The sequence below is a fragment of the Pseudomonas cichorii genome, from assembly GCF_019719005.1.
In the GTDB taxonomy this organism is placed as follows: Bacteria; Pseudomonadota; Gammaproteobacteria; order Pseudomonadales; family Pseudomonadaceae; genus Aquipseudomonas; species Aquipseudomonas cichorii_E.
In genome coordinates this window covers 1-57,671 of the sequence record NZ_JAIGPJ010000011.1, presented here as the reverse complement: position 1 = coordinate 57,671, position 57,671 = coordinate 1, and the positions used below count along the sequence as shown (strand labels likewise).

Sequence of the window (57,671 nt, the reverse complement as noted above, 5' to 3'; positions counted from 1 at the left end):
AGGCCATAAAAGGCTCCGACGATAAGCCCCGAAGCCAGCACCGTAGTCAGTGACTGCGGCACCCGACTGATGAAAAAGCGCGGCTCCAGCGGTGCAGGACGCAGTGGCGCAGGGTGAATGCTGCGGGTCATGGCCACTGGCACCAGACAGAGGGCAAAACACATGGCGATCAGCATCAGCAGCTCAGGCCCGAGCCCTGGATGAACCACCAGAATCAGTTGCCCCAATACCAGCCCCAGGTACGACGCAATCATGTAGCCGCTGAAGACCATGCCTCGCTGGCGTGCCGCCGCCTGCTCGTTGAGCCAGCTTTCGACCACCATGTACTGACACATCATCCCCAACCCGACGATCACGCGCAGGAACAGCCAGGCCGGCAGCCAGTTGATCAACCCAAGTCCCAGCACCGCAGCGCCGACGATCCCGGCGCAGGTCGCATAGGCACGGATGTGCCCTACACGGCCGATCAGGCGGTGACCTACCTTGCCACCCAGCACCAGCCCGAAATAGTTGGCGGCCATCATCGCACCGATCCACAGACCGTCGACCTCATCGGCCGCCAGCCTCAAGGCCAGGTAGGTGCTTAAAAGACCCGAGCCGATCAACATCATCAGCGAAGCGAAATACAGACCCCGAAAAGACTTCCAGATTTGACGCATGGACATTCCAAAAATAAAGAGTGTCGCCCGTACAGGCGACGCCAAAACAACGGTTCTTAGACCTGGGCACCCAATACACGCCGCTCCCAGGGGGTTATTTCATCAAGAAAACTGGCCAGTTCCATGGTCTTCGAGGCGATGTAGCCTTCGATAAACACATGCCCAAACAGTTCCTTGGCCAACGGACTGCGTTTCAGACGTTCCAGAGCGGCGTGCAAGGTACAAGGCAATGCCAATTCTTGCGGCACCACAATTTCACCCTGGATCGGCGCTGTGGGCTCCAGTTTGTGTTCGATGCCATACAGACCTGCCGCCAGGCTTGCCGCAATCGCCAGATAAGGATTGGCATCGGCACCCGGCAGACGATTTTCCACTCTTCTGGCCTGGGCCGCACTCGCTGGAATACGTAGCCCAGCGCCGCGATTATCGTAGGACCAGCACGCGTTGTTGGGCGAGGCATAAGGATGAAACAGCCGTTGGTAGGAATTCACATGAGGCGCAAACAACGCGGTGAAATCGACCAGGCATGCCTGCTGCCCCGCAATGAAATGCCGGAAAACCTCTGTCGGCTGGCCGCTTTCATCACTGAAGACATTACGCCCCGACGCCGACTCCACCACGCTCTGGTGAATATGCATCGAACTGCCCGCCGTCTGCGCCAACGGCTTGGCCATGCACACCACGTTCAGACCGTGCTTGAGCCCGACCTCCTTGAGCAGGTGTTTGAACAGGAAGGTCTGGTCGGCCAGCAGCAGAGGATCGCCATGCCACAGATTGATCTCGAACTGGCTGACGCCCATCTCGTGCATGACCGTATCACGGGGCAACCCCAGTTCCGCCATGCACCGGTAGACCTCGCTGAAAAACAGGCGCAGGCCGTTATTGGAGCTGATGCTGAACGCCGAAAAACCCTCTTCACGCCGACCATCCAGCCCTACCGGCGGCACAAAGGTCAGGGAAGGGTCGGGATTGGGCGCAAAGACAAAAAACTCAAGCTCGGTGGCCACGACCGGCGACAAACCACGCTCGGCATAGCGGGCAATGACTGCCTTGAGCTGCACCCGCGTCGATAACTCGCAACCTTCACCGCTCAGGTTATCGGCATCACAGATCGCCAGCGCGCGGGGCGGCTCGCTCCAGGGCAGACGATGGATCTGTTGCGGATCAGCGACCAGAGCAATATCACCATCATCGCTGCTGTAGAAACGCGCGGGTGGATAGCCTCCCATGATGCATTGCAGCAATACACCACTCGCCAGTTGCAGGCGACGGCCCTCAAGGAAGCCGGCAGCGGTCATCACCTTGCCTCGTGGTACGCCATTCAGATCCGGTGTCACGCACTCCACTTCATCGATGCCCGCCAACCGTTGCGCAAGGGAATGGGGGTCACTGCAGATCATTGCTCAATCCTTTGATTGTCATTGAAACCGCCAGGCGGCAATCCGTACAAAATACGCATCGGGCGTTCTGAATATCAAGCACTGAGATTACTTCATCGACAGGATCACAACCCGGACACCCCAAACCCCGGCACGGCACTCTTGGCCGGTTTTTTGCTTTTACCATCGGCAAAACAGTTTGGCTGCCATTTTTATGTCAACGCTATTCCCGCAAACGGGGAAGGCGTCAAGAAATGTCCTGTCGAGCAGCAATCATCTGCGACACGAGTAGAGAACTCTCCATGAGCGCATCGATTCCCGTAACTCGTCCCCTGTTACCGCCTCTTGAGGAATTCATTCCCTACCTCGAACAGATCTGGCAAAGCCACCAACTCACCAACGGCGGCCCGTTTCACCAGCAGCTCGAAAAAGAGCTGGCCGAGTATCTGGGCGTTCAGCATCTGTCGCTGTTTTCCAATGGCACTCTGGCATTGATGACCGCCATTCAGGCGTTGAGAATCAAAGGCGAAGTCATCACCACGCCCTACTCCTTCGTCGCCACCGCTCACTCCCTGCTGTGGAATGGCCTGACCCCGGTGTTCGTCGACATCGACCCCAACACCTACAGCCTGGACCCCGACCGCATCGAAGAAGCCATTACCCCGGCGACCACGGCAATCATGCCCGTGCATTGCTACGGGATCCCGTGCGATGTGGACCGCATCCAGCAGATCGCCGACCGCTATGGCCTGAAAGTCATCTATGACGCGGCTCATGCCTTCGGCGTGCAGTTCCGTGGCGAGAGCCTGCTCAACCACGGCGACCTGTCGGTACTGAGCTTCCACGCCACCAAGGTGTTCAACACCTTCGAGGGCGGCGCCATCGTCAGCCCGGATGCGAAAACCAAACAACGCATCGACTACCTGAAGAACTTCGGCTTCGCCGATGAAGTCACCGTGGTCGCGCCCGGCATCAACGGCAAGATGAGCGAAGTGAATGCCGCTTTTGGTCTCCTGCAACTGCAACACATCGACCAGGCCCTGCTGAAACGTCAGCGCATCGACGAACGCTATCGCGAGGCACTGGCCTCGGTGCCCGGCATCGACATCGTCTGGCAGAGCACCGAGAAGCATAATTACTCGTACTTCCCGGTGCTGGTCAGAAAGGAGTTTGCCGTTTCCCGCGATGGTCTTTACCAACGCATGCGCGACCGCAACATCCTCGCACGCCGCTATTTCTATCCGCTGATTTCCACCTTCCCGATGTACAGAGGCCTGGACTCGGCCAAGCCTGATCGCTTGCCCATCGCCACCGACCTGTCCAACCAGATCCTGTGTCTGCCCATTTTCGACAGCCTCACCGATGAAGCCTTCGAGAGCATCATCGATGTGATCGTCACTGCCAGTAATGAGAACTGAACATGCGAACGTGCCCGGTATGCTCCTGTCGCTTTCCGAATTTCTATCCGCTGGGTAGAACCTATCTGGAAGCCGCCCATCGTTTGAATGTTTATTACTCGATGGAAGACTACGAAACACTCAATGTCGGCCAGTACAGTTGCCCGGAATGCGCAGCCTCGGATCGCGACCGGCTCTACGCCCTGTTTTCCATGCACATACTGAACAACCCACAAGGCCAGGCCCTGCGCATTCTGGACATCGCGCCTGCGCCGGTGCTGTCAAAGTTCCTGCGCAGCCTGCCCAATGCCCGGTATCGCTCGGCAGACCTGTTTTCGCCCATGGCAGATGACAAGGTCGACATAATGGACATGAACATCTATCCCGATGAGTCATTCGATTTCATCGTCTGTTCCCATGTACTCGAACACGTACGTGACGATGCCAAAGCCATGTCCGAGCTGTACCGCGTGCTGGCCAAGGGCGGCTCGGCGATTCTGATGGTGCCTTTGCTGCTGACCGCCACCACAACCGACGAAGATCCGGACGAAGAAAACGTGGATGAGCGCTGGGCGCGTTTTGGCCAGGACGATCATGTACGCATGTACGCCAAACATGACTTCGTGACCCGCCTGGAAACAGCCGGATTCCAGATCGATGCCCTGGGCACCCAAGCCTTCGGTGACGGGGTATTCAAACAGCACGGCATTACCGAGCAATCGGTTCTGTACATAGGCCGCAAGTGCTGAGCGAACCTTGCCCAACTGCGCCGACCCCGTTGAACGGCTGGTCCTCCCTACTCTCTTCACACGTGGTATTGCGATGAGTTCTTCACGTCTGGTCAGTATTGTCATCCCGGCTTACAAGGCCACTTTCTTCGAGACCGCGCTTGCCAGCGCGATCAGCCAGAACCACGACGACGTTGAAATCGTCATCTGCGACGATTGCCCGACCGGGGCCATCAAGAACATCGTCGACAAACTCAGCCCGGGCAGCCGTTGGCCCATCCGCTACGAGAGAAACCCGGTTGGCCTGGGCGAAGAGCACAACGGTGCCCGCGCCATAAGCCTGGCCCGTGGGCAGTTCATCAAGTTTCTGTACGACGACGACATTCTGGTCCCCGACTGCGTACGCCTGCTCTTCGATGTTCTGCACGACAGCCCCGACATCAAGATGGTCTGCGCCACCCGCAAACTGGTAGACGACAAAGGCCAGTTCATGCAGGACAACATGGCCACCCGCAACCCGTTCGGGCGCAATGTCGTGATCAATGGTCCGGAACTGGTGTCGTTTATTGCCCAGTACCCGATCAACTTCATTGGCGAACCCAGCTCAGTGATGTTCCGCCGCGAAGATGCACTGGTGTTCGGCAATGAAATCATGTCGCTCAAAGGCATATTCATCTGGGGCCTGGCGGACGTTGCGCTGTTTGTGAAGCTGCTTCGCCAGGGCAATCTGGCGATGCTTGCGCGTCCGCTTTCCTACTTCCGGGTTTCCGATCAGCAGAGCAGTGAAGTCTGCCGTAACAACCCTGAACTCCCGAGACAACGACGCGCCGATTACCACCGCATCACCCGCGAACTTGGCTGGGTACGCCCGGAAGAACAGAACCGCACCGTCAAGATCGCTCCACTGTCCCAGCGTGACAATATCCAGGAACTTGATCTGGTTGCCTACTTCGACCGGCGCCCCGAGAACCAGCGTCGCAACCAGCAGGTCGCCAGCTGGCTGGGCACCCGCAGGCCAACGGTCCCGCAACAGACGCTCATCCGTCAGCACCTGCAGGATCATGATGGCGGCCCGACGATTGCCATTGTCGTGTCGGACTTCAATCAGCAGCCTGAAAGCGTCCTCAGCACCGTGCAGAGCCTGGCCGGCGACCCGCAACTGCTGGACAAGCTCAAGGTGTTCATCCTTGCCGATTACGACACGTCGAATCAGACACCGCTGCAAGCCCAGTTGCCCTGGTTGAGCGCCACAGTGCAAGACCGTGCCATCGTCATCAATGAGCTGATGGCAGAAAACGAGCACGACTGGTGGGTGCTGGTCGACGCAGGGACCACTTTCACGCAAAGCGGTCTGCTGAGCGCGGCACTGAAGCTGATTGACGCGCCACACGCCTGCGCCCTGTTCGGCGATGAAATCGCACTCGAAAATCAGGACGGCGCCAGCCTGGGCCTTCGACCTGAATTCAGCCTCGACTACCTGCTGGCCAGTCCTTCGGCAACCAGCCGCAACTGGCTGTTCAGCAGAGAGAAAACCCTGCTGGTGGGCGGTTTCAATCCCGATCATGCACAAGCCATAGAGCTGGACCTGATCCTGCGCATGATCGAGCACCCGGACTTTACCGAGTTTGCCCATTCGGCCGAACCGCTGGTGCTCGCGCCACAGGCCCGGCCTCAGTACAACAGCGACGAGGTCCGCACGCTGCAGCGCCACCTGTTCGCTCGTGGCTATGGCGACAGTGAAATCCAGACTACCGAGTCAGGCCATTACCGGATCACCTATGGCCACGCCGGGCAGCCGCTGGTTTCCATCATTGTCAGCTCCAATGATCAACTGGAAACCTTGTTGCCGTGCGTAGAGAGCGTCCTGGAAAACACGGCCTATCAGAACTATGAAATCCTGATCAGCGACAATAACAGCCAGTCAGCGCAAAGCATTGAATGGCTGGCAAACATCGATTCGCTGCAATCGGACAAGATCCGCGTCGTGCGTCATCAGCAGACCCTGAGCCAGTCCGCCCTGCTCAATAGCGCCGCTCAACAGGCAAAGGGCGAATACCTGCTGCTCCTGGCTGACAATGCCGCCATCCTGCACAAGGACTGGCTGCACAACCTGCTCAATCAGGCGCAACGGCCTGAAGTCGGCGTGGTCGGGGCCAAGGTTCTGGCAGCGGACGGCAGCCTTGCCAACGCAGGCATCATTGTCGGCCTTCAGGACACCGCGCAGCCGGTCACAGGCGGTGAACCTGCTGCCTCGGCATCCTTTGCGCCACGTCTGGAAACCGAACAGAACTACAGCGCAGTCAGCGGCGCATGCCTGATGATCCGCAAGTCGCTGTTCGACGATATACAGGGTCTGGAAGAGCATCTGTTCCACCAGTACTTCAACGACGTCGATCTGTGCCTCAGGGTTCGCGATGCCCAGCATATGGTGGTCTGGACACCTCATACCATCATCCAGTTGCGCTCGGCCCCTCAAACCATCGATGCCCAGGCTCTGGACTTCGCCCGGCGAGCGCTGCATCACCGCTGGCTGCATTACATGGCCTGGGACCCGGCCTACAACACCAACCTCAGCTTGCAGGCAGGCAGCTTTGTCAGCCAAGGCAACCCGCAACTGGCATGGCGTCCGCTGATCCATCGCCCGTTGCCCGTGGTGCTGGTACAACCGGATGATGCCCATGCAGGCACTCGCGTCGCCCAGCCACTGCAAGCGCTGGGTACATCGTTGGCCGTGGACGGCGTTCTGAGCAACGGCCCTCTCTCGCTGCCGGAAATCGCCCGCCTGAGCCCGGACACTGTTGTGCTGCAAGGCTCGATCACGCCGGCGCAGATAGAAACCATCGGCGCCATCAAGGAACACACCAATGCCTGGGTGACCTTTGATCTGCCCCACTACCCGGAAGGCCTTGAATCGGCGTACTCGTTGCGCAGTGCGCTGGAGCTGGTGGACGCCGTCACCGTGCCGACACAGGCTCTGGCGGATCTTGTCCGGGATGCGCATCCGAACATTCAGGTGATCCCGACCAGGTTGTCGCCCGATATCTGGCTGAATGTGCAAAGCCAGCGAGGCACCCGAGACAAGCCGCGTGTGGGCTGGGTCGGCACAGCCGATCAACAGGCCGACCTGCTGATCCTGTCCGGCGTGATCGAGGCCCTCGCCGACAAGGTGGAATGGGTAATCATGGGGCCTTGCTCGCGCTGGCTGCGCCCTTACATCCACGAACTGCGCTCTCCGGTGGAAGGCGTTCTGTACCCTGAACTGCTGGCCAGCCTGAATCTGGACCTTGTGCTGGTTCCGGCTCAGTCAAGCCTGAGCACTCAGAGCAAGAGCCCGGTTTCCCTGCTGGAGTTCGGGGCTTGCGGCTACCCGGTGATCTGCAGCGATACCTTGTGTACCGAAGGCAACCTGCCGGTAACGGCTGTCAGCAATGAAACCCCGGCCTGGATTGCGGCTATCGAGGCGCACATCAGTCAACCTGACGAATGTGCTCGTCTTGGGGATGAGTTCAGGCGTGAAGTGAGAGAGAACTGGATGCTGGATACGACGAATCTGCAGGGCTGGCAGACTGTCTGGTCAAGGCCTCAATAAGGCCTGCTGCCGAGGCGCCACAAGGACGTGGTGCCTGATCAGGCTTTGTCCAGAACAACCCTGATGAAATACTTCTCACCCAGCTCATCATGGAAATAAGCATTCTTGAAGTTGCCATGTGATGTAGCACGCAACAGATTGATATGGTCTCGCAAAGAGCCCACTTCATCCAGGTTCAACTCACACAGTTCGTTATAGTCCTTGATACCGTTGTAATTACCTTCGGACAACGGTTTGAATACCTCGTAGCTGCCTTGCAGGATTCGCGGCAAGTACTCGCGCATCAACTCCTTTTCCGCCTCGATGACGTTGTTGTAAACCTCAAGCGACGTTTCACCTGACCCTATCGTTACCGGTTTCTGGGCAATGATATGGCCATGGTCGATCTCTTTATCCATGACGTGAATCGTTGCGCCCACCGGCAGGCCGTTGAGTATGGAAAAAGCCTGGGGATACCAGCCACGGTTGAAGGGGTTGAACCCCGGGTGGAAGTTGATACAGCGCACGCCTTCTACCAGGCGCTTGGGGAACAGCTGTTTGCAATGAACACTCAGCACCAGATCGTAATGACTGATGATGAAGTCTACTACCGTGTCGTCTTTTACATTGATCTCGCAAGCCCCCAGTTCAACCATATTCCGAGGCGCTTTGTTGTAGGAGGTATAGCGCAAGTCCAGCGTGACAGTTAAACGTTTATCCAGCGTTTCAAGGCACTCTATCAACGCCGCAGAAAGGGGCGGATTATCGGAAACAACCAACAGTTTTATTGCCGACGCCTGCCCCGAAACCTGCTGATTATCTTCTGTCAACTTCACGGAATTTATCCATATGCCAGTTAAATTGCACAGCGCGTCAAAAATATAGCAGCGACGTCCAGAGAGGCGCAAGGCGCGGCTGAAGGTGAACCCGAACCGCCCCTGAAGAAGGACTCAAGGCAGATAAAGACTGAACTTCCCACCGCCCAACACACCACCATTGGCAATCTCGATACGCCCCCGCACACCATTGCGCTCATGCAGGCGAGCGATATGTGCGGCGAAGTACAGGCCAAGCCCGGTGCTGCCGGTGCTCTGGTTGATGCCCTGAACGTAATCGTCCTGATTCTCGATCATGTGCGCCGGATAACCCGGACCGTCGTCATTGATGACGATCTTCAACTGGCCGTCCTCTTCGCTTGCGCTGATCACGATTTCCTCACGGGCAAATCGAATGGCGTTAACGATGATATTGGCCACCACCGAACCGATCAGTTCGCGGTCGAAGAAACCCAGCGGGCTCAAGGCATCCACGACATAGTTGGCCGTGATGCCACGGCTGCCCAGCACTTCCTGGTGATGCGCCAGTTGCGCCTCGATGAAATCATCCAGCTCGTGATAATCGGGACGCAACGGAAGCTGATTGACACCCAGCTTGTAGATGCCGAGCAGCTGTACCAGCATGCCGTTGAGGTTGGCGAACTCGTAATCGATCACGCCGCTTTCAGGCGCACTGCGCTGCTCGCCGGGAAGTTGCGCAAGCCACTCGCTGTGGGCCTGAGTCAGGGTCGCCAGTGAGTTCTTCATGTCATGAACAGTGGAAGCGATCACCATGGAGAAATCGAGTCCGTTCTCTTTGTCACTCATGCGCCAAACGCCCTTTCCTTGAGTTTCTGGTAACGGTCGTACCGTGGGTCGCTATCGGGCATCTTACCGACCATTTTCAGGGTGGCACGACACTCTTCACGCCCTGCTTCGCCCAGGCTCTGTCCCGGATGCAGCAAGGACTGCGCCATGTTCAGCGCAATACTGATGTTCTTGGGCTGCAAGGCCAGGGCACGGCGGAACATGTCCTGTGCTTCGGTGAGATTACCGGCCTTGTAGCTGCGCACACCCTGGATGTTGAGATCGATGGCTGCCTTGTTGGCACCCAGAATCGCAGGATCATCGGTGATGGCGGCGATGCTTTTCATGACAGCCGGGTCATCGCCGTAGATTTCCGCACAGTTCTTGAGCACACCTGCGCCTGCATCTTCCTGACCCAGTTGCTTGAGCTGGGTGGCAACCACCAGCGCCGCTTCTGCACTGAGGAACTGGCCCATGTTGTCCAGGCGCGACATGGCCTGTTCGGTCAGCTTGGCAGCCGTTTCAGGGTCCGAATGCTGCAGGCTGGCCGCTTTCATCAAGCGGGTACGCACTTGCAGGCCTTCGTCTTCACCGTGCTCCTTGGCCACATCGCCCAGGGCGTTGTTGATCTCGACACGGGTACGCGCATCCAGCCCCTGATCGCCGCCCTTGCTGATCAGGGCATGAGCCAGACCGAGATTGGTTTCAGGGTCCTTGAAGCGCGAATGCTGACCCTGGGAAACAGCCTGGCGATAAGCCTTCGATGCGCTCTCGAAATCTTCGTTGCCCAGCGCCAGCTTGCCCAGCAGTTTTTGCCGACGTACCGCCAGAGGCGAAAGGCGCACGGCGTTTTCCAGCACACTCTGGGCGCGTTTGGCATCGCCACGGGCTACCAGCACTTCGGCCAAGCCGTCAAACAATGCAGGCATGGTGGGGAAAGCCTTGATGGCCTGCTCGAAAACCGCTTGCGCCTCGGTCACCTTGCCACGCTTGAGCAACAGATTGCCCAGTGCGCCGTAAGCCCAGGGCGTAGCCCGATCGGCCAGAATGGTCTTGAGAAAGCTTTCCAGAGGTTCATTCTGGTTAAGGTCGCGCAGGGCGTCGGCCTTGTAGCGCAGGCACAGGGGCGCGAAGCGTGGGTCCTGCTGAATCAGGGTATTGCAGGCAGCAAGGACTTCGGCGGGCTTGCGACGATCGAGCGCCTGCAGAATCGGCTTGAGCAGGGTCTTGCGCTGCACCAGCTTTTCAAGACGCTGGGCAAGGCCTGCACGGTTGAACGGTTTGGTCAGGTAGCCATCGGGCTCCCATTCAAGAGCGCTCATGACCATGGCCTGGCTGTTCTCGGCAGTCACCATGATAAAGACGCTTTCATAACTCAACAGCCTTTCGACCATCAGGTCTTCGAGCACCTGCTGACCGTTCTTGCGGCCATCACCCAGGTTGAAATCATGCAAGACGAAGTCATAGCGCTTTTGCGAGCACATGCGCAGGGCCTGCTCGCCGGTGTCGGCAGTATCCACTTCCTTGACGCCCAGCTCACGCAGCATCGATCTTACCGAACTCCGAAAATCGGAAAAATCGTCGACGATAAGAAAGTTCTTTTGGTTGTACGCCAGCATCCAGATTCCTGTCCTGCAGAGGGTGAAAATGTGCTTCCAATAACCTGAAAACGCTTTACATCAGGCCTGACAGCCAACTTTCAGGTCGCACATGATAACTAATGGCTAGTTGCCATTAAACAATTTTCCACTTGCGGGATTCTTTCCGCTATCTGCCAGAAAGCTGGCAAGACTCTCTAGTTTTTCGACAGGAAGTTAAAAAACTGAATGGTCTTTCGCGAATGAATTCACCTATACCGCGTAGGAGCGAATTCATTCGCGAAGGCTGCAACCTCACACCCAGCCGTCGTTACGCTTGCGGCTGCGGGTCAGGGAAGGAAGGATCAGGCCAACCAGCAGGCCGATACCGGCAATGCTGCCGCCATAGACCATGTAACGCATCATGACCTGCTTGTTTTCGTCACCCAGTCGGGCCTGGGTATTGCGCAATTCGGACTGGGTGTCGGTCAGCTCTGTATTGAGCGCCAGGGTACGGGCTTCCAGCTCATCGATCAGTTTCTTGCGCGTATCCAGTGTTTCCTGCATCCCCTGAACCCGGGTCTTCCAGGTATTGTCGATATTGGCCAGTTGCCCGGTCAGCTCTTCCACCTTCTCGGTCAGTTGCGGAACCCTTTCGGCTGGTCCGGCAACATCCTGCAGGTCGCTGCTGAGAATCCAGACGGTGCTGCCGCCCTCGCCTCTGACCTGGCTGTAGTTGCCCTGGGTCGAAAGCAGATCGACCTTTTGCCCGGACTTCAGGGTACCGACGATGCGGTGTCCATCGGTTGGACCGCTGCGCACGTATGTGCTGAGGTTGTCGCTGACCCAGCGATCGTTTTCCGCCGCGTGGGCATGAGGAGTCAAAACTGTCAGCAGCGTGCCGAAAAGACCGGCACCCAGAGCGCGACGGGAAGCGTTGAAGAGGACAGGTGCACGAGATACGAGTGCGGAAAGATGACGAGACATGGCAATGATTATCTTTGTCTGAAATAAGAAATTAAGACCCTGAGGCTCCTGACCTTGTGGTCCGTCGAGTGAGTCCATCAGCTAACAGACCCTCTGAACGGGGTCAGGTTCACTATCGGCCCCTCAAGCGTCAAAATTCAGCCATATGGCAAAAGGCCCGTTATTGCCTGATTTCAAACGGTTTCAGCCGTGCGACTATGCTCAATACAGTGACTGTGATGCGCAGCGTTTGCTTTCCCGTCCATGTGCCGTAGACAATGCGGGCAGGCGTGAACGTCATCGATGCTCACCATCCTGATGCACCTGCGGATGCATCGCTCTAATGGAAAATAGAATGATCCCAAGACAAGTGATTAACGCCTCGGTCAGCCCCAAAGGCAGCCTCGAAACGCTCTCCCAACGTGAAGTGCAGCAACTCAGCGCAGCGGGTTCAGGCAGTACCTACACACTTTTTCGCCAGTGCGCCCTGGCCATTCTCAATACCGGCGCCCATGTCGATAACGCCAAGACCATTCTTGAGGCCTACGAAAATTTCGAGGTTCGCATTCATCAGCAGGACCGCGGGGTTCGTCTGGAACTGCTCAATGCGCCAGCGGACGCCTTCGTCGACGGCGAAATGATTGCCAGCACTCGCGAAATGCTGTTCAGCGCCCTGCGCGACATCGTCTACACCGAGAGCGAACTGGACAGCCAGCGCATCGACCTGAGCGACTCCCATGGCATCACCGACTACGTCTTCCACCTGCTGCGCAACGCCCGCACCCTGCGCGCCGGCGTAGAGCCGAAAATGGTGGTGTGCTGGGGTGGTCACTCGATCAACACCGAAGAATACAAATACACAAAGAAAGTCGGCCACGAACTGGGCCTTCGCAGCCTGGACATCTGCACCGGCTGCGGTCCGGGCGTGATGAAAGGTCCGATGAAAGGCGCCACCATCGCCCACGCCAAACAGCGTATCAATGGCGGCCGCTACCTGGGCCTGACCGAGCCCGGGATCATCGCCGCCGAAGCGCCGAACCCCATCGTCAACGAACTGGTGATCCTGCCGGATATCGAAAAACGCCTGGAAGCCTTCGTCCGTGTCGGCCACGGGATCATCATTTTCCCGGGCGGCGCTGGCACGGCTGAAGAGTTCCTGTACCTGCTGGGCATCCTGATGCACCCGGACAACAGGGATGTGCCGTTCCCGGTGATCCTCACCGGTCCGAAAAACACCGAGCCTTACCTGCAACAACTGCACGCTTTCGTCGGCGCCACCCTGGGTGAAGCCGCGCAGAAGCACTACCAGATCATCGTCGATGATCCGGCAGAAGTTGCCCGGGTGATGACCCGCAGCCTGAAGGAAGTCAAACAGTTCCGCCGCGAGCGCAACGATGCTTTCCACTTCAACTGGCTGCTCAAGATCGAAGAAAGCTTCCAGCACCCTTTCGATCCGACCCACGAGAACATGGCGAAACTGCAACTGAACCATGAGATTCCACCTCATGAACTGGCGGCCAATCTGCGTCGTGCGTTCTCCGGTATCGTGGCGGGCAACGTGAAGGACAAGGGCATTCGCCTGATCGAGGAACATGGCCCTTACCAGATCCATGGCGACCCGGCGATCATGAAGCCGCTGGACAAACTGCTTCAGGCGTTCGTCGAACAGCATCGTATGAAACTGCCCGGCGGGGCAGCTTATGTGCCGTGCTATCAGGTGGTGACGTAAACTCACACGGAAGAAAACGGTAATCCGTGGGAGGGGCCTTGGCCGCGACAGCCAGTTCAGGCGCTGAAAATGTGTTGCCTGTCAGTTAGTCGTCGCGGCCAAGGCCCCTCTCACTTGCGCCCCGTTTTTTTAACGCTGGATACGAAACTGCCTGGGCGACTGCCCCGTCGCCCGCTTGAAGAAGCGCGAGAAATACGCAGGCTCTGAAAACCCCAGACTGTCGGACACCTGATTGATGGTCATGGTGGTGTAAACCAGATTGCGTTTAGCCTCCAGCAGCAATCGCTGGTTGATGATCTGCAAGGCCGACTGGTCGCACAGGCGGCGACACAAGGCATTGAGATGCGCAGCACTGATACCCATCTGTTGCGCATGTCGATCAATGGACCAATGCTCGCGAAAACTCGATTCCAGTTGATGCATGAACGCCTGCAAATGCTCGCGCCCGCGATCAGGCACCTGAATATCCTGAAGCGCGTGCTCGTTGCTGCGCCGACTCAGCCAGACCATCAGCACATTGATCAATGACTGCAACATCAGGTCACGTCCGGGACGAGGCTGTCGGTACTCCGCCGCAATCGCGCTGAACAGGGTGTCCACATAATGACTGTCAGCCCCAAGCGAATGGCAGTGAGCCGAACCCGACACCGGATCGTCCAGTGCTGCCTCCAGTTGCTCCACCAAAGGCTTGGCCAGGCTAAGGATATGGCCCTGAATGTCTTCGCTGAACTTGAAGGTGTGTACGCTCAGCGCCGGGACCACCAGCAACGAGGGCGTGTCGACCTCATGGACAGCCTCCTCCACCTTCAACACTGCCCGTCCCGATTGCACATACAGCAACTGAACCAGATCACTGTGTCGATGGGGCTTGATCTCCCATTCATGGATCCTGCTGCGTTCAGGAATCGACTCGCAATGGATCAGATCCGGCGTGAGCCAGGCAGCCGTCTCGCCATAGAGCTTGAAAACCGGAATCGCAGTAAGCGCTGTTCTGGGCATCGCCAGCTCCGAGGAATAACCCTTGAAAAGTCCAGATAATGAGCTGGATAGTGCCTTCTTATGCCATAGGCATCCATTAAAAATACAGGAGACAAAAACAAGACATCCCGCCGCTCATCGACTGGCAGGGACACATGACAGGAAAACAATAATGAAAACCCAAGTCGCAATCATCGGCTCAGGCCCGTCCGGGCTGCTGCTGGGCCAACTGCTGCAACGTGCCGGTATCGATAACGTCATCATCGAACGCAAAAACCCCGACTACATCCTTTCCCGCATCCGCGCCGGCGTGCTGGAGCAAGGCATGGTCGATCTGCTGCGCGAAGCCGGCGCCGGTGCGCGCATGGACGCTGAAGGGCTGATTCATGATGGCTTCGAGCTGGCTTTCGAGGGACGCTGCGAACGTATCGACCTCAAAGTCCTGACCGGCGGCAAGACCGTCATGGTCTACGGCCAGACCGAAGTCACCCGCGACCTGATGCAGGCCCGCTCGCAAGCCGGTGCAATAACCATTTATGACGCTGAAGACGTCCAGCCTCACGACCTGAAAACCGACCACCCTTACGTGACCTTCATCAAGAATGGAGAAACCGTGCGTATGGACTGTGACTACATTGCCGGTTGCGACGGCTATCACGGAGTTTCCCGGCAATCCATTCCCGCAGACAACCTGAAAGTCTTCGAGCGCGTCTATCCTTTTGGCTGGCTCGGCGTACTGGCCGACACAGCGCCGGTCAACGAAGAACTGGTGTACGCCAACCACCCACGCGGCTTTGCCCTGTGCAGCATGCGCTCGACCACTCGCACCCGTTATTACGTGCAGGTCAGCACAGATGAAAAAGTCGAGGACTGGTCGGATGAACGCTTCTGGGACGAGTTGAAAACCCGACTTCCCGACCACTTGGCAGAACGGCTGGTCACCGGCCCTTCCATCGAAAAAAGCATCGCGCCATTGCGCAGCTTTGTCGTGGAGCCCATGCAGTACGGTCGCCTCTTCCTGCTCGGCGACGCCGCTCATATTGTCCCGCCGACCGGCGCCAAAGGCCTGAACCTGGCGGCCAGCGATGTCAGCACGCTGTACCGGATCCTGCTCAAGGTCTACAAGGAAGGTCGCACCGACCTGCTGGAGAAATACTCACAGATCTGCCTGCGCCGGATCTGGAAGGCCGAACGATTTTCCTGGTGGATGACTTCGATCCTGCACAGCTTTCCCGGCACCGATGACTTCAGCCAGCGGCTTCAGCAGACCGAGCTGGATTACTACGTGAGCTCGGAGTCCGGGCGCAGGACCATCGCCGAAAACTATGTAGGATTGCCTTACGAAGCAATCGAATAATGAGCGCGTAGGAGCGAATTCATTCGCGATAATCGGTACATCCAGTACATTTTTATCGTTTTCAATGTGGCTTCGCGAATGAATTCGCTCCTACTTTGTGCAATCTCACAACATCCACCCCGCATGGCAGTGCAAATCGCCAAAGAGTTTTTGTTCCCGGCCCCATAAGATCGGGATCAGCTGTACGCAGTATAAAAACAACAAGCACCGAGGATTCACCGCCATGTCCAACCCATCGATTCGGGATGCTGGCGACGTCGAAGGCAATCATGTCTACCGTCGCATCACCCTGCGCCTCATACCCTTCATTTTTATCTGCTATCTGTTCAACTACCTGGATCGGGTCAACGTCGGTTTTGCCAAGCTACAGATGCTCGACGCCCTGAACTTCAGCGAAACCGTCTACGGTCTGGGTGCCGGGATCTTCTTCATTGGCTACGTGCTGTGCGGCCTGCCCAGCAACCTGGCACTCAACCGTTTCGGGCCTCGGCGCTGGATCGGCCTGATGATGATCACTTGGGGCACGTTCTCCACCTGCCTGCTGTTCGTCACCACACCGGTCGAGTTCTATGTACTGCGCTTCCTGACCGGCATGGCCGAAGCCGGCTTCTTCCCCGGCATCGTGCTCTACCTCTCGCGCTGGTACCCCAACCAGCGACGCGGCCGGATCATGGCGTTGTTCATGTCCGCCATTCCGGTATCCGGCTTGTTGGGCGGCCCGTTCTCCGGCTGGATTCTCAACCACTTCGCCGCTGGCCAGGGCGGCATGGCGGGTTGGCAATGGATGTTCCTGATCCAGGGCCTGCCGACGGTCATGCTGGGCCTGCTGGCGTTCTGGCTCCTGTGCGACAAGGTCGAATATGCACCCTGGCTGACGCCCGAACAGCGTCAGCGGGTCAAAGCCGACATCACCGCCGATGAACTCAGCCGCCCGGTGATCAGTGAAAAGGCCTCTGCGCTTTCGGTACTGACCATGCCGTTCATCTGGGTGCTGGGCTTTATCTACTTCTGTATCCAGAGTGGCGTGTACGCGATCAATTTCTGGCTGCCGTCGATCATCAAGAACCTGGGCTTCAGCGATGCATTGGTGATCGGCTGGATCAGTGCCGTGCCTTATCTCATGGCCGGCGTGTTCATGATTCTGGTGGGCCGCTCGGCGGATCTGCGCAATGAGCGACGCTGGCACTTGGTAGTGCCGATGCTGATGGGTGCTCTGGGCCTGATCATCGCCGCCAACTTCGCCACCGTGCCGGTCATCGCGATTCTTGGCCTGACCATCGCCACCATGGGCGCACTGACCGGCCTGCCGATGTTCTGGCCACTGCCCACTGCCCTGCTCAACGCCAGCGTCGCGGTTGCCGGGCTGGCACTGATCAACTCCATCGGCCAGATGGCGGGCTTTCTCAGCCCGTACCTGGTGGGCTGGATCAAGGACCAGACCGGCTCCACCACCATGGCGCTGTACTCACTGGCCGGCCTGACCATCGTCGGCAGCCTCGTGGCCTTGCGGATCAGCCGCCAGTCAGCGCCCAAGGCAGCCGCTGCTGCGTAATCCTTGCCTGCAACACCAAAAGCCAGACTTCGTGTCTGGCTTTTTTGTGTGCGCCCGAAAGACATTCCAGCCAGCATTTTGAAAAAACCAATCAAAACCACTTGCCACAAATGATCGATTCAATCACTATCAAGCCACTAACAATAAAACGAGAATATGGCCATGCAATTTCGCGGCATCATTCCAGCTCTGGTCACGCCCTTCACCGATGATCAGCAACTCGATGAGCAAGCCCTTCGCGGCCTGATCGAAAACCTTTTGCAAGCCGGTGTACACGGGCTTTTCGTGCTGGGCACCAACGGTGAGTTCTTCACACTTTCCGAATCCGAAAAACTGAAAATCGCCCGCATCACCGTCGAAGCGGCAGCCGGGCGTGTGCCTGTGGTGGTGGGCACCGGTGCCTTTGCCACCCATGAAGTGATCGAACTGAACAAAAAAATGATCGATGTGGGCGCAGATGCCCTGTCCATCATCACGCCGTACTTCAATGCCATCAGCCAGTCCGAACTCATCAAGCATTACGCCGCCATCGCCGATGCATCCGAGTTACCGCTGATGATGTACAACATTCCGGCCAAGACCGGCATGTCCATCGGCATCGGTGCCGTGGCGACCCTCAGCCAGCACCCGAAAATCAAAGGAATCAAGGACAGCGCCGGCAACTTCGACGCGCTGGTGCAGATGATGAAGTACCGCAGCGACGACTTCGCCGTGTTCGCGGGCACCGACTCGTTGATCTACTGGAACCTGCTGGCCGGTGGTGATGGCGCTATTGCAGCCACCGCCAATGCGGTGCCGGATGTGGTCATGTCGATCTGGAACAACTTCCAGTCGGGCAATCACGAAGCGGCCCGCGCTGCCCAGGAAGCCCTGCGTCCGCTGAGGGACGCCTTTGCGCTGGGCACCATGCCCGTGGTGCTGAAAACCGCGACCCAACTGCTCAATGTGCCCGTCGGCCCGTGCCGCTCTCCGGTCCAGCCGCTGGATGCCGCCGCACTGGAAAAACTCCAAGGCCTGCTGGCCGTCTATCGCTAAGCCGGAGGTAATCCCATGTCCGCCACTTATCACTTCCAGACCGTGAAGCATGTGGTTCACGGCCCCGGCAGCCTCGATCTGCTCACTGAAAAGCTGCCACTGCTCGACGTCCCGGTCAAAACCGTGGTGCTGGTCACCCAGAATGCCATGCACAACCTGGGCGTAACCCAGCGCGTCATCGAACAACTCAAGGCTCGCAATATCGCCGTACACATGCTCGATAACGTCGAGATCGAACCGACGCTGGAAAACATCGAGCGGGTATTTCGTGAAGACGTTGCCCCTCACGCCCCCGATGCGCTGATCGCCATTGGCGGCGGCAGCGTGCTGGATGCCGCCAAGCTGTTTGCAGTGATGCTGACCAACGACACGCCACTCAAGGATCTGCTGGGCATCGACAAGGTCACACACCCCGGCAAACCCATGGTGCTGGTGCCGACTACGTCGGGCACAGGCTCGGAAGTCACACCCAATGCCATCGTCACCCTGCCGGATGAAGAACTGAAGATCGGCGTAGTGAGTCGCCATCTGCTGCCGACGCTGGTGGTGCTCGATCCGCTACTGACCCTCAGCCTGCCACGCCCGATCACCGCGGCCACAGGGATGGATGCCTTCACCCACTCGCTGGAATCCTTCATTTCCACCAAGGCCAACCCCATCAGTGATGCCTTTGCCCTGGAGTCCATGCGCCTGATTGCGGGCAGCATTGTCGAGTCCTATCAGCAACCGGAATCGATACAGGCACGGGGCGACATGCTGCTGGGCTCGATGTACGGCGGTCTGGCCCTGACAGCGGCCGGAACCGCTGCGGTGCATGCGCTGGCCTACCCGCTGGGCGGCAAGTTCCATGTCACCCATGGCGTGGCCAACGCCATGCTGCTGCCCCATGTCATGGCCTTCAATCTGGACAGTTGCGCCGAACGCCTCAAGTGCGCCGCGCTGGTGTGCGGTCTGGCCAGTCATGAAGACAGCAACGAAGCCGCAGCCCACAAGCTGATCGAGCAGATTCGCCAGTGGACCCTGGAGCTGAACATTCCCCAGAACCTGCGTGATTTCGGCGTGGCCGAAGAGCATCTGCCGGAAATGGCGGTGGCGGCCTCCAAAGTCACTCGCCTGATGACCAACAATCCCAAGGCCTTGAGCCTGGACGACATCCAGCAGTTGTACCGGTGCCTGCTGCCATGAGTCGCGCCGACTTTCCCGGCTTGCTGATACTCGCTGACGATCTGTCGGGGGCAGCCGACTGTGCAGCGGATTTTGCAGCGCGCATCGAGACTCGCGTGATGCTGACCACCACAGGCTCGCTGGCAGCGGACGTCGTAGCCATAGACGTAGACTCCCGCCGTATGACCCCCCAACAGGCCGCCGAACAACACCGGGTAGTCCTGCGCCAGCAACATGCCACGGCAAAGGCGCTGTACAAGAAAATCGACTCGACCCTGCGCGGCAATGTCGCCAGCGAAATCGACGCGCTGCAATCGGTGCGCGGCATGGCACTGGTGGCTCCGGCTTTCCCGGACATGAAGCGCACCACCAGTCAGGGCGTGCAATTGCTCGATGGCGTGCCGGTGGATCAGAGCGATGTGTGGCGCAACGAAAACCTGCAAGGCACCAGCAACCTGCTGGAGCTGTTGCTCAAGCAAGGCTTGCGGACGCAATGGCTGGGGCTGGACGAGATCCGCGACAGTAATGCCCTGAAACAGGCCCTGCGCACGGCGCTGGAAAACGGCGTGCAGGCGCTGGTCTGCGATGCCGAACTGGACAGCGATCTGCAACAACTGGCTCAGGCTTCGGCCCAGTGGCATCAGGAATTGTTCTGGGTCGGCTCGGCGGGTCTTGCCCGGCATCTGCCTCAGGCATTGGGTTTGCCAGCGGCCCGCACTGTTGATGTAACACCTCGCTCTCCCGTACTGACCGTGGTCGGCAGCATGTCCCGCCACTCGCAGGTACAGGCCGACACCCTGGCGCAATACAGCCCGCAATACAGCCTGACGATTGCTCCGGCCACCTTGCTGGACAGTAACGCCCAGACCGAGCGCGATGCACTGCGCCAACAACTGGAAGAGCGGTTGAGCGCAGGGCATGACGTGCTGGTGCGACTGGATCAGCAACATCGCGACCCGGCACAAGCGGCCGACCTGAGCAATGCACTGGCCCGATGGCTGGCACCGGCCCTGCCCCATGCCGGCTCGCTGATCGCCACCGGTGGCGAAACCGCCCGGGCGATTCTGGTCGAGGCCGGTATCGATCACATGACCCTGCTGGGCGAACTCGCCACAGGCGTGGTGCTGTCCCAGGCCCGACTTGGCCCACGCACCCTCAATGTAGTGACCAAGGCGGGCGGCTTTGGCGAACCCGACACCTTTCTCGCGGCCTGGCGACAGCTGCATGAACCGGCTCCGACCGGCACACCTTTCAAAGAGGAAGCTCCCTATGTCTGAACGTCCTGTCATTGGTATCACCATGGGCGACGCCGCCGGGGTGGGACCTGAAATCATCATGAAAACCCTGACCCACGCCTCGGTGTACGAAACCTGCCGTCCACTGGTGATCGGCGACGCCAGGCGCCTTGAAGACGCCAGTCGAATCGTCGGCAGCAACCTGCGCGTCAACAGCATCGCCAGCCCGGCGCAGGCACGCTTCGCTCAAGGCGTGGTGGATTGCATCGATCTGGGCCTGATTCCCGCCGACCTGCCTTACGGTAAGTTGTCGCCCATCGCCGGAGACGCTGCCTTTCGCTATATCGAACGCACCGTGCAACTCACCGAAGCCGGTGAACTGGATGCCATCTGCACCGCGCCGCTGAACAAGGAAGCCCTGCATGCGGGCGGGCATATCTTCCCCGGACACACCGAAATGCTCGCCCACCTGCTGGGCGTGGAAGAAGTGTCGATGATGCTGATGACCCCGATTCTGCGAGTTATCCACGTCACCACCCACATCGGCATCATCGACGCCATCGCCCGGATCGAACCGGGTCTGGTCAAGCGCACCATCGAACGCGCCCGGGAAACCCTGGTGCGTGCCGGTATAGAAAACCCGCTGATCGCGGTGTGCGGCATCAACCCCCATGCCGGTGAAAACGGCCTGTTCGGCTATGGCGAAGAAGCCACCAAGATCCAGCCCGCCATCGACGAGTTGCGCGCACGCGGCTGGCGTGTCGAAGGCCCGCTGCCGGCCGACACGCTGTTCTTCCGCGCCGGTCGTGGCGACTTCGATGCCGTGGTCGCCATGTACCACGATCAGGGTCATGGCCCGGTCAAGGTCATGGGCCTGGAAGCCGGCGTCAACGTGACCATCGGCCTGCCGGTGATTCGTACTTCGGTGGATCACGGCACCGCTTTCGACATCGCCGGTAAAGGCATCGCCGACGAGCGCAGCCTGATCGAAGCCCTGCGCCAGGCCGTGGAACTGGCTACCCGTAAACGCGACACCCGAAATTCCATCGCCGTCTGAGCCCAAGTACCGGCAAAGACGTGCGGCACCCATAACGCGCCAAAAAAACAATAATGGAGCGATACCGATGGATACCTTCAACGCACAAGACACCTCGATCATCGTCGGCATGGTGGTCGTCTACATCGCAATAACGACCTGGATGAGCATGCGCATGCGCAGCAAGACCAGCGAGCAATACATGGTCGCTGCCAGGACCATGCCTGCCATCATCGTCGGCATTCTGATGATGTCCGAATTCATCGGAGCCAAATCCACAGTCGGCACCGCACAGGCAGCCTTTGAAAGTGGCTTCGCCGCTTCATGGTCGGTGATTGCCGCCGCCATCGGCTTCCCGCTGTTCGGCCTGTTGATGGCCCGCAAGCTGTACAGCTCCGGGGAGTTCACCATCTCAGGCTTCATCGCCAAGAAATACGGCACGTCCACCAAGCTCACGGTATCGATCATCATGATCTACGCCTTGCTGCTGGTGAACGTCGGCAACTATGTCAGCGGCGCAGCTGCAATCGCCACGGTGCTCAAGATCAATCTGACCACCGCCGCCTTCATCACCGCAATCATCAGTACCCTCTACTACGTGTTCGGTGGCCTGAAGAGCGTGGCCTACATGAGCATCCTGCACACCGCTGTGAAATACATCGGGGTGTTGATCGTACTGGGCGTGGCCTTGCAGATGACCGGTGGCTTCACGCCGGTGATCCAGAACATGCCGGAGCACTACTTCACTTGGGACGGCACCATCGGCGGCTCGAAAATCATGGCGTGGATCATCGGCACCGTCGGTGCGATCTTCTCCACCCAGTTCATCATTCAGGCCATTTCCTCTACCCAGAGCCCGGATGCGGCCCGCCGTTCGACCTTCTACGCATCGCTGCTGTGCATCCCGATTGCGCTGGCCCTGGGCTTTATCGGTGTGGCGTCCAAATACCTGCACCCGGACATGAGCAGCCTCTACGCCCTGCCGGTATTCCTGCAATCGATGAGCCCCGTGGTTGCGGGCGTGGTCACCATCTCTCTGGTCGCGTCAATCTTCGTCAGCGTCAGCACTGTAGCCCTGGCTATCGCTTCGCTGGTGGTGCGCGACTTCTACGTGCCATGGCGCAAACCTTCGGTGGATCAGGAATTCAAGACCACTCGCCTGATCGCTCTGGTGATCGGCTTCGTACCCCTGTTCTTCGTGTTCTTCGTACCGGAAATCCTTAACCTGTCGTTCTTCACCCGCGCACTGCGCCTGTCGATTGCCGTGGTTGCCATGGTTGCCATCTACCTGCCGTTCTTCGGTTCGGGTCGTGGCGCGACACTGGGTCTGATCGCTTCGGCCATCACCACCAGCGCCTGGTATCTGTTGAACAACCCGTATGGCATCGACAACATGTACATCGCGCTGGTGACACCAGCCATCGTGATTGCCATCGAACACCTGCTGCCCAAATCCGCCCAGGCCAAACGCCAAGACGCCGAGGTTCCCAATGCCAACCAATGACATTCGCCAGGATGCCTTCCTGCCAACGCCCTACGCCCAGAACCATGCTGCCAACCTGCATGAACTGGCCGACGGTACGCTGCTGTGCACCTGGTTTGCCGGTACTCAGGAAGGCATGGCCGACATCTTCGTCCTGCTGTCGCGCCGCGACCCGCAGACCGGCGTGTGGAGCGAACCGCAAAAGCTGTCCGAAGACTCGACCCGCTCCGAGCAGAACCCGATCCTGTTCCAGGCGCCCGACGGGCCGCTGTGGCTGATCTGGACCGCGCAGGTTTCCGGCAATCAGGAAACGGCGATCATCCGTCGTCGTCTGTCTCACGACCAGGGCAAGACCTGGGGTGCCATCGACACCCTGTTCGACGAAGCCGGTACTTTCGTTCGCCAGCCACCTGCCGTGCTGGACAACGGCGACTGGGTGTTGCCGGTCTGGTATTGCATCACGGGGCCGGGTGAAAAGTGGGTCGGCAACCATGATGTCAGCGCCGTGATGATTTCCAGCGATCAGGGCGCCACCTGGTCGCGCCATGACGTGCCGGACAGCACCGGTTGCGTACACATGAACGTCCATCAGTTACCGGACGGCACGCTGCTCGGGCTGTTTCGCAGCCGCTGGGCGGACTTCATCTACAGCACCCGCTCGAACGACCGTGGCCGCATCTGGAGCGCGCCGGTCCCGACCGAACTGCCCAACAACAACTCGTCGATCCAGTTTGTCAGGCTGGCCACCGATGAACTGGCACTGGTCTACAACCCGGTCAGCGCCGAAGGCCATAGCCAACGCCGCGCCTCGCTGTACGACGAGATCGAGGACGAAGGCGACGACCGCGTCACGCCGGGTGCCCGCAGCGATGGCAAGGCTGCCATCTGGGGCATTCCCCGTGCGCCGATGAGCCTGGCCGTCTCTCGCGACGGCGGCCACAGCTGGCCGACCCGCCTGGATATCGAACTGGGGGACGGCTTCTGCCTGACCAACAACTCGCAGGAAAAACTCAACCGCGAGTTCTCCTACCCCAGCATCATCCAGGCCGCCGATGGTAGCCTGCATGTCGCGTTCACTTACTTCCGGCAGAAGATCAAACACGTGCACCTGCCGCTCACTGCCATTCGCTGACAGCCCTGCGCCGGTCTTGGGACCGGCGCCTCTGCGGGAATCCTGAACATGCCCGACCCGATCAAATCCGTACTTGTGACCGGTGCCAGCTCTGGCATCGGTCAGGCCATCGTCGTGCGCCTGCTTGAGCAGGGTTTGCGCGTCACCGGCCTGAGCCGCCGCGCCCCCGACCTGCAACACCCGAACTTCACCTGGATCGAATGCGACCTCAATGACTTCAATGCTCTGGACCGGGCACTGGAACAGACCGTGAAAATCGACGCGCTGGTGCACGCCGCAGGTTTCATGCGCACCGCGCCGCTGGGGCAACTCAACGATGCCGATGGCCAGGCCATGTGGCACCTGCATGTGGCCGCCGCCAGCCATATGGTCAATGCGCTTTACCCGCGATTGGCATCCGGTTCCCGTCTGGTGATGATTGGCAGCCGCACCATGCAAGGTGCTGCAGGTCGCAGCCAGTACGCCGCCACCAAGGCCGCGCTGCAAGGCATGGTCCGTTCCTGGGCCATCGAGCTGGCACCACGGGGAATCACCGTCAACCTCATTGCGCCCGGCGCCACTGAAACCCCGATGCTGCTGGACCCGGCCCGCAGCGCAACGCCCCCCAACAAACCGCCGCTGGGTCGCTTTGTGCAGCCCCACGAGATTGCCGGGCTGACGGCCTTTCTGCTCGGCCCCGACGCGGGTGCCATCACCGGTCAAAGCCTGGTGGTATGCGGCGGTGCGTCGTTGTAAGGTTGCACCTCGTTTTCCTGCGTTAGAAGAGCTTGAATGAAAGTCGCCAATCGTCGCCAATCGATACTCGAACTGGTTCTCTCCGGAAAATCCAACGTCGATGAGCTGTGCGCCCAACTCGGCGTTTCGGAAGCCACTGTGCGGCGCGACCTGACAGCACTGGCCGAAGACGGCCTGATCATCCGCACCTACGGCGGTGCCGCGCACATCGGCCAGCGTGAACCGGAAACCACGATTGAAGAGCGCAGCCGTCAGCACAGCCAGGAAAAGATGGACATCGCCCTGGCAGCGCTGGCCCACATCAACGATCACGACACCCTGTTTCTGGAAGGCGGCACCAGCACCAGCGCGCTGGCTCATGTCCTCAATCAGCGGCGCGGCCTGCATGTCATCACCAATAACCTGACGGCATTGAGCGATCTGGCGCTGATTCCCGAAGGCCGGGTCACGGTGCTGGGCGGCACGTTGCGCCCGTCCAGCATGTCGACGTATGGAGTCGCCGCACAGGCCGCGCTGGAACACCTGAGCGCCGACAAGCTGTTTGTCAGCGCCGATGGCGTGGTGGCGGATCTGGGATTGTGCGAAGCCAGCGCCGAGCAGGCTTATCTCAAGGAAAACATGCTGGCCCGCGCCGCACAGATCTTCGTGCTGGCCGACTCCACCAAGCTGGGCCGCGCCCGCCAGCAACACTGGACGCCGCTGCGCCAGCCCTGGACGCTGATCACCAACCCGGTGGACGATGAATCACTGCTGGCACCGTTCAAGGCCCGCAAGTCGATTCATGTGGAAATTGCGTATCCGCAAAAGGCCTGATTAAAGCTTGCCGATACCACCGGGCTCGAATACCGCTTCGCTCACGTCAAGCCCGTTGACCAGCGACTGCCCGAACTCCGGCTGACTGATCTCGAAACGATCCCCCGGCTGCGTGCGGATGCCATCGGCAAAAGACAGGGTCGCGGTGCCGAAGAAATGGATATGCACATCGCCCGGGCGAAGAAACTGGCTGTATTTGAAGTGGTGGTATTCGAGGTTTTCCAGGCTATGGCACATATTGGCCTCGCCGCTGAGGAACTCCTTCTCCCACAACACAGCACCATCACGCCAGACACGGCTGGTGCCCACCAGATTCTGCGGCAGGTCGCCGACCCGCAGTTCCGGCCCGAATGAGCAGGCCCGCAGCTTGGAATGGGCCAGGTACAGATAATTGCGGCGCTCCATCACATGGTCGGAAAACTCGTTGCCGATGGCGAAGCCCAGCCGATACGGCTTGCGGTCGTGACCAATCACATACAAGCCGCTCAACTCCGGCTCCTCGCCACCATCTTCGGCAAACGGTGGCAGCGTAAAGGCGGCTCCCGGACGTACCACAATGCTGCCATCCCCCTTGTAGAACCATTCCGGCTGCACACCCGCCTGACCGGCCTGCGGCTTGCCGCCCTCCACGCCCCATTTGAAGATGCGCATGGTGTCGGTCATCGACGCTTCGTCACCGGCCTGCTGATGCATCTTGTCCCGCGCCGAAGCGCTGCCCAGATGGGTCAGGCCGGTGCCGCTGACCAGCATGTGCGCAGGATCGGGATGGTCCAGCGGCGGCAAGACCCGGACCTCGCGCAGCAGTTGCGCATAATCATGGTCGTTGCCAAGCCCCAGCAGATCCACCTGATGCGCCAGGCTGGAGCCCGCTTCGATAGCCTTCAAGGCCAGCTCGCGAACACTGTCGACACCCGGCACTTCACGTACCCGGTCACCGTCCACCAGACCGACCCGACGCTGGCCATGACTCAATTCGAACTGTATCAGCCGCATGAAACTCTCCTTTCAACGATGGGTTGAAGCGCTTGCCGAAAACTCGGACTCAGGCAACACGTGCCTGCGCTCCAGTACGCGATAGACAATGCCGGTCAGTACCAGCCCGAACACCATGACGCCTGACAGGAAGTAGAGACCCGAGGCCAGGCTGCCGGTGAGTTCTTTCAGGGTCCCGATGACGAACGGGCCGATGTAGCCGCCCAGATTGCCCACCGAGTTGATCAGCGCAATACCGGCAGCCGCACTGGCACCGGCAAAGAAACGGCCCGGCAGGGTCCAGAAGACCGCCGTGCAGGAAAACAGCGAGAACGCCACCAGACACAACGCCGCCAGTTGCGCTGCCGGCAAGGTCAGCCAGGCACTGCAGAACAGGCCGATGGCGCCCAGCACATAGAGCACAGCCAGGTGTCCGTAGCGGTCGTTGAGGCGGTCGGAACTGCGGGGCACGATCAGCAGGCCGATGATTCCGAAGATGTAAGGCACCGAGGAAACGAAACCGGTGGTCAGGTCGCTTCCACCGAACTGCTTGATCAGGGTCGGCAGCCACAGGCCCAGGCCATAGATGCTCAGGGTCACCGGCAGATAGAACAGCGCCAGCAACAACACCCGCTTGTCCTTGAGGGCGTGCAAGGGATTGCCATGGCGGGTCTGGCCATAGGTTTGCAGATCGTTGTTCAGCTCACCGGTCAGCCAGTCCTTCTCGGCCTGGCTCATCCACGCAACCTGCTGCGGACCATCCGGCAGCCAGCGCAAGACCGGCCAGGTCAGCAGGATCGCCGGAGCCCCGATAACGATGAACAGCCACTGCCAGCCATGCAGCCCGAGAATGCCATCCATGCCCAGCAACCCGCCGGACACCGGCCCGGTAATCATCATGGCAATGGGTTGCGAGAGGATGAAGAAGCCGAGGATCTTGCCCCGATGGCGTACCGGAAACCATTGGGTGATGTAGTACAGCACGCCGGGAAAGAACCCCGCTTCCGCCGCGCCCAGCAAAAAGCGCATCACATAGAAACTGTAAGGCCCCTGCACAAAGGCCATGCCGATGGTGATCGCACCCCAGGTGATCATGATCCGGGCGAACCAGCGACGTGCGCCGAAGCGCTCCAGCATCAGGTTGCTGGGGATCTCGAACAGAAAGTAGCCGATGAAGAACAGACCGGCGCCCAGCCCGTAGGCGGCATCGCCGATGCCGATGTCCGCGCCCATGTGCAGCTTGGCAAAGCCCACGGCCGAGCGGTCCACATAGGCGATCAGGTACAGCAGGATCAGGAAGGGAATCAACTTCAGGGTGATGCGACGTATAAGCCCGGTTTCCTGGCTCATGGGGGTCGGTCTCCATTTTGTTTTTGTTATGGAACCTCGATTACCGACAGACTATATAGTATTACTATTTAGACTGACAACTCTTCCAATGATGGATATTTAGGCTTACCTTAGCCGAAACAAAAGCAATTAAGTCTTACAATAAGAGAGCCGACCATGTCTGATTCCGATAAAAAACCGACCCTGCGTTCTGCCCAATGGTTTGGTACTGCCGACAAGAACGGCTTCATGTACCGCAGCTGGATGAAGAATCAGGGCATTGCCGATCATCAGTTTCAGGGCAAACCCATTATCGGCATCTGCAACACCTGGTCGGAGCTGACACCCTGCAACGCCCACTTCCGCACGATTGCCGAACACGTCAAACGCGGCGTGATCGAAGCCGGAGGATGGCCGGTGGAATTCCCGGTGTTCTCCAACGGCGAATCCAACCTGCGCCCCACCGCGATGTTCACACGCAACCTGGCCAGCATGGATGTCGAAGAAGCGATTCGCGGCAACCCTATCGATGGCGTGGTGCTGCTGACCGGCTGCGACAAGACCACGCCAGCCCTGCTTATGGGGGCCGCCAGTTGCGACGTGCCAGCCATCGTTGTCACCGGCGGGCCGATGCTCAACGGCAAACATCAGGGCAAGGACATCGGTGCCGGAACCATCGTCTGGCAAATGCATGAGTCCTATAAAGCCGGGCAGATAGGCCTGGACGAATTCCTATCTGCCGAAGCCGGCATGTCCCGCTCGGCAGGCACCTGCAACACCATGGGCACCGCTTCGACCATGGCCTGCATGGCCGAAGCGCTGGGCACTTCCCTGCCCCACAACGCCGCCATTCCTGCCGTGGATTCACGCCGCTACGTGCTGGCACACATGTCCGGCATGCGCGCCGTGGGCATGGTTCGCGAAGACCTGCGCCTGTCGAAGATCCTCACCAAGGCAGCCTTCGAGAACGCGATCCGGGTCAATGCCGCCATTGGCGGCTCGACCAACGCCGTCATCCACCTCAAAGCCATCGCCGGACGCATCGGTGTGGATCTGGAACTCGATGACTGGACCCGCATCGGTCGCGGCATGCCGACCATTGTCGACCTGCAACCGTCCGGGCGATTCCTGATGGAAGAGTTCTACTACGCCGGAGGCCTGCCCGCCGTGCTGCGCCGTATGAACGAAGCCAGCCTGCTGCCCAACCCCGACGCGCTGACCGTCAACGGCAAGAGCATCGGCGAAAACACCCGCAATGCGCCAATCTACGGTGAAGATCAGGTGATCCGCGCGCTGGACAACCCGATTCGCGCCGACGGCGGTATCTGCGTGCTGCGCGGCAACCTCGCGCCGCTGGGCGCGGTGCTCAAGCCTTCGGCGGCCACGCCTGCGCTGATGCAGCATCGTGGCCGGGCCGTAGTGTTCGAGAATTTCGAGATGTACAAGTCGCGCATCAACGACCCGGATCTGGACATCGATGCCAGCTCGGTGATGGTCCTCAAGAACTGCGGCCCCAAGGGTTATCCGGGCATGGCCGAAGTGGGCAACATGGGCTTGCCGGCCAAACTGCTGGCCCAGGGCGTGACAGACATGGTGCGGATTTCCGACGCACGCATGAGCGGCACGGCTTACGGCACAGTGGTGTTGCATGTGGCACCGGAAGCCGCAGCGGGCGGACCTCTGGCGGTGGTGCAGGAAGGCGACTGGATCGAACTCGACTGCGCCAGCGGGCGACTGCATCTGGATATTCCCGATGCAGAACTGCAAGCACGACTGGCCGACTGGCAGGCGCCTCAGCAATTATTGGCTGGCGGCTATCGCCAACTCTATGTCGACCGCGTGATGCAGGCCGATCAGGGCTGTGACTTCGATTTCCTGGTGGGCTGCCGGGGCGCCGAAGTCCCCCGTCACTCACATTAAGTGACGATAATGGCGGGAAGCCATAAGTACGGCTCCCGCCCTCAGTGTTATGCAATGTTATGATGCGCGGCATCACTGCCAGGATCGACTTGCGTTCCCATGGATTACCGAAAGCCCTCCGACCGTAAAAGCATGCACTCGCGCATCGTCCAGGAACTGGGCATGCAGATCGTTTCCGGCCGTTTCAAGCCTGATGACAAGCTGCCTGCCGAAGCCCTGCTCTGCGAGGAGTACGCCGTCAGCCGTCCGGTGTTGCGTGAAGCCACACGGGTATTGGTCGCCAAAGGGCTGGTATATTCGCGCCCGCGGGTCGGGACGGTGGTCAAGGCACGACGCGAATGGCATCTGCTCGACCCGGATGTGTTGCATTGGGTCATGCAGAGTTCACCGCAGAATGAGTTCTTCAATCTGCTGACCAGCGTACGGGCAGTGATCGAACCCGCAGTGGCTGCTTTGGCGGCGCAATACGCCACCGATGAGGAAATTGCTTCCATCGGCGAAGCCTACCAGCGCATGGAGGATGCCCCGACGCCTGAAGCCTTGCTGCAGCCGGATCTGGATTTCCATAGTCGTATCGCCGACGCGACCCACAACGACCTGCTGGCCCATTTGTGCAACATGCTGTCGCTGGCGTTGCGTGAAGCCCTCAAGCATTCCAACAAACGCCCCAACCTGCATGAACTGGCCCTGCCACGCCACAAAGCCATCCTCACCGCCATCCAGAACCGCGACGCCCTCGGCGCCCGGCATGCAACGCTGGTGCAGCTGGATGATGCGAGGAATGCATTGAGTGTGGTGTTGGGGGTTCGCGAGTAGATTCGCGCGGTGCGGAATGCCTGTAGGACCGGATTTATCCGGAAAGGCTGATCGCGAATGAATTCGCCCCCACGGGGGTGGTGGTGGGAGCAAATTCTTTCGCGAAACGATTTAATGGGAAAACAACGAATTCCCCACCTTCCCGGCCATTTTCTCAGGCTTGATCAGGAACCGCGCCAGCGCTGGCAGCAGCCATAGTGCGCCGAACATGTTCCACAACAGCATGAAGGTCAGCATCAGGCCCATATCCGCCTGGAACTTGATTGCCGAGAAGATCCAGGTGCACACGCCGATGGCCAGACACAGCCCTGTGAACAGCACCGCCTTGCCCGTGGATTTAAGGGTTTCGTAATAGGCTTCCTGCAATGGCAAGCCCGCACGCAGGAAACTCTCCAGGCGGCTGTAGATATAAATGCCGTAATCGACACCTATCCCTACGCCCAGCGCCACCACCGGCAAGGTCGCGACCTTGACGCCAATACCCATGAACGCCATCAGCGCATTCCCCAGCACCGAGGTCAGCACCAGCGGCAGGACGATACACAGCGTCGCCGCCCAGGAACGGAAGGTGATCATGCACATGGCCGCGACACAGATATAAACCAGGATCAGGATAATCAGCTCGGACTGCTTGATCACTTCGTTGGTCGCGGCCTCGATCCCGGCGTTACCGGCTGCCAGCAGGAATTGCAGGTCCGGCGTGTTGTTCTCCTTGGCAAAGTCCTGCACCGCATGTACGGCGCGGTCCAGGGTTTCGGCCTTGTGATCGTTGAGGAACACCAGCAGCGGTGCCAGGGAGCAATCGTTGTTGTACAGGCCGTCGGCACGGGCGATGGAGCTGTTGAGCACGTCCTTGTTGCGCGACAGGGATTCCCATTTCAGGTTGCCCTCGTTCATGCCCTTGATGACCTGCTTGGACACAGTCACCAGAGATATGGCCGACTGCACGCCCGGTGTATTTTCCATCTTCCAGGCCAGCTCATTGATGGCCGACATGGTTGGGTAGGCCGAGCAGCCCTCACGCGGGGTCTTGACCATCACCACCAGCACGTCCGAACTGGTGGAGTAGTGGCTGATGATGAAATTGTTGTCCTGGTTATAGCGCGAGTCGGGGCGCAGCTCGGGAGCGCCCTGATCCAGGTCGCCGATCTTCAGATTCTGGCTGTACCAGAGGCCGCCACCGAAGGCCAGCAGCGCCAGGACGATGGAAACCGGGGCGACTTTCGGACTGGCAAAGTTCGACAGCAGACGCCAGAACGGATGCTCGGACACCGCATCCTGCTTGCTGCGCACCACTGCTCTTTTGCTGATGCCGACATAGGAAATCGCCACAGGCAGCAGAATCAGGTTGGTGAACACGATCACTGCCACACCGATGGACGCACCGATGGCCAGTTCGCGGATCACGCCGATATCGATGATCAGCAGGGTAATGAAGCCCACGGCATCGGCCAGAATCGCAATCATCCCCGGCAGGAACAACTGGCGGAAAGTCCGCCGCGCAGCGGTCAGGGCATTGTCCGCATCGCTGGATTGCAGCGCGATGCCGTTGATCTTCTGCACGCCATGGGAAATACCGATGGCAAAAATCAGGAACGGCACCAGCATCGAATACGGATCGATACCAAAACCCACCACATGCATCAGCCCGAGCTGCCAGATCACGGCAATCAGCGTGGTGCTCAATACGGCGATGGTGCTGCGGATACAGCGGGTGAACCAGATCAGCAAGACCAGGGTAATCACAAAGGCGATGCCAAAGAACATCACCACCATGAACAGGCCGTCTATCAGGTCACCGACCTTCTTGGCAAAGCCGACGATATGGATCTTGATGTTGGGGTTCTGCGCCTGATACTTGTCGCGGATCTTTTCTTCGAGCTGATGGGAGAACTGCTGGTAATCCAGTGCAAGCAACTTGCCCTGATCCGCCGGGTCCGGGTAGGACTCCATCAGCGGCACATCGATGATGCTGGACTTGAAGTCGTTGGCAACCAGCCGCCCTACCTGCCCGGACTTGAGCACGTTATTGCGCAACTGATCGAGGCTCTTGTCCGAGCCGTCATAGCTCTGGGGGATGACTTCGCCACCGGCAAAGCCCTCTTCGGTCACTTCGGTCCAGCGAACGCTGGGGCTCCACAGCGACTTGAGGCCCGAGCGGTCGACGCCCGAGATGTAGAACACCTCGTCGTTGATCTCGCGCAGGGTTTCCATGTAGCCCTTGGAGAAGATGTCGCCATCCAGTGCTTCGACGGAAATGCGCACGGTATTGCCCAGGTTCGCCAGGTCGTTACGGTGCGCCATCATGTTCTGGATGAACGGATGATCCAGCGGGATCATTTTCTCGAAACTGGTGGACGGCCGGACCTGCAGCGCCTGCCAGAACAGAAAGATGCTGGTCAGCAGACACAGCAGGATCACCGTCGGGCGATTGTTGAAGATCAGGCGTTCAAGAAACGTTGCCTTGTCGCCTTTGTGCTGCTGTTCGTGATGAAGGTTGGTCATGCCTGAATGTCCCCGCCCTGAAGGTTCTTATTGTTGGGTCGTCTCGGCACCCGTAGGCGAGGCGACGCGCACGCCTCCCTGCCCTACCAGAATCAGATTGCCTCGGTCATTGGTGGTCACGCCGGCCAGTGAAATACGGTCGGGGCGGTTGAATACCTCAAAGGTCTGGCCATCATCGGTGCTGCGCATGACGCTGCCGCCATTGCCCACCAGAATCAGAGAACCATCGGCCAGCAAGGTGGCATTGGCCAGACCGAACTCCAGCGGCCCGCGGGCTGCATTCAGGGAGATGGTTTCCCACGTATCGCCAAAATCGGTGGAGCGGAACAGATTACCCCGCAGGCCATAGGCCAATAGCGTCGAGGACTGGGCGGTGCCGGTCACGCCGAACAATGAACCTTGATAAGGACCTTCGAGCTTTTCCCAGCTCTGGCCGTCATCGCCGGAACGGAACATGCTGCCCGCTTCACCGACAATGAAGAGGCCAGCGTCCTTGACCTGAGCAATGCTGTTGAGGTGAAACTGGTCTTCGTTATCGAGCCGGTCGCTGACATCTTCCCAATGCTTGCCACCATCGGTGGTGGTCAACAATGCGCCATAGGCCCCTACGGCAAAACCGTTATTCAGGTCCTTGAACCAGACATCCAGCAAAGGTGCCTCGCGCTTGAGGTCCTCGAACTGCTTGCTCCAGTTCTTGCCACCGTCGCTGCTGGCAAGCACCTGGGCATCATGGCCGACGGCCCAGCCGTGCTGTTCATCGACAAAGTACACCGCCGTCAGCAATTGGCGGGTCGGCACCTTGGCCTGGACCCAGCTCTTGCCCTGATCGTCGGAGTAGAGAATATGACCGTGATCGCCAACCACCACCAGCCGCGCACCGGCATGGGCCACGTCCAGCAACAGGCCACGTGCGGCCTTGGCGGATTCGATGGAATAGGTAGCGTCTGCGGAAGGTTTTGCAGGATCGGAAGCGGCCTGTGAAACAGTTGCTGATGTCAGAAGCGCAATGCAAAGCGCCAGGGACAGGCCCGCGGATGATCGGGTGCGCCGGATGAAGGGCTCACTCATGGACTTCTCCCGTTATTGTTATCAGGTGTTTTCTGTAGGCCGGAACGCTCTAGCCTTACCCTTTTGGAAGCAGTCACATCCTAGTCGGCTTTTCAAATCCGTGACAATCGACAAGTCGTTATCTTTTGTTAAGCGCCGGTAGGAATTCATTCGCGAATGGGTTCAGTGGCCTTTCGCGAATGAATTCGCTCCTACAGGTGGTGAGGTATCAGTCAATCACGACATGGGGCAAAAACCGGCTGGAGTCCTTGGTGATCAGGCTTTCGTCTTCGCGAATGCCGATCCCCGATGCCAGGTCACCGATCACCCAGGAGCCGATCAGGGTGTAGCTGTCGTCGAATTTCGGCAGTGGCGAATAGGCTTGCAGGATGTAAGGAGCATCGGTGTAAGGCCCGTCGACGGCAATCACCTGATCGCCCGGTGTGCGCATCTCGATATTGGCGCCCTCGCGGGAGAAATACGGCTTGCGAACCCAGCCTTTGGGGACAGGCTTTTCAGGGTTGCGGTCGATATGGGCCGGCAGCAGGTTGGGATGGCCCTCATTGAACTGCCACAACAGCGGCAATATGCCCTTGTTGCTGAGGATCGCCTTCCACGCAGGCTCTACGAACTGAGTGCCACTGGTCGCCACGTACTGGCCGAACGGCTCGTGAAAGATATGCTCCCAGGCATGCAGCTTGAACAGCCGCTCGATCCAGTGCCCTTCCATGTCCACGAAACGACCTTCGCTCGTGAGCCCGATATCTTCGATATCGATATGCCGCGCATCGATACCGACATGGGCCGCCATGCGGCGCAGAAAGTCCGTGGTGCCCCGATCCTCGATCGAACCGGACATCGACGAAAAGTAGAACGGGCTGGTGCGTGGAAATTCGGCAAAGGCCCGCACAACGTCTTCTGCAATGGAGTTGAACTGAGTGGCGTGAGCCGGCAGCACGCCCCGCGCCATCTGTTCTTCGAGCCAAAGCAACTGAAACGCCCCGGCTTCCATCAGGCTGGTGGGCGTATCGGCATTGATCTCGTACATCTTTGCCGGCCCGGTGCCGTCGTAGGCAAAGTCGAAACGCCCGTACAGATGCGGATGACCCTGCTTCCATGAACTGCGGATCAGGTCGAAGAACGCCTCGGGAATCGCCAGTTGCTCCAGCAGTTCTTCGCTGTCCACGATCCGCGACACAGCATCCAGGCACATCTGGTGAAGCTCCTGGGTCGGCGCTTCAAGATCGCGGGTGATCTGCTGTTCGGTGAACAGGTAATACCCGCGCTCGTCCCAGTAGCGTTCACCCTCGATAGTGTGGAAGTTGAACCCCTCACGCTCTGCGGTGTTTTGCCAGTCCGGGCGTTCCTGGACGCTGATCTTTTTCATCGGGCCAATCCCTTAACCGCCAAAACTGAAGCTGCTGCTCTTGCTGGCGCTAGTGCTGCTTTTGCTGCCCCAACCGCTGCGCGCCGTAGCCTCACTGCCAAAACCGCCACGGGAGATAGTCGAAGATACCGAGGACTTTGAGATGGTCGAAGAGACTGTGGATCTTGGAGTGCTCTCCAGGCTGCGTCCCAGCGTAGTGCGGCTGTAACTCTTGGCCGGGCTGGTCCGGGCCTGAGTCGAACCGCCAAAGGTCTTGCCACGATCGATCTGTGCCGGCAAGGACGACATGTAGAAACTGCCACGGTCGTCGCGCGCCTGATACACGGGCTGCGAATAGTAGCGGTTACTGCCAAAACCGCTGCTGAGCAGGTTACCGATCAGCAAGCCTGTGAGCAGGCCTTCGCTGCCACCAGGGTTAGCCTGGGCGACTTCCTGATGCACCCTGGCGAGGGTGTCTTTCGGTACATTGCCGGAAAACGCCAGCTCGAATCCGCCCATCTTGGGCATGTATTTGCCTTCGGACGTGACCTGGCAGTAGTCCGGGACGAAATCAGTCTCACAGGAAGCCTTGTCATCATAGGTCGGGGCAATGCTGCGGTGATCCGACAAAGCCTGCATGTAGGCGTCAGAGCACACATCCACCGGCACCTTGGAATCGACACAGGCCTGGACCGAGTTGAAGTTGGTCTGCGCGGTAAATTCCGGTATATCGTCAGCCTGGCTGCACGCCGACATGGCGAGAGGAAGCGTACTGGCGAGCACAAGTTTTGTAGTACTGCGTCTCATCGTGAGTCTCCTTGACCGTAGCCGCTGTCAGACCGAAGGGGTCATGCAGGCCGCGTTGAGCAGACCGACGCTGATGGCGACACTGGCCGAGTAGATGGCCGCTGCCGTCTCGCCTCTGACAATGCGCGCCGAAAGGCCCTTGAGCACCAGGCTGGTCACCCCGAACGCCAACAGTTGCACCACGGCAGCAATCACCACCCAGACGATCACATCCAGAATGCCGACGCTGTAAGTGATGATATTGCTGGCTGGCAACGCGAAACCGACCAGCGAACCGCCCAGTGCCAGAGCCGCCGCGACGTTGTTCTCGCGGATCAGGGCAAATTCCTTGTGCGGCGTGACGCGGCTGTAGATGAACTGGAACAGGGCGAACAGAATCGCTGCCACCAGGATGTACATGATGAAACCAAACACGGCAGTGGCGTTGAGCGACATACGCAGCGCGTCGATCATGAGGATTTCCTTGTCATAGAACGTTGATATCAGTGGATTGCAGGGTTACGCCAACCGCCGTTGTCAGGGTGATGACACCCTCTTCGTCTTCTTCTACCGAAAACAGCAGAAATTCCCGTCGGTTGATCAAGCCCGTTTCACGGGCGTACAGCATGCTCAGGTGCTTGATGCGATAGCCGCCGTCGGGGCTGCTCACATCTTCATCCATGGGCGTCAGCTCGGTCTGGCCGGTTTCGGTTCCCCACTGACGCTCGAACACTTCACCGTCGTGCTCATAGGTCGGCAGGCCGATCTTCGAGGACGGGCCGGTCAGGCGCAGTAATTCATCCTTGCTGGCAATGGTCGAAGCACTGAAATAACCGAACAGAATGATGTCCTGGGCATCTTCCGGAGCGGGACCATTGCTGACCACTTGCAGGAAGTAATCCTCGTTATCCAGATAGAAACGATGGATGGACATCGACTGGCCCAGGTCGATACGGCCCACGGCCCAGACCTTTTCATCGCCCGGCACAACCACTTCGGAGTGACCGTCGAGCAGCATTTTCAGCGACGAATCCAGGCACAGCATGCGCCCTGAAGCCAGACCAAACGGGGTGCTCGGCCTGCTGGCGTTACCGGACGCCTTGGGTGCCTCCAGCCCCATGACACGTTTGAACCAACTCATAGCGCATCTCCCTGCAATCGGCTGGAAGCGATGTAGAAAATTTCCCCGCCGCGGATGGACACATCATTGGCAGGATTGATCTCGAACTGCCCGCTGGCAGACGAGCGATAGCCGATCAGCGTGGCATTGAATTCCTGGCGCAGACGCACATACAGCTCGCCGCAAGAGGACGTGAAATCGGCAGGCAGCACATGCCGGAATTGCGTTGCGCCCTGGCCAACGCACAGCAGTTCGTTGATCACGCTGCTGGAGCCCGGATCCTGGGAGGAACGAACCAGCATTTCAATAGCCATGTTCGACGTGCATTCCAGTTCGGGGGCATAGGTTCTGGCCAGCGCCGCCCGTTCGGAATTATTGAAGTGAGCCACGACATGGCCCGATGGTCCCAGGCTCTTGAGCGTCAGCACAATGGCCAGGGTCAGGCTGTCGGACTGGGTATGCACCAGAATCCGCTGGGCACCGATGACGCCTGCACGGAGCAACAGCGCAGGTGAATCCAGCGAATCGCCCTTGATGAAGGATGCACGGCCCGGCATGGGGTTTTCTGCGATGAGCGAATCGCAGATCACCAGCCCTCCGCCACTGGTCGAAGCGTCCTGATCGAGCAGTTCGACGATACGTTCGCTGGACTCGCCATCCCAGCCCACCAGAACCGTATGACCCTTGAGTGCAGAGCAATCGCCCTGTCCCTTCATGTTTCTTCTCCAGATATCACCGACCGAAGTCGATGCCTTGCCGATCACAGCGGTCAGCAAGGCGATACCGCCCAGCATGATCCAGGTGGTAGTGATGACCTTGCCCCAGCCGGATTTGGGCGAAAGATCGCCGTAGCCGACCGTGGTGGCGGTGGTCAGGTAGAAATAGGTGAAGTCCGCGCCCTGGAGCAGGTGCTCCTCGCTGGCCAGCGTCAACAGCAACCATGAAACGGCGTAATGCACGACCAGCAACATACCGATGCCAGCCCAGCCGAACCGGTTGAAGAACACCGATGCGTGACGCCGAAGCAACAGAAACAGGGTCATCCGATCAAATCCTTGAGTCAGCGTTCACTTCCATACAGCCCCGGCAAAGGCACGGGATGGCCTTGGTCGGCCATCCCCTTCCAGACGACTTACTGGGCCGGAGTCTGATTCCGGGCTTTCAGGCGTGCCAGCACATCTTCGGCACCGCCATTCCTGGCACCGATGCCGGCGTCTTGCAGACGGCGCTCAAGGTCGCTGCCATTGGACTGGCTGGCCAGTTCTTCAGCCGCTTCCAGCTTGGCGTCCTGCTCATCCTGACGCTGTTTCAGGCGTGCCAGAGAACTCACTGCATTTTCCACCGCGCCGCTGGCACCACCGGTAGCATTGGCCGTTGCGACACGCGCCTTTTGCACGGTTTCACGCGCCTTGGCCATTTCGACCTGCTGCTTGAGGGCCTTGATTCGCGACTCTGCCTTGAGCACCTGATCCTGCAGCAAGTTGACCTGCTTGTTGAACTGGTCGGCCAGTTCCTGTTCCTGATCGCGTTGGGCTTCGATTTCCGCAACCTTGGCCGCGCATTCCACAGCCAGGGACTCCTCGCCCTTGTTCAGCGCCTGCAAAGCACGGCCTTCCCAGTTGGCGATGCTGGTGGCGTGTTCTTCAAGGCGCTGAGCGGACAGCTTGTGCTTGGCCTTGATGGTGATCAGACCGTCGCGGGCCTTGACCAGCGCGCTTTCGGCGTCACGGATTTCCTGGTCCAGAATGCGGATGGCATTGGCATCGACAATCGACTCGCCGACTTCGGAAGCGCCGCCACGAACGGCAGTCACCAGTTTCTTCCAGATACTTGTGGTCATGAATTCTTTGCTCCTGACAGGACTGTTCAGCGGATGAAATGGTCATCGAAAGCTTCGGCCGCACGGATCACATTGTCCGCGAGGGTGAAGATTTCCTGAACAATCACCGTGAGGGACGATGCGGCGCTCAGTGCGCCAAACAGGCAATAGACTTCCTGGTCGTCAGCCAGGGTTTCGATACCCACCGACGACAGGGGAAACAGGTCGCGGCTGCGCAGGACGACATTGTTGAACGCGGCCACATCCTTGATGTTGCTCACTTCGATCAGCGTGGCATCGGCCAGGATCTGCTCACCGGCCACCGCGATGTAGATTGGCAGGTCGCCATAGCCTTTCATGGTCAACCGGATGCCAGCCTCGGCACCTTCGGTCACGGCCAGCTCAATTTCACCTTGAGTGACCAGATCCAGTTCGGCCAGAGACTTCTGCAGGGAGCTGATGGTCCAGTGGGTGTTCTCGGTCATGAAATCCTCCAATTTGATTCTCTCGCCCAGAAAGGGCTGCCTTAGCGCTTTTTCGATGCCGCGCAACGCATCGACGTTTTCGGGGCGGATCCAGAATTCACGCTTGACCAGACCCGCTTCCTTGAGTCGCAGACGCATTTCACGCATGTAATCGGTAGAACTCTTTGACACCTTGGCCGGGAGTGCTGAACTGTCGCCTTTGGTTTTACGAGGCATTGGCGTCCCCTGTGTTTCACCTTGGATCAGGTGCGCAACGTAGCAGATGCCATCACGGATGGATACGAATCACATGTGATAATTTTTCAGGCCGAAAACGATAAGGCTCCAAACGTAAAAAAGGTACTGCCCGCCACCGCGAACAGCACCTTTTTTCAGAGTGCGAATAACGCACTCAATGTGGCATCAAGCCTTATACCGCCAGGCTTTTGCTCACCACCTCGAACACATCGGCCGACAGCTCGCCGGAGCTGCGAATGCGCTCAAGCTCAGCCTTCATCAACGCCTGACGGGCGCTGTCGTACTTGCGCCAGCGAGTCAGCGGTGCCAGTTGGCGCGAAGCGATCTGCGGGTTGAAGCCGTTGAGTTCGATCACCAGATCCGCCAGGAAGCGATAGCCGGAGCCATCTGCCGCATGGAAGTTGATCAGGTTCTGGCCGGCGAAAGCACCGATCAGGGCGCGGACCTTGTTGGGGTTCTTGATGTTGAACGCCGGATGCTGCATCAGCTCCTTGACCCGTTGCAGTCCACCCGGTTGGGTGCTGCCCGCCTGGACGCTGAACCACTGATCCATGACCAGCGGGTTGCCTTTGAAGTTTTCGGCAAACACCGCCAGCGCCTTGGCGCGCTCTTCGGTAAAGGGCGAGTTGACCAGCACCGCCAGCGCCGTCAGGCGCTCGGTCATGTTGTCAGCGGCATCGAACTGCTCGATGGCCGCCTCCAGAACCTGCGGTCTGGCGCTGAGCATCAGGTACGACAGCGCAATGTTCTGCAGGCTGCGACGGGCGAAATGCTCGGCTTCGGCGATGTAAGGCGTGGTTTTCGACAGGCTGCGATTGGCCTGATAACGCGACCACAGCGCATCGAACAGGCTGTCGGCAATCTGCTGACGCGCAAACTCGCGGGCTGCATGAATGGCATCGACATCGGCCACTTCGCTGATTTCAGTGAGGTACGCCTCACCCGGCAGCGACAGCATTTCCGCGACCATGGCCTGATCCAGTTGCTCGTCCGCCAGTACGGTGCCCAGCGCCGTGACCAGACGCTGATCCAGAACCAGTGGCTGACCTTGCTGATGCTGCGCGATCAACTCTTGCAGCACCTGCACCGACAGCTGCTGGCCTGCCTCCCAGCGATTGAAGCCATCGCTGTCGTGCTGCATCAGGAACATCAACTGGTCGCGGTCGTAAGGGAAGCTGAGTTTGACCGGAGCCGAGAAGCCACGCAGCAGGGACGGCAGCGGTTTTTCCGCGATATCGACGAAGGTAAACGTCTGCTCGGCTTCAGTCACAGACAACACGCGGGAAGTCCCGCTGGCGGCGGCGTCGCCGGACAGACGCAGGGCAACCTCGCCACCCTGCTTGTCCAGCAGGCCCAGCGCGACCGGAATCACGAACGGCAGCTTTTCCTGTTTGTCCGGCGTTTGCGGGCAGCTCTGGCGGAAAGTCAGGCTGTAGGTGCGTGCCGTGCTGTCGTAGGACTCGCTGACCGCCAGACGCGGCGTACCGGCCTGGCTGTACCAGCGCTTGAACTGGGTCAGGTCAACGCCATTGGCGTCTTCCATGGCCTTGATGAAATCGTCACAGGTCACGGCCTGGCCATCGTGGCGCTCGAAGTACAGGTCACTGCCCTTGCGGAAGCCTCCGGCGCCCAGCAGGGTGTGGATCATGCCCACGACTTCGGAGCCCTTTTCGTAGACGGTCAGGGTGTAGAAGTTGGAAATCTCGATAAAGCTGTCCGGGCGCACGGCATGTGCCATGGGACCGGCATCTTCGGCGAACTGGTGAGTGCGCAGGTAAGCGACATCCTGAATGCGCTTGACCGTGGCCGAGTTCATGTCCGCCGAGAAGCCGGAGTCGCGGAACACCGTGAAGCCTTCCTTGAGCGACAGCTGGAACCAGTCGCGGCAGGTCACGCGGTTACCCGACCAGTTGTGGAAATACTCGTGGGCCACAATCGCTTCGACACGCTGGTGAGCGGCGTCGGTGGCGGTTTCGGCACGGGCCAGCACGGCGCTGGAGTTGAAGATATTGAGGCCCTTGTTCTCCATGGCGCCCATGTTGAAGTCGTTGACGGCCACGATCATGAAGATATCCAGGTCGTACTCGCGACCGTAGGTTTCTTCGTCCCAGCGCATGGACTTCTTGAGGCTGTCCATGGCGTGCTGGCACTTGTCGATGTTTTCCGGCTCGACGTAGATGCGCAGGGTCACGACACGTTCGCTCATGGTGGTGAAGGTGTCTTCGACGCACCACAGATCACCGGCCACCAGCGCGAACAGGTACGCCGGTTTCATGAACGGGTCTTCCCAGGTCGCCCAGTGCCGACCGTCGTCTTCCTGGCCGCTGGCAATCGGGTTGCCGTTGGACAGCAGCACCGGGAAGTCATGCTTGTCGGCGCTCAGGGTCGTGGTGAACTTGCTCATCACGTCCGGGCGGTCGAGGTAATAGGTGATCTTGCGGAAGCCTTCGGCCTCGCACTGGGTACAGAACATGCCACTGGATTTGTACAGGCCTTCCAGCGCGGTATTGGTTTCCGGGTGGATGCGCACGGTGCTGTCGACCGTGAAACGCTCGCCCTTGGGGTGCAGCGTCAGATGATCGGGCGTCAGTTCGTAATCGGCAGGACTCAGTTCGATATCATCCAGTTGCAGCGACACAAGCTCCAGAAGCTGACCGTCCAGCACCAGCGGCGGCAGGCCTGCGCCACGTTCCGGGTTACGACGCATGACCAGTTGTGCATGCACCAGGGAATGGTCGTCGAACAGCTCGAATGTCAGATGCGTTTCGTCAATGAGGTACTCAGGCGCCTGATAGTCTTTCAGGTAAATCATTTTCGGTTGTTCAGTACGCATACTGGAGTCCTTATTACTGATGCACGGCCAGTTGATAGGCCGTGTACTTGCGAATATTGATCACGCCGGTATCGAAAATCAGGTATTGGCCCTTGATCCCCAACAGCGTGCCCTCGGCAATCGGGTTCTTGTCCAGGTTGAAGCTGACGATCTTGGTCGGATAAGCCTCGACCGGATACCGGAACTCCGCAGGTTCGGCGTCATGCAGCAACTGGATGGCCTGCAGGCCGAATCGGCCTTGCAACTCCTGTAATCCGGCAGCGCAACTGTCGAACAGTTCCTGGCGAATGGCCTTGAGATCCACAGGCTGAGCATCGCCCTTGAGCAAGGCGCGCCAGTTGGTGCGGTCCGCAACCTGACTGCGCAGCAGGTCTTCGACGAAACCGGACTGCTGCCGGGTTGCCACACGCAGGATCGGCAAGGCCTGGCTTGCGCCCTGATCCAGCCAGCGGGTCGGCAACTGGGTGGCCCGAGTGATACCGACCTTCACGCCCGATGAATTGGCGAGATAGACGATATGGTCGGTCATGCAGAACTGCTCGCCCCAGGACGGGTCCCGGCAGGTGCCGTGCTCGTGATGGCACTTCTCCGGGCTCATGATGCACACGTCGCACTGGGCCAGCTTGAGCATGCACGGGTAGCAATAGCCCTGGCTGTAGCTGGATTTGGTCTTGCGACCGCAATGGCTGCAATGGATGGCACCCAGGTATTCCAGGCGCACCGTCTTGCCGATCAGCGGGTTGACGGGGATTTCCTCATCGCCCAGCCGAAACGCATATTGCACGAACGACGCATCATTCTGACGCGCCGACATTTTGTTGACTGCTCCGCGACCAATCTCGATCAATGGATGGCATCCGACTTGAACAGGATATTGGCCACCGGCTCGGACTTGGATGCACATTCCTGCGGGCCCATGTAACCGATGCGCTGCTCTTCCGGCAGGTTCTGCGCTTCCCAGGCGATCAATGCCTGCAAGGACAACTCACGCTGCTCCTGAGTGAGCTTGCGGCCATCGGACCATTTACCGATTTCCACGGCCAGCTTCAGGCTCTCATAGATGTCCGGGGTGATGTTTTCAATCATTTCAACAAAAGAGGACATGCCGTACTCCAGAAAATAGGGGGTAATTCTAGGCGCTGCGGCGGGCAATGGCACCACCCACAAGACCTGTAAAACAACCAATGACGAGGCCGCCGACGTGGGCACCGTTGGCGATATCGCCAAAACCCAGCAGGCTCACCAGCCCGGACAGGCACAGCACCAGCCAGACCAGCATCATGATCAGCACGCCACGAGGCATACGATAGATCGGGTTGGGCGCCAGCCACTGGAAAATCCAGCAATGGCCCAGCAGCCCGTAAAGAACACCCGATAACCCGCCAAACAGGCTCGGGCCACCGAAAACATATTGAACCGAGTTGGAAACCGCAGCGAACAGCAACGTCAGACCCAGCAGATGCCAGCGCCCCTGGCGCAGTTCGATGCGCCGTCCCAGCTCCCAGTACCACAGCCCGTTCATGGACAGATGCAGGATGCCGAAGTGGATGAACATCGGGGTAACGATCCGCCACCACTGCCCTGCCGCCAGACTGTCGGCAAGGGGCGTGAACATCGCGTATTCGCCCTGGACCTGAAAGTCCAGGAACGTCAGCCAGCGCACGGTATCGAGGTCATCGCCCAACAAGGTGAATCCGGCAACGATCAGGGTGGCCAGCAGTACAAGGGCGGTGACTGGACTGTTGCTCAACTGCTGAGCGAAGCTTGGGCGCTTCACTTGGGTCACGGCAGCTGCGGGCGGCAATTCGTAGGAATCGTCCCCCTCGGGAAAACGTGTGTACAAGTTGCGCACCTCTTCGGGCAATTGCCCGACTTCAGGCACCCAGAGCACTTGCTCGCCTGCTTCCTCACTGACCCGATGGGGCACGCCCAGGCGCTGCAGAAGGCTGATGAACCCCGTCAGATCGGTACTCAGGGGCAATCGCAGAACGGCAACGGGACTCATTGGGAAACCTCGGGGCGCTGCACATCGACCCAGACGAACTTGCCCGGATCGATCTGTGTTTCCTGATCCAGTCGATAAGCGACCAGTTTGCCGTAGAGCACGGCGCTGTAATCCAGGCAGGCCAGGTTCGGGCGAATCGGTGCCGGTATGCCGCTGCGCCAGTAATGGCCGACGAACAGTAACGGCTCGTCGATGCCATAGCGCAACAGGGCGTTCTTTTCCGAAGTGGACAGCGGCGTCTTGGCCACGCCTTCAGGCAGGGCGTCGGGCTGGAACACCACATCGCCATACGTCTGCGGGTCGTCTTCCCAGAATTTGGTGCGGAAGAAGGCACGGGACAGGCCATCGCCGCCGGTCAGGGTCAGGCCATGGGGCAGGCGCATGTCGGTGCCGCGCAGCAGGCGGTTGAAAACGCCGCTGGCAAAACTGCCCGGTACCGCCGAAGCCTGGACGAAATGCTTGTCGATGCAGCCATTGCCATGAAGACCGCGCAACGGTTCGATCAGGCTCGGGTCCCAGCAGGCGTGAACCACACGGAAACGGCCGGCATCGATGTACAAAGGCAGCTCGTAGAACCACTGGACAAACTCGCTCCACTCCGCCGGATATTGCTCGAACTGCGCCAGCGTCTCGCCGATCAGTCGCGCATGACGCGGCGTGTGTTCACGCACGAAGCGCTGGCTGCCTTCAGGCAAGGCCGGTGTCACCCAGCCCAGCGCATTGAATTCATGGTTGCCCATGATGCAATAGGCCTGACCTGCCTGGACCATATCGCGCACGATATGCAGCGCCTCACGAATCCGCGGGCCGCGATCGATGATATCGCCCAGGAAAATCACCTTGCGTTCAGGGTGACGCCAGACGCCCGCCTGGAAACGGTAACCGAGCAACTCCAGCAAGTGCTCAAGGGTATGAGCACAACCGTGCACGTCACCGATCAGATCGTAGCCACGCGCAGGATCAAGCATCAGTCTCCTCCGGCGCCGAGTCTGCTGCCCCAGCCGAGCTTGGTGCGGCAGACTTCGTAATAGTTGTGATCCAGCGGATGAATCAGGCGCAGTTTCTGGGATTTCTTGCTGACGGTAATGGTATCGCCCGGTGCGCAGGTGAAATGATTCTGGCCATCACAGGACACCTGGGGATAGATGGTCATGTCCTTGGACACCACGATTTTCAGCTCGCTGTTGCCGTCGACCACTATCGGGCGACCGGACAGCGTGTGCGGGTACATGGGCACGATGACGATTGCGTCGAGCTTGGGATGCATGATCGGCCCGCCCGCCGACAGCGCGTAGGCGGTCGAACCGGTGGGCGTGGCAACGATCAGGCCGTCGGCCTTCTGGCTGCAGACGAACTGGCCATCGATGTAGATCTCGAATTCGATCATCCGCGTGGACTTGCCAGGGTGCAGCACCACATCGTTGAGCGCATCGCCCTGACCGATGGCTTCGCCATGGCGGCGGACTTCGGCCTGAAGCAGGAAGCGGTTCTCCACCAGATAGTGGCCTTCCAGCACTTCAGCGACTTTGACCTCCAGCTCGTCAGGACGGATATCGGTGAGAAAGCCCAGGCTGCCACGGTTGATGCCCAGTACCGGAACATTGTGCTTGGCCAGCGCCCGCGCAGCCCCCAGCAGACTGCCGTCGCCGCCTACCACAATCACCATGTCGCAGACTTCACCGAGCATCTTGCGCGACGAGGTCTGCAGACCGTGGCCGGGCAGCACTTCAGCGATGGTGTCTTCCAGAATGACGTGCAGATGCCGGTCCAACAGGAATCTCTTGAGTCGGCGAACGGTATCGAGCACCTGGACACTGCCCAGACGACCGATGATGCCGATATTGCGAAATTGCTCCATGGGGCTCCTGCTGCGGGTTCGATACGGCTTTAAAGAAAGGGATTATGGGCGAAAGGGCCGGGTAGCGGCAATGTATGCACAATCCCGTGGGAGCGAATTCATTCGCGAGAGGCCATTCCAGGCGACATATTTCTGCCGGATGCATCGGCCCTTCGCGAATGAATTCGCTCCTACGGAGGGATGGGGGCTATTCTCGGTGAATGACTCTATTTCCCGACCTGATCGACCTGCCCCGCCAGTTGCGCCATCCAGAGGTGCGCGACCTGGCCTGGGTCATCCTCGCGCCGCCCATGCTCGATGCAACGCCATGGCCGCAACGTCATCCGTTGACTGGCAGCGACTGGGTACAGCACACCGATCAACTGGCAGACTTCCTGTATCAACTGGATCGGGACAGCAGCCCGCTGGAACACTGGCTGTCGCTCAGCGCCACACGCAGGCTGGGGCTTTACTACGAGCGGCTCTGGCAGTTTGCGGTGCATCATGCACCGGGTGTAGAGATCATCGCCGCCAACCTGCCGATTCGTCTGGAAGGCCACACCCTGGGCGAGCTGGACATGCTGCTGCGTGATCGCGATGGCGTACATCATGTGGAGCTGGCCATCAAACTCTACCTCGGGCCGCAGGACGGCGACGGCAGCGACGCGGCGCAATGGCTCGGCCCGGGATGCCATGACCGGCTGGACCGCAAGCTCACCCACCTGAGCCAGCATCAACTGCCGATGTCCGCACGCCCGGAAAGCCGGGCTACGCTGTCGGCGCTGGGCATTGAAGCCTTCACTGCCCAGCTGTGGCTGGGTGGCTATCTGCTTTATCCCTGGCCGGGACAGGCCCGCTCACCCGCAGGTGCCCATAGCCAGCATCTCAAGGGACGCTGGCTGCATCAACGGGACTGGGAAGAGTTCATCGCACAAAGCCCGGCAGGCCGCTGGCAACCTTTGCCCCGTCATGCCTGGCTGGCTCCGGCGCATTACATAGAGGCCTGGAGCCATGAGCAATTGCAGGACTGGCTGAACCAGCTCAACCCACTGGCTCCGGCGCAACTGCTGGTGCGCCTGAATCAAAACCCGCAGGGCGAGTGGGAAGAAGCCGAGCGACTGTTTCTGGTATCGGACATGTGGCCGAATCTGGCCGACACCAGCAACACGCTCAGTTCAGTGACCGCCTCGACACCTTCCGCCTGATCACTTGGTCTTGGGCAGGAAGATAGTCATGATGCCAAGCAACGGCAGGTACGAGCACAGGTTGTAGACATACAGAATGCCGTGGCTATCGGCCAGATAACCAAGCAACGCCGCACCGATCCCGCCAAAGCCGAACATCAGGCCAAAGAAGATGCCGGCAATCATGCCCACATTGCCCGGCACCAGCTCCTGCGCATAAACAACGATGGCGGAAAACGCCGACGCCAGGATGAAACCGATGATGACACTCAGCACACTGGTCCAGAACAGATCGGCATAAGGCAGCGCCAGGGTGAAAGGCGCAGCGCCCAGAATCGAAAACCAGATCACTTTCTTGCGGCCGATCTTGTCGCCAATCGGGCCACCAAAGAACGTACCCGCCGCCACTGCGCCCAGGAACAGGAACAGATGCAGTTGCGAGCTGGCCACCGACAGGTCGAACTTCTCGATCAGGTAGAAGGTGAAGTAGCTGGTGAGGCTGGTCATGTAGAAGAACTTGGAGAACACCAGAAACGCCAATATGCCCAGCGATACAATCACCCGGCGTCGCGACAGACCGTGTGTCGCCGCCTGCCCGGCCTTGAGTTTGAACAGGTTCAGGTGCGCCCGATACCAGCGGCTGATGGCGTACAACAAACCAAGGGAAAACAGGGCGAACAAACCGATCCAGGCCACATTGCCCTGACCGAACGGAATGATGATTGCAGCCGCCAGCAACGGGCCGAACGCCGAACCGGTATTGCCGCCGACCTGGAAGGTCGATTGCGCCAGCCCGAAACGCCCACCCGAAGCCAGCCGTGCAATACGCGAAGCTTCAGGGTGAAAGGTCGATGAACCGATGCCGATAAGCGCCGATGCCAACAGGATCAGCGGAAAACTGCCCACCATCGACAGCATCACAATACCGATCAGGGTACAGATCGAACCCAGAGGCAGCACCAGCGGGTTGGGATGCCGGTCGGTGTAATAACCGACCCAGGGTTGCAGCAGCGAGGCCGTGATCTGGAAGGTCAGGGTAATCAGACCGATCTGGGTGAAGCTCAAATCGTAACTGGCCTTGAGCATCGGGTAGATCGACGGCAGGATGGCCTGGATCAAGTCGTTGATCAAATGCGCCAGGGCAACCGCGCCGATAATGCGCATCACCAGTGGGCTGCTCTGCGGAGTCGTCGAAGCGGCGGGAGTGCCGGGCTGAGCGCTGATCGCCATACATTTCATCCGTAAAAATGGTTTTGGAATACCCTCATTCTGATATTACAAAATGTGTCATATCGAGACGGGGTCGCCAATTTGCCATTTTTCAGGGCATCCGTGCCATTTTTTATTGCTCTTTTGCGATGAGCTTAGTGAACTCCAGACAACAGTGAGTTCATTCGTGAACCAGGTCGCCCGTTTCTCTATGCCCTGCCACGTCATGCAGGGAAATCTTCGAAGTCTCTGGTAACGCCAGACCACCCACCAATGCCAGAGCCGCCACGGCAATCAGATAAAAGGCTGGCGACAGGTTACTGCCAGTGGTGCTGATCAACCAGGTCGCCACCAACGGCGCAGTACCACCGAACAGGGTGTAGGCCATGTTGTAGGTGATGGCCGAGGCCGTGTAACGGGTGCGAGTCGGGAAGGTTTCCGAGAGCAGCGCCGCCGTGACCACACCGCACAACACTGCGCCTATGGCCAACAACATCACTCCGAAGATCGAAGCCGCAAACGAACCCGAACTGGCCATCAGGAAAGACGGAAACACTACCAGCATCAGCAAGACACAGGCCGTGACCACCGTTGCGCGTCGCCCGACCTTGTCGGAATAAGCACCGGCCAGCGGACAGATTGCGGCCGCGAACAGCAAGGCAATCAGCGACACCAGCAACGCCGTGGCCCGACTCAAGCCTCCCGCCACTTGCAGGTAAGTGGCGAAGTAAGTGGTGAACATATAGAACGACAACGCCGTCAGGGAAATGAACGCCCCCAGGCAGCAGATGGCCGCGCCATGGTTGCGCAGGGTTTCCCTGAGTGGCGAATGGGCCACCGCATGTTCCTGTGCCACCGCCTGGAACGCCGGGGTTTCGTCCAGCCTCCAGCGCAGGTACACACCGACCAGTCCCAGCGGCGCGGCAATCAGAAACGGCAGGCGCCAGCCCCAACTGCCCATGGTTTCCGCCGACAGTGACGCCTCCAGCGCATAGGCCACCACGGCGGCGGCAGCAAAGGCCGAGAAAGTCGAAACCGGCAGAAAACTGCCGTACCAGGCACGCTGGTCCTGAGGCGCATGCTCCATCAGATAGGCACAGGCCCCGGCATACTCACCGCCCGCCGAAAAACCCTGAGCGCAACGAATGATGGTCAACAGAATCGGAGCGGTCACGCCGATAGCGGCATAAGTGGGCAGCAAGCCAATCAACGTCGTGGCACCCGCCATCAACAGAATGGTAATGGCCAGCGTGCGCTTGCGACCGATCCTGTCGCCCAGCATGCCAAAGAAAATCCCGCCCAGTGGCCGGAAGGCAAAGGCAACGGCAAAGACCGCGAAGGTTTTGAGCAGCGCGGCACTGGTGTCGGTACTGGGGAAGAATTGCAAGGCGATGGTGGTCGCGAGAAAGCCATAGACCGCAAAGTCGAACCATTCGACAAAGTTACCCAGCGCGGCTGCCACGATGACCTTTCTCAGAGTCGCAGGATCGACCTGCTCTACGACGGTAGTTGTCATGCTGACCTCGGCCATTGATGAGGGGAATGGACCGATTATCAGGACAGTGAATGGAAGGCTTTACTCTGAAAGTGTCATCCACATAGTCAGGGACGACGCCCGTCCTCAGGACATCATTGCCCGCCGACCTTGCAGGCCGCCGGTGTGAACGAAAATCAGGCGAGTGCCCGGAATAAAGCGTCCGGCTGCCACTTCATGGTGCAGGGCCAGCAGGGCTTTACCGGTGTAGAGCGGTTCCAGCGGGATGCCACTTTGCGCTTCACTGGCGGCGATAAACTCCAGCAGATGTGCATCGGTTTTCGCAAACCCGCCGCGACTGGCATCCAGCAGGTGATAACCCGAAGACGAGTCCACAAGAGCCGACACATTCCGGGCGACTCCATGATCATCCGGCACTGCCAACGCGCCATATACCGGGTGAGCTCCCGCCTCCGCCAATACAAGCCCGGCCAGCGTGGTCCCGGTGCCCGCCGCCAGCCACCAACCGTGATAATCATCCCAACCCAGCGACTGCAACGGCTCTTTTATCAAGTCCAGCAATCGGCCACAGCCCAGCGCACCGGGCATGCCGCCACCACCTTCCGGGATCGGATACAGCTCGGGATACTGCGCCTGCCAGGGCGACCAGAACCCCTCTTCATGCCGGGCGCGATAACCGCCATAACCCAGCCAGTGCAATTGCATCCCGAAGGCTTGCAGATCGAGCACCGTAGGCGTCAGTTGCTCATGACCGCGTAGCAAGCCAACCGTGGGAAAACCAAAACGCCTGCCCGCCGCCGCCACCGCATGCAAATGATTGGAATGAGCGCCCCCCAGGCTGATGACACCCGCTGCTCCACCCTGAGCAGCACAAGCCAGATGCTCGGTGAGCTTGAACCACTTGTTGCCGCTGATCAGTGGATCGATAAGGTCAAGCCGCAGGATCGCAACTTCAATGCCTGCCTTTTGCAACCAGGGCAGGCTCAGAAGTTCGAGAGGGGCTGTGGGTTGCCAGGCAAGAGCGTCATTGATCATGACGCGCAGTTTACCTCGTGCAGTTTAATACCAGACAGTTAAGAGGCTGATTTCAAAAATCTGGTGAGCCACAATTCGTGGGAGGCATGCCTTAACTGATCTTCATTGCCCCTACAATTCGGCAGCCAACCTGGAACCCTGATCAATCGCTCGCTTGGCATCCAGCTCGGCGGCCACATCCGCGCCACCGATCAGGTGGACGCTCTGCCCCGCCGCGACCAATCCGTCATACAACTCGCGCAACGGGTCCTGGCCGGCGCAGATGACGATGTTGTCCACCGGCAGCAGTTTCTCTTCGCCTTCGCCGATGCGGATATGCAGGCCTGCATCGTCGATTTTCAGGTACTGCACGCTGTTGAGCATTTGCACTTGTTTGTTTTTCAAGCCGGTGCGGTGGATCCAGCCGGTGGTCTTGCCCAGGCCATCGCCGACCTTGGTGTCCTTGCGCTGCAACAGGAAAACCTGACGCGCCGGAGCATGGACCTCAGCCTTGATGCCTGCCACACCACCACGCGCCTGCAGGCTGGTGTCGATGCCCCATTCCTTCCAGAAGGCGTCACGATCCTGGCTGGTGGAGACGCCCTGATGAACCAGAAACTCCGACACATCGAACCCGATCCCGCCCGCACCGATCACTGCCACGCTATGGCCCACCGGTTTGCGTTGCAGGATCACGTCCAGATAGCTCAGTACCTTGGGGTGATCGATACCGGGAATGGCAGGCGTACGAGGCGCGATGCCGGTGGCCAGCAGCACTTCGTCGAAACCGCCATCCAGCAGATCCTGCACGGCAACACGTGTTTCAAGACGCAACTCGACACCGGTGTTTTTCAGCTTGTGCTTGAAGTAGCGCAAGGTTTCATAGAACTCTTCCTTGCCCGGTATGCGCTTGGCAACATTGAACTGGCCGCCGATTTCACTGGCCGAGTCGAACAGCGTCACCTGATGCCCGCGCTCTGCCGCCACGCTGGCTGCCGCAAGGCCAGCAGGCCCCGCGCCCACCACTGCGACTTTCTTGACCTGCCGCACTGGCAGGTAATTGAGTTCGGTTTCATGGCAGGCACGGGGGTTGACCAGACAACTGGTGAGCTTGCCGCCAAAGGTGTGGTCCAGGCAGGCCTGGTTGCAGCCGATGCAGGTATTGATCTCCTCGGCACGGCCAGCGGCAGCCTTGTTGACGAACTCCGGGTCGGCCAGAAACGGCCGGGCCATGGACACCATGTCGGCATCGCCTTCGCTGAGGATCTGCTCGGCGATTTCGGGCGTATTGATGCGGTTGGTGGTGATCAGCGGGATCTTTACGGCACCGCGCAGCTTGGCCGTTACCTTGCTGAAGGCACCACGCGGCACTTTGGTCGCGATGGTCGGGATACGTGCTTCATGCCAGCCAATCCCGGTGTTGATGATGGTCGCTCCGGCCTGCTCGATGGCCTTGGCCAGGGTCACGATTTCCTCCCAGGTACTGCCGCCTTCCACCAGATCCAGCATCGAAAGACGGAAGATGATGATGAACTCAGGCCCGACAGCTTCACGAACCCGGCGCACGATTTCCACCGGCAGGCGCATGCGGTTTTCGTAGCTGCCACCCCAGCGGTCGGTGCGGTGGTTGGTCTGCGCGACCAGGAACTGGTTGATGAAATAGCCTTCCGAACCCATGACTTCAACGCCGTCATAACCAGCGCTCTGAGCCAGTGTCGAGCAGGTCACAAAGTCCTGGATCTGCTTTTCGATGCCCTCTTCGTCCAGCTCTCGCGGCGTGAACGGGTTGATCGGTGCCTGGATGGCGCTGGGAGCGACCTGATCGGGGCTGTAGGCGTAACGTCCGGCATGCAGGATCTGCAGGCAGATCTTGCCACCGGCCTCATGCACCGCCTCAGTGACGACGCGATGTTGCTCGGCTTCTTCAGGGGTGGTCAGTTTTGCAGCGCCCTTGTAGACACCGCCTTCCTTGTTCGGCGCGATACCACCGGTGACCATCAGCCCTACGCCGCCGCGGGCACGCTCGGCAAAGTACGCCGCCATTCGCTCGAAACCTCCGGGCTTTTCCTCAAGACCGGTATGCATCGAGCCCATCAGGGTCCGGTTGCGCAGGGTCGTGAAACCCAGGTCCAGCGGGGCCAGCAGGTGCGGATAGCTCGTGGCAGTCATGGGGTCGCTCCATCAGTGTCATCACGGGAAAACGAGGACATCTGTGTGTCCGCTTGTTCTATTGCGGGCCAGTTGTATGGCACGTTCATGACACAAACAGTAAAGAGCCGACCCGCCTCGCTCAATGACCGAAAGTGACAAGTTATTGATCCAAACGTGCAGGCAGGCTAGTGTCCTGTCTTGATCGGACCTTGATAGCCTTTTATGCGTAAATTCTTCGGCATCTGCCTCATCCTGGCGAGCATGGCCGCTCTGGTCAGTTATGGCCTCTGGACCCAGCAACGCCCGCAGGGACATTACCTGTCCGACCTGCGCATTCATCTGGCCATCAACGAAGGCCAGCCGGGCGAGCGCGGCAATCTGCTGGGAATCGAACCCGAGCTGTTCCCCACCGACTACCAGAACCCCCAACGCCTGCACCGCAAGCTGGCGGCGTATCTGCAACATGCACGCGAACTGGGCCTGATCAATGCCCGGACCATTGTGGTTCTGCCGGAGCATGTAGGCACCTGGCTGTTCGTGTCCGGGGAGAAGAACGAACTCTTCCAGGCAAGCGACCGGGATGACGCCATGAGCTGGCTGCCCTGGAGCAATCCGCTGCAATTCATCAAGGCTTTCGTCCAGGCCACCGGCGAGAACCGGCTGGAGGATACCTATCTGCGCATGAAGGCCAGCAGCATGGCGCAGAACTATCAAACCCTGTTCGGCGGTCTGGCCAGGGAGTTTGGCGTCACTCTGGTGGCAGGCAGCATCGTGTTGCCGGAGCCCCGTGTCGAAGAGGGTCAACTGCGCATCGGCAGTGGCGATCTGTATAACAGCAGCCTGGTCTTTGGCAGCGACGGCCTGCCGCTCGGTCAGCCTCAACGCCAATTGTTTGCGAGCCACTATCAGCACGATTACGTCGAAACACAAAGTCGTGCGCCTCTGAACGTCATCGACACGCCGGCAGGTCGTCTGGCCGTCCTGATCGGCAGTGACAGCTGGTATCCCTCCAGTTACACACGCCTGAATGAAAGTGGCGCCGAGCTGATTGCAGTGCCCGCCTTCGTGCCCGGCAAAAGCAGTTGGGCCGGTTCATGGCGCGGCTTGCGCGACAAGAGTGAAAACCCTAGCGCCGACCTCAAGCCCGGAACGATCAGCGAAGGCGAGGCCTGGCACCAACTGACACTGACCGGTCGCAAACCCGACAGTAACGCCCGGGCCGGGATAAGCGTGTTCCTCCATGGGCAGTTCTGGAATCAGGGCAGCTCAGGACAAGGCTTTGCCAGTGACAACGGGCAGATCATCGACGAGCAACAGGTGGAAAACAGCGCCCTGAGCGGTGCCCGCCTTATCAATATCTGGCTCTGAACATGCCTGACTTGACGCTGCGCCTCGGGGATCTGTCAGTGGGCTTTATCCAGAGCCTGGGAGATGCCGTGCGCAGTTTCGGCCATGATCCGGCTCCGCTTCTGGAGCAATACGGCCTGGACACGGCGCGCCTGAGCGAAGCCGGCGCACGCCTGTCGATCCCGCGCTATATGCGCCTCGGGTATGCGGCCATCCAGCTCACCGGGCAACCGGGACTGGGCTTGCGCATGGGACAACTGAGTCGCCTCAGTCAGCTCGGGCTGGCGGGCGTCACGGCAGCCCAGGCACCGAATGTGCGGGAAGCGGCGCGGGTCCTGAGCCGTTTCGAGGCGCTGTATGGCTCCAACTATCGCGGTCAGTCCAGCTTTCATGAAGATGCAGAAGGTGCCTGGCTGCGCTTCTACTCCATCAGCCCTTACAACGCCTATAACCGCTTCGTAGTGGACTCGATCCTCTGTGCCTGGATAAGCAACCTGTCTGCCCTGGCCGCTAGCCCTTTGCGCGCTCAGCGGGTCGAGATCGAATTCGAAGCGCCCGGCTATGCCGCCGACTACAGCGTCATGAGCGACAATCCGGTGATCTTTGGCGCGGCGACCAACCAATTGCGTCTGGATCAGGCCAGCCTGGCGCTGCGCAATCCCGACCATTGCCCGAGCACATGGCACCACTTGCTGCAATTGTGTGAAAAGGAACTGGAACAGCTGACCCGCACCCGCAGCCTGCGTGAGCGCATCATTCAGTTGTTGGGACCGTTATTGAACGGTGGAAGGGAACCGGATCTGGAGGAAATCGCAGCCCGGCTCAAGCTGCCGACCTGGACACTGCGCCGAAAACTGGCCGATGAAGGCACTCGCTTTCGCACCATCCTCAATGACACTCGCCGTGATCTGGCGATGACTTACATCCGCGACACTGAACTGGCGTTCGGCGAGATCGCGTATCTGTTGGGTTTTGCCTCCGCAGAAGCCTTTCAACGCGCCTTCAAACGCTGGAACAGCCAGACTCCGGGAGAGTTTCGCCGCAGCCAGCGTCAAAGCGCCTGACGCCCTTCACAGTTCGGTAGCGTCGTCGGAGGGCTCCAGCGGGTCCAGCTCAAAGGCGCGGGATTCCAGCAGTTCTTCTTGATATTCGTCCATCGTTTGAGTCCTTTTGCGTGATTGATTACATGGTGGAAACACTGAAATAACTGACCACAGCCACCACAGTAAAGTGCCAATGTGAATAAAAATGTTACGCCTTATAAAAATACGAGCACTGCACAGAGGAATTTAGCGCACTCAATTCACCCTTGACTTGGCAGCGCCTCCCGCCATAACCTCCGACTCATGAACTCAATCAAGCAAAACTTCGGCCAGATTATTATTACCGTCATTCCAGTCATGGCGGGTTAGCCGACGTTTGCAAAAAACCCGCCCTGGAGGCGGGTTTTTTTCTGTCTCCCGGGCTACTTTCAGCACCAGGAGTCAGACATGATCATCATCCACCGCTCTATCGCCCCTCGCCTGCTTTTGAAGCTGATCATCCTGCCCTTGTCCAAGGGGTTGACGCGATGACCGATCTGCTCAACCACTACGCCCGAAAGATCCTCACCTCCCGCGTCTATGACGTCGCTGTGGAAACCCCGTTGCAGGGCGCCCGCCAGCTTTCCGAGCGTCTGGCCAACCAGATATTGCTCAAACGCGAAGACCTGCAACCGGTGTTCTCGTTCAAGATTCGCGGGGCCTACAACAAGCTGGCGCAACTGAGCCCTGAAGAACTGGCTCGCGGCGTGGTGACGGCTTCGGCAGGCAACCATGCACAAGGCCTGGCGCTGGCGGCGAAAGTCTTGGGCATCAAGGCCACTATCGTCATGCCCAAGACCACGCCCGAGATCAAGGTCGAAGGCGTTCGCTCACGGGGCGCTCAGGTGGTGCTGCATGGCGACTCCTTTCCAGAAGCCCTGGCCTATTCCCTCAAACTGGTGGACGAGCAGGGTTTTGTTTACATCCATCCTTACGATGACCCTGACACCATTGCCGGACAAGGCAC

At 59.3% G+C, this 57,671-nt stretch carries 48 protein-coding genes (1 of these 48 running past the window's edge); 20 read left to right on the top strand and 28 right to left on the bottom strand.

Translation table 11 applies throughout. From position 1 onward, the window contains the following. Positions 1–659, bottom strand: the 5' end (the start) of a protein-coding gene (locus tag K5D32_RS10875) for an MFS transporter (RefSeq protein WP_221594162.1). 682 nt of this gene lie to the left of the window's left edge; only the first 659 of its 1,341 coding nucleotides appear in the window; it begins with the start codon at positions 657–659; its stop codon lies off the left edge, out of view. Between the two features lie 56 nt (positions 660–715). Then, a complete protein-coding gene (locus tag K5D32_RS10870; RefSeq protein WP_221600289.1) occupies positions 716–1,957 on the bottom strand; it encodes a glutamine synthetase family protein in 1,242 nt (413 codons plus the stop codon). Between the two features lie 383 nt (positions 1,958–2,340). Here K5D32_RS10870 and vioA point away from each other — a divergent pair, with 383 nt between their 5' ends. From vioA to K5D32_RS10855, 3 genes are all read left to right on the top strand, one after another. Next, the gene (vioA, locus tag K5D32_RS10865) at positions 2,341–3,456 is read left to right on the top strand and encodes a DegT/DnrJ/EryC1/StrS aminotransferase family protein (protein WP_221575668.1); all 1,116 of its coding nucleotides are present in this window, start codon (positions 2,341–2,343) and stop codon (positions 3,454–3,456) included. Positions 3,457–3,458: 2 nt separating this feature from the next. Then, on the top strand, positions 3,459–4,184 hold the full coding sequence (locus tag K5D32_RS10860; RefSeq protein WP_221575667.1) for a class I SAM-dependent methyltransferase: 726 nt from the start codon (positions 3,459–3,461) through the stop codon (positions 4,182–4,184). Positions 4,185–4,257: 73 nt separating this feature from the next. Then, positions 4,258–7,752, top strand: a complete 3,495-nt coding sequence (locus tag K5D32_RS10855) for a glycosyltransferase (RefSeq protein ID WP_221600243.1) — start codon at positions 4,258–4,260, stop codon at positions 7,750–7,752. A 38-nt stretch (positions 7,753–7,790) separates the two neighbouring features. Here K5D32_RS10855 and K5D32_RS10850 read toward each other — a convergent pair whose 3' ends face one another. From K5D32_RS10850 to K5D32_RS10835, 4 genes are all read right to left on the bottom strand, one after another. Next, positions 7,791–8,567, bottom strand: a complete 777-nt coding sequence (locus K5D32_RS10850; RefSeq protein WP_221575665.1) for a dTDP-4-amino-4,6-dideoxyglucose formyltransferase — start codon at positions 8,565–8,567, stop codon at positions 7,791–7,793. 114 nt (positions 8,568–8,681) lie between these two features. Then, entirely contained in the window at positions 8,682–9,374 is a 693-nt protein-coding gene (locus tag K5D32_RS10845; protein WP_221600241.1) for a sensor histidine kinase KdpD, read from the bottom strand. Next, entirely contained in the window at positions 9,371–10,972 is a 1,602-nt protein-coding gene (locus K5D32_RS10840) for a tetratricopeptide repeat-containing response regulator (RefSeq protein ID WP_221575663.1), read from the bottom strand. The genes K5D32_RS10845 and K5D32_RS10840 overlap by 4 nt, the downstream gene beginning before the upstream one ends. 273 nt (positions 10,973–11,245) lie before the next feature. Next, the gene (locus tag K5D32_RS10835; protein WP_198728454.1) at positions 11,246–11,917 is read right to left on the bottom strand and encodes a TIGR04211 family SH3 domain-containing protein; all 672 of its coding nucleotides are present in this window, start codon (positions 11,915–11,917) and stop codon (positions 11,246–11,248) included. Positions 11,918–12,251: 334 nt separating this feature from the next. Between K5D32_RS10835 and ppnN the strand changes: the two genes are divergently transcribed. Continuing rightward, positions 12,252–13,625 carry a nucleotide 5'-monophosphate nucleosidase PpnN gene (gene ppnN / locus K5D32_RS10830; protein WP_025260940.1) on the top strand — a complete coding sequence of 458 codons (1,374 nt, stop codon included), beginning with the start codon at positions 12,252–12,254 and terminating at the stop codon, positions 13,623–13,625. 129 nt (positions 13,626–13,754) lie between these two features. On the opposite strand, the gene K5D32_RS10825 is transcribed toward ppnN, so the two are convergent. Further along, positions 13,755–14,624: a helix-turn-helix domain-containing protein gene (locus tag K5D32_RS10825; RefSeq protein ID WP_221600239.1), complete on the bottom strand. Its 870-nt coding sequence runs from the start codon at positions 14,622–14,624 to the stop codon at positions 13,755–13,757. A gap of 151 nt (positions 14,625–14,775) precedes the next feature. Between K5D32_RS10825 and pobA the strand changes: the two genes are divergently transcribed. The 10 genes from pobA to K5D32_RS10775 all read left to right on the top strand — a co-directional run bounded on the left by pobA (position 14,776) and on the right by K5D32_RS10775 (position 26,145). After that, positions 14,776–15,960, top strand: coding sequence for a 4-hydroxybenzoate 3-monooxygenase (gene pobA / locus K5D32_RS10820; protein WP_221600237.1), 1,185 nt, complete (start codon positions 14,776–14,778; stop codon positions 15,958–15,960). A gap of 223 nt (positions 15,961–16,183) precedes the next feature. Beyond that, complete coding sequence (locus tag K5D32_RS10815; RefSeq protein ID WP_221575660.1) at positions 16,184–17,512, top strand: MFS transporter; 1,329 nt, start codon at positions 16,184–16,186, stop codon at positions 17,510–17,512. 162 nt (positions 17,513–17,674) lie between these two features. Then, the gene (gene dapA / locus K5D32_RS10810) at positions 17,675–18,547 is read left to right on the top strand and encodes a 4-hydroxy-tetrahydrodipicolinate synthase (RefSeq protein ID WP_221600235.1); all 873 of its coding nucleotides are present in this window, start codon (positions 17,675–17,677) and stop codon (positions 18,545–18,547) included. A gap of 15 nt (positions 18,548–18,562) precedes the next feature. Further along, positions 18,563–19,732, top strand: a complete 1,170-nt coding sequence (locus K5D32_RS10805) for an iron-containing alcohol dehydrogenase (protein WP_221600233.1) — start codon at positions 18,563–18,565, stop codon at positions 19,730–19,732. After that, a complete protein-coding gene (locus K5D32_RS10800; protein WP_221600231.1) occupies positions 19,729–20,988 on the top strand; it encodes a four-carbon acid sugar kinase family protein in 1,260 nt (419 codons plus the stop codon). The genes K5D32_RS10805 and K5D32_RS10800 overlap by 4 nt, the downstream gene beginning before the upstream one ends. Continuing rightward, positions 20,981–22,003 carry a 4-hydroxythreonine-4-phosphate dehydrogenase PdxA gene (pdxA, locus tag K5D32_RS10795; protein ID WP_221575656.1) on the top strand — a complete coding sequence of 341 codons (1,023 nt, stop codon included), beginning with the start codon at positions 20,981–20,983 and terminating at the stop codon, positions 22,001–22,003. The genes K5D32_RS10800 and pdxA overlap by 8 nt, the downstream gene beginning before the upstream one ends. A 67-nt stretch (positions 22,004–22,070) precedes the next feature. Then, positions 22,071–23,486: a sodium:solute symporter family protein gene (locus tag K5D32_RS10790; protein WP_221600230.1), complete on the top strand. Its 1,416-nt coding sequence runs from the start codon at positions 22,071–22,073 to the stop codon at positions 23,484–23,486. Beyond that, a complete protein-coding gene (locus tag K5D32_RS10785) occupies positions 23,473–24,597 on the top strand; it encodes an exo-alpha-sialidase (protein WP_221600228.1) in 1,125 nt (374 codons plus the stop codon). Before K5D32_RS10790 ends, K5D32_RS10785 begins: the two co-directional genes overlap by 14 nt. A gap of 48 nt (positions 24,598–24,645) precedes the next feature. Beyond that, entirely contained in the window at positions 24,646–25,332 is a 687-nt protein-coding gene (locus K5D32_RS10780) for an SDR family NAD(P)-dependent oxidoreductase (protein WP_221600225.1), read from the top strand. 36 nt (positions 25,333–25,368) lie between these two features. Further along, positions 25,369–26,145, top strand: a complete 777-nt coding sequence (locus tag K5D32_RS10775; protein ID WP_201004785.1) for a DeoR/GlpR family DNA-binding transcription regulator — start codon at positions 25,369–25,371, stop codon at positions 26,143–26,145. Here K5D32_RS10775 and araD1 read toward each other — a convergent pair whose 3' ends face one another. Beyond that, positions 26,146–27,138 carry an AraD1 family protein gene (araD1, locus tag K5D32_RS10770; protein WP_221600223.1) on the bottom strand — a complete coding sequence of 331 codons (993 nt, stop codon included), beginning with the start codon at positions 27,136–27,138 and terminating at the stop codon, positions 26,146–26,148. 12 nt (positions 27,139–27,150) lie between these two features. Continuing rightward, positions 27,151–28,467 carry an MFS transporter gene (locus tag K5D32_RS10765; protein ID WP_221575651.1) on the bottom strand — a complete coding sequence of 439 codons (1,317 nt, stop codon included), beginning with the start codon at positions 28,465–28,467 and terminating at the stop codon, positions 27,151–27,153. 156 nt (positions 28,468–28,623) lie between these two features. Here K5D32_RS10765 and K5D32_RS10760 point away from each other — a divergent pair, with 156 nt between their 5' ends. Next, positions 28,624–30,366 (top strand): IlvD/Edd family dehydratase, encoded by a 1,743-nt coding sequence (locus K5D32_RS10760; RefSeq protein ID WP_221575650.1) that lies wholly within the window; start codon positions 28,624–28,626, stop codon positions 30,364–30,366. Positions 30,367–30,465: 99 nt separating this feature from the next. After that, complete coding sequence (locus tag K5D32_RS10755) at positions 30,466–31,182, top strand: FadR/GntR family transcriptional regulator (protein WP_221575649.1); 717 nt, start codon at positions 30,466–30,468, stop codon at positions 31,180–31,182. A gap of 111 nt (positions 31,183–31,293) precedes the next feature. Here the strand turns inward: K5D32_RS10755 and K5D32_RS10750 are convergent, their stop codons facing one another. The 15 genes from K5D32_RS10750 to K5D32_RS10680 form a co-directional block, all read right to left on the bottom strand. Then, positions 31,294–33,687 carry an RND family transporter gene (locus tag K5D32_RS10750; RefSeq protein WP_200992428.1) on the bottom strand — a complete coding sequence of 798 codons (2,394 nt, stop codon included), beginning with the start codon at positions 33,685–33,687 and terminating at the stop codon, positions 31,294–31,296. Between the two features lie 27 nt (positions 33,688–33,714). Beyond that, positions 33,715–34,755, bottom strand: coding sequence for a YCF48-related protein (locus tag K5D32_RS10745; protein ID WP_221600221.1), 1,041 nt, complete (start codon positions 34,753–34,755; stop codon positions 33,715–33,717). Positions 34,756–34,963: 208 nt separating this feature from the next. Continuing rightward, on the bottom strand, positions 34,964–36,121 hold the full coding sequence (locus K5D32_RS10740; protein WP_221600219.1) for a glutathionylspermidine synthase family protein: 1,158 nt from the start codon (positions 36,119–36,121) through the stop codon (positions 34,964–34,966). Between the two features lie 12 nt (positions 36,122–36,133). Beyond that, positions 36,134–36,907, bottom strand: coding sequence for a DUF1190 domain-containing protein (locus K5D32_RS10735; RefSeq protein WP_221594145.1), 774 nt, complete (start codon positions 36,905–36,907; stop codon positions 36,134–36,136). Positions 36,908–36,934: 27 nt separating this feature from the next. Beyond that, positions 36,935–37,360 (bottom strand): DUF350 domain-containing protein, encoded by a 426-nt coding sequence (locus tag K5D32_RS10730; protein ID WP_221575645.1) that lies wholly within the window; start codon positions 37,358–37,360, stop codon positions 36,935–36,937. 13 nt (positions 37,361–37,373) lie between these two features. Beyond that, entirely contained in the window at positions 37,374–38,027 is a 654-nt protein-coding gene (locus K5D32_RS10725) for a YjfK family protein (RefSeq protein ID WP_221600217.1), read from the bottom strand. Beyond that, a complete protein-coding gene (locus tag K5D32_RS10720) occupies positions 38,024–39,049 on the bottom strand; it encodes an ion channel (RefSeq protein WP_221600215.1) in 1,026 nt (341 codons plus the stop codon). The genes K5D32_RS10725 and K5D32_RS10720 overlap by 4 nt, the downstream gene beginning before the upstream one ends. An 89-nt stretch (positions 39,050–39,138) precedes the next feature. Further along, positions 39,139–39,846, bottom strand: coding sequence for a PspA/IM30 family protein (locus tag K5D32_RS10715; RefSeq protein ID WP_221575642.1), 708 nt, complete (start codon positions 39,844–39,846; stop codon positions 39,139–39,141). Between the two features lie 26 nt (positions 39,847–39,872). Then, positions 39,873–40,526: a YjfI family protein gene (locus K5D32_RS10710; protein WP_221575641.1), complete on the bottom strand. Its 654-nt coding sequence runs from the start codon at positions 40,524–40,526 to the stop codon at positions 39,873–39,875. A 193-nt stretch (positions 40,527–40,719) separates the two neighbouring features. Next, the gene (gene pepN, locus K5D32_RS10705; RefSeq protein WP_221600213.1) at positions 40,720–43,380 is read right to left on the bottom strand and encodes an aminopeptidase N; all 2,661 of its coding nucleotides are present in this window, start codon (positions 43,378–43,380) and stop codon (positions 40,720–40,722) included. A gap of 13 nt (positions 43,381–43,393) precedes the next feature. Next, positions 43,394–44,227 carry a DUF2797 domain-containing protein gene (locus K5D32_RS10700; protein WP_221600211.1) on the bottom strand — a complete coding sequence of 278 codons (834 nt, stop codon included), beginning with the start codon at positions 44,225–44,227 and terminating at the stop codon, positions 43,394–43,396. Then, on the bottom strand, positions 44,224–44,484 hold the full coding sequence (locus K5D32_RS10695) for a YeaC family protein (RefSeq protein WP_221575639.1): 261 nt from the start codon (positions 44,482–44,484) through the stop codon (positions 44,224–44,226). The genes K5D32_RS10700 and K5D32_RS10695 overlap by 4 nt, the downstream gene beginning before the upstream one ends. A 28-nt stretch (positions 44,485–44,512) precedes the next feature. Beyond that, complete coding sequence (locus tag K5D32_RS10690; protein WP_221600209.1) at positions 44,513–45,385, bottom strand: rhomboid family intramembrane serine protease; 873 nt, start codon at positions 45,383–45,385, stop codon at positions 44,513–44,515. Further along, the gene (locus tag K5D32_RS10685) at positions 45,382–46,353 is read right to left on the bottom strand and encodes a metallophosphoesterase (protein WP_221575637.1); all 972 of its coding nucleotides are present in this window, start codon (positions 46,351–46,353) and stop codon (positions 45,382–45,384) included. The genes K5D32_RS10690 and K5D32_RS10685 overlap by 4 nt, the downstream gene beginning before the upstream one ends. Then, positions 46,353–47,243 carry an NAD(+) kinase gene (locus tag K5D32_RS10680; RefSeq protein ID WP_025260972.1) on the bottom strand — a complete coding sequence of 297 codons (891 nt, stop codon included), beginning with the start codon at positions 47,241–47,243 and terminating at the stop codon, positions 46,353–46,355. The genes K5D32_RS10685 and K5D32_RS10680 overlap by 1 nt, the downstream gene beginning before the upstream one ends. 200 nt (positions 47,244–47,443) lie before the next feature. Between K5D32_RS10680 and K5D32_RS10675 the strand changes: the two genes are divergently transcribed. Then, positions 47,444–48,427 carry a DUF1853 family protein gene (locus K5D32_RS10675; RefSeq protein WP_221600207.1) on the top strand — a complete coding sequence of 328 codons (984 nt, stop codon included), beginning with the start codon at positions 47,444–47,446 and terminating at the stop codon, positions 48,425–48,427. On the opposite strand, the gene K5D32_RS10670 is transcribed toward K5D32_RS10675, so the two are convergent. From K5D32_RS10670 to K5D32_RS10655, 4 genes are all read right to left on the bottom strand, one after another. Then, on the bottom strand, positions 48,428–49,636 hold the full coding sequence (locus K5D32_RS10670) for an MFS transporter (RefSeq protein ID WP_221575635.1): 1,209 nt from the start codon (positions 49,634–49,636) through the stop codon (positions 48,428–48,430). A 160-nt stretch (positions 49,637–49,796) separates the two neighbouring features. Then, a complete protein-coding gene (locus K5D32_RS10665) occupies positions 49,797–51,131 on the bottom strand; it encodes an MFS transporter (RefSeq protein WP_221575634.1) in 1,335 nt (444 codons plus the stop codon). A gap of 105 nt (positions 51,132–51,236) precedes the next feature. Next, on the bottom strand, positions 51,237–52,145 hold the full coding sequence (locus tag K5D32_RS10660; RefSeq protein ID WP_221600205.1) for a 1-aminocyclopropane-1-carboxylate deaminase/D-cysteine desulfhydrase: 909 nt from the start codon (positions 52,143–52,145) through the stop codon (positions 51,237–51,239). A 111-nt stretch (positions 52,146–52,256) separates the two neighbouring features. Further along, the gene (locus K5D32_RS10655; protein ID WP_221600203.1) at positions 52,257–54,293 is read right to left on the bottom strand and encodes an NADPH-dependent 2,4-dienoyl-CoA reductase; all 2,037 of its coding nucleotides are present in this window, start codon (positions 54,291–54,293) and stop codon (positions 52,257–52,259) included. A gap of 204 nt (positions 54,294–54,497) precedes the next feature. On the opposite strand from K5D32_RS10655, the gene K5D32_RS10650 reads away from it, so the two are divergent. The 3 genes from K5D32_RS10650 to K5D32_RS10640 form a co-directional block, all read left to right on the top strand. After that, complete coding sequence (locus tag K5D32_RS10650) at positions 54,498–55,643, top strand: nitrilase-related carbon-nitrogen hydrolase (protein ID WP_221600201.1); 1,146 nt, start codon at positions 54,498–54,500, stop codon at positions 55,641–55,643. 2 nt (positions 55,644–55,645) lie between these two features. After that, complete coding sequence (locus tag K5D32_RS10645; RefSeq protein WP_221594137.1) at positions 55,646–56,686, top strand: AraC family transcriptional regulator; 1,041 nt, start codon at positions 55,646–55,648, stop codon at positions 56,684–56,686. Between the two features lie 506 nt (positions 56,687–57,192). Then, the coding region (locus K5D32_RS10640; RefSeq protein WP_409372866.1) for a pyridoxal-phosphate dependent enzyme at positions 57,193–57,671 on the top strand (479 nt) is incomplete at its 3' end.

Coding starts and splice junctions, on each gene's coding strand:
- K5D32_RS10870 (WP_221600289.1), bottom strand. CDS start 1,957: ATGACCGCTGCCGGCTTCCTTGAGGGCCGTCGCCTGCAACTGGCGAGT.
- vioA (WP_221575668.1), top strand. CDS start 2,341: ATGAGCGCATCGATTCCCGTAACTCGTCCCCTGTTACCGCCTCTTGAG.
- K5D32_RS10860 (WP_221575667.1), top strand. CDS start 3,459: ATGCGAACGTGCCCGGTATGCTCCTGTCGCTTTCCGAATTTCTATCCG.
- K5D32_RS10855 (WP_221600243.1), top strand. CDS start 4,258: ATGAGTTCTTCACGTCTGGTCAGTATTGTCATCCCGGCTTACAAGGCC.
- K5D32_RS10845 (WP_221600241.1), bottom strand. CDS start 9,374: ATGAGTGACAAAGAGAACGGACTCGATTTCTCCATGGTGATCGCTTCC.
- K5D32_RS10840 (WP_221575663.1), bottom strand. CDS start 10,972: ATGCTGGCGTACAACCAAAAGAACTTTCTTATCGTCGACGATTTTTCC.
- K5D32_RS10835 (WP_198728454.1), bottom strand. CDS start 11,917: ATGTCTCGTCATCTTTCCGCACTCGTATCTCGTGCACCTGTCCTCTTC.
- ppnN (WP_025260940.1), top strand. CDS start 12,252: ATGATCCCAAGACAAGTGATTAACGCCTCGGTCAGCCCCAAAGGCAGC.
- K5D32_RS10825 (WP_221600239.1), bottom strand. CDS start 14,624: ATGCCCAGAACAGCGCTTACTGCGATTCCGGTTTTCAAGCTCTATGGC.
- pobA (WP_221600237.1), top strand. CDS start 14,776: ATGAAAACCCAAGTCGCAATCATCGGCTCAGGCCCGTCCGGGCTGCTG.
- K5D32_RS10815 (WP_221575660.1), top strand. CDS start 16,184: ATGTCCAACCCATCGATTCGGGATGCTGGCGACGTCGAAGGCAATCAT.
- dapA (WP_221600235.1), top strand. CDS start 17,675: ATGCAATTTCGCGGCATCATTCCAGCTCTGGTCACGCCCTTCACCGAT.
- K5D32_RS10805 (WP_221600233.1), top strand. CDS start 18,563: ATGTCCGCCACTTATCACTTCCAGACCGTGAAGCATGTGGTTCACGGC.
- K5D32_RS10800 (WP_221600231.1), top strand. CDS start 19,729: ATGAGTCGCGCCGACTTTCCCGGCTTGCTGATACTCGCTGACGATCTG.
- pdxA (WP_221575656.1), top strand. CDS start 20,981: ATGTCTGAACGTCCTGTCATTGGTATCACCATGGGCGACGCCGCCGGG.
- K5D32_RS10790 (WP_221600230.1), top strand. CDS start 22,071: ATGGATACCTTCAACGCACAAGACACCTCGATCATCGTCGGCATGGTG.
- K5D32_RS10785 (WP_221600228.1), top strand. CDS start 23,473: ATGCCAACCAATGACATTCGCCAGGATGCCTTCCTGCCAACGCCCTAC.
- K5D32_RS10780 (WP_221600225.1), top strand. CDS start 24,646: ATGCCCGACCCGATCAAATCCGTACTTGTGACCGGTGCCAGCTCTGGC.
- K5D32_RS10775 (WP_201004785.1), top strand. CDS start 25,369: ATGAAAGTCGCCAATCGTCGCCAATCGATACTCGAACTGGTTCTCTCC.
- araD1 (WP_221600223.1), bottom strand. CDS start 27,138: ATGCGGCTGATACAGTTCGAATTGAGTCATGGCCAGCGTCGGGTCGGT.
- K5D32_RS10765 (WP_221575651.1), bottom strand. CDS start 28,467: ATGAGCCAGGAAACCGGGCTTATACGTCGCATCACCCTGAAGTTGATT.
- K5D32_RS10760 (WP_221575650.1), top strand. CDS start 28,624: ATGTCTGATTCCGATAAAAAACCGACCCTGCGTTCTGCCCAATGGTTT.
- K5D32_RS10755 (WP_221575649.1), top strand. CDS start 30,466: ATGGATTACCGAAAGCCCTCCGACCGTAAAAGCATGCACTCGCGCATC.
- K5D32_RS10750 (WP_200992428.1), bottom strand. CDS start 33,687: ATGACCAACCTTCATCACGAACAGCAGCACAAAGGCGACAAGGCAACG.
- K5D32_RS10745 (WP_221600221.1), bottom strand. CDS start 34,755: ATGAGTGAGCCCTTCATCCGGCGCACCCGATCATCCGCGGGCCTGTCC.
- K5D32_RS10740 (WP_221600219.1), bottom strand. CDS start 36,121: ATGAAAAAGATCAGCGTCCAGGAACGCCCGGACTGGCAAAACACCGCA.
- K5D32_RS10735 (WP_221594145.1), bottom strand. CDS start 36,907: ATGAGACGCAGTACTACAAAACTTGTGCTCGCCAGTACGCTTCCTCTC.
- K5D32_RS10730 (WP_221575645.1), bottom strand. CDS start 37,360: ATGATCGACGCGCTGCGTATGTCGCTCAACGCCACTGCCGTGTTTGGT.
- K5D32_RS10725 (WP_221600217.1), bottom strand. CDS start 38,027: ATGAGTTGGTTCAAACGTGTCATGGGGCTGGAGGCACCCAAGGCGTCC.
- K5D32_RS10720 (WP_221600215.1), bottom strand. CDS start 39,049: ATGACCCTGTTTCTGTTGCTTCGGCGTCACGCATCGGTGTTCTTCAAC.
- K5D32_RS10715 (WP_221575642.1), bottom strand. CDS start 39,846: ATGACCACAAGTATCTGGAAGAAACTGGTGACTGCCGTTCGTGGCGGC.
- K5D32_RS10710 (WP_221575641.1), bottom strand. CDS start 40,526: ATGCCTCGTAAAACCAAAGGCGACAGTTCAGCACTCCCGGCCAAGGTG.
- pepN (WP_221600213.1), bottom strand. CDS start 43,380: ATGCGTACTGAACAACCGAAAATGATTTACCTGAAAGACTATCAGGCG.
- K5D32_RS10695 (WP_221575639.1), bottom strand. CDS start 44,484: ATGTCCTCTTTTGTTGAAATGATTGAAAACATCACCCCGGACATCTAT.
- K5D32_RS10690 (WP_221600209.1), bottom strand. CDS start 45,385: ATGAGTCCCGTTGCCGTTCTGCGATTGCCCCTGAGTACCGATCTGACG.
- K5D32_RS10685 (WP_221575637.1), bottom strand. CDS start 46,353: ATGCTTGATCCTGCGCGTGGCTACGATCTGATCGGTGACGTGCACGGT.
- K5D32_RS10680 (WP_025260972.1), bottom strand. CDS start 47,243: ATGGAGCAATTTCGCAATATCGGCATCATCGGTCGTCTGGGCAGTGTC.
- K5D32_RS10675 (WP_221600207.1), top strand. CDS start 47,444: ATGACTCTATTTCCCGACCTGATCGACCTGCCCCGCCAGTTGCGCCAT.
- K5D32_RS10670 (WP_221575635.1), bottom strand. CDS start 49,636: ATGGCGATCAGCGCTCAGCCCGGCACTCCCGCCGCTTCGACGACTCCG.
- K5D32_RS10665 (WP_221575634.1), bottom strand. CDS start 51,131: ATGACAACTACCGTCGTAGAGCAGGTCGATCCTGCGACTCTGAGAAAG.
- K5D32_RS10660 (WP_221600205.1), bottom strand. CDS start 52,145: ATGATCAATGACGCTCTTGCCTGGCAACCCACAGCCCCTCTCGAACTT.
- K5D32_RS10655 (WP_221600203.1), bottom strand. CDS start 54,293: ATGACTGCCACGAGCTATCCGCACCTGCTGGCCCCGCTGGACCTGGGT.
- K5D32_RS10650 (WP_221600201.1), top strand. CDS start 54,498: ATGCGTAAATTCTTCGGCATCTGCCTCATCCTGGCGAGCATGGCCGCT.
- K5D32_RS10645 (WP_221594137.1), top strand. CDS start 55,646: ATGCCTGACTTGACGCTGCGCCTCGGGGATCTGTCAGTGGGCTTTATC.